The organism is Citrobacter sp. LJND-P06 (genome assembly GCF_058188415.1).
This window is the reverse complement of record NZ_CP187317.1, coordinates 3,450,876-3,508,136: the sequence shown is the minus strand read 5'-3', so window position 1 is coordinate 3,508,136 and position 57,261 is coordinate 3,450,876. Positions and strand designations below refer to the sequence as shown.

Sequence of the window (57,261 nt, the reverse complement as noted above, 5' to 3'; positions counted from 1 at the left end):
AACGTGGCGCCTTCTTCCGCCAGCGTTTTGACCTCTTTTTCCAGCGAATCGCGCCGAGCCTGATTCACACCGGGTTCGAGCGCCTGATAGACCGCTACGGCAGGATGTTCAGTGGAACCACACAGCGGGCACGGCTGGCCGGATTGCAGTAGCGCGCGCTGGCTCTCGAGGTCTTTAATGCGCGCTTCCTGCTCGCAAATCGTTTTGACATCAATAAGTTGCTGGTTTTTTTCTTTATAACGCTGCCGTTTTTCTTCAAGCGCGGTATTACGCTGAGCCTGTTCCTGCTGGCTATGTTGAATCGCCGCCTGTAGCTGTGCCAGCCGTTTCTGTTTTGGCGCGATCTGCCCGTGGAGCGAGGCGAGGCGCTGGCGCAACGGTCGAAGCCTGGCGTGTTGCGCCAGCGCTTGCGTGACCTCATCGGCAGACAGCGCCAGCGTTGGCGCCGCGAGCGCGTCAAGCTTACGGGTGTCGTTTTCACGCTGCTGTTGCCATTTGAGCAACTGCGCTCTGTCGCCGGACTGCTGCGCAAACAGCGCGCGCCACCCGGCCAGTTCACTGCCCCATAAGCGAAAACGATCGTGTTCGGTGAGCCATGCCGTGAGCGTTTGCTGTGTGGCGTGCAGTTCAGCTGACTGGCGCTGGGCATGGGCGCGAAGGCGATTGCGCAAGGATAATGAACTCTGTAAGCGAGTGTTCACTTCTTGAATCTGCTGACGCGTGCGGGTAACGGTAGCGGCTTGTTCCTCAATACGCTCCCACAAGGGACGTAATTGTCGCGCCGGTTGCGCCAGGTTCAGCGCGGCTAACTGCGGCTGCGCGTTTGCCTGCGCCTCTTGCGCCGAGCGTAGCGCCTGCTGGCGACGAGTGACCTCCGTTTGCAACTCACTCTGGCGCGTCAGCCATTGCAGGTGATGCTGCTGCGTTTGTTGGCGCGTGAGGGACTGTTTTTCTTCGTCAGTAAGTACCTGCAAACATTCCGTGAGCGCCTGCAGTTGCTCCGGGGCGAGCAGGGCAACGCCGCTGGCCTGCGCCTGCAGTTTTTCCAGTTCGGTGCGGGCCGTTTTGTGTTTCTCAAAAACCATGGCCGAAATCTGGCCATAAATTTCGGTGCCGGTCAGCTCTTCCAGCAGTTCGGCGCGCTCTTTGGGTTTGGCGTTGAGAAATGCGGCAAACTGCCCCTGCGACAACAGCATAGAGCGGGTAAAGCGCCCGTAATCCAGCCCGGTCAGCGCGGCGGTCATCTCGAGTTTGTCTTTGACCTTATCGGCGAGAATTTTTCCGTCTGCGCAGCGCGCCAGCTCCACGCGAGGCGTCTGCAAATTACCGTCTGGCTGATTGCGGGCGCGGTTTTGGCTCCAGAACGCGCGGTAAGCTTCGCCTTTGACCTCAAATTCGACTTCTGCCAGACATTCCGCGGTATCGCGGGTCATCAGATCGTTTTGTGACTGCGAGAGGGTGCTCAGGCGCGGCGTTTCGTGATACAGCGCGAGGCAAATGGCATCCAGCAGGGTGGTTTTTCCGGCACCGGTCGGGCCGGTGATGGCGAACAGTCCGTTACTGGCGAACGGTTCCGCCGTAAAATCGATTTTCCATTCCCCTTTCAGGGAGTTCAGGTTTTTCAGGCGCAGGCTGATGATTTTCATGCGTCATGTTCCCCGGCGAGAGTGTGTAAGGTGGCGCTGAACAACTGGTTGAGGCGTTCACGCTGGGGAACCTCCAGTTCTTCCAGCGCCAGACGACGCTCAAAAACCTCTTCCACACTCAGTTCGCTCAGGGTTTCGCGTCGCGCATTCACCATGCTTCGCTCACGTTGTTCCCGACTGCGCCGCACCAGCAAAACCTCTACCGGGAGGTCGTCGGTTAACGCCTGAATTTTTCGCTGCATATCGTGCAGGTATTCGTCGGTGGTGATTTCGATATCCAGCCACACCGGCGGGTGTTGCGCCGCGTTCTTAAACGACGCCAGTTGTTCGGTAATGGCCGCTAAATCGCCTTTCAGCACCGCCAGCGGCTGGGTGACCGGAACGGTGAGGCTCTCTATTGAATGCAGTTTTCCGTTTTCGAAACTCACCAGATGAACGCATTTGCTTTTGCCGCACTCATCAAAGCTCAGCGCAATGGGAGAACCGCAGTAGCGAATATGCTCCGTCCCGCCAATCACCTGCGCCCGGTGAATGTGCCCCAGCGCGATGTAATCGGCGGGGGGAAAATTTTGCGCCGGAAACGCATCCAGGGTGCCAATGTAGATGTCACGTACCGCGTCACTTTTACTGGCGCCGACGGTCGTCAAATGTCCGGTGGCGATAATCGGCAGAGGCTGTTCGCCGCGCAGTTCGCAGGCCTGTTGATAGTGCTGCTGATAATAGTCGGTGATGGCGGTGAGCAGATGCTGCTGTTTTTCGCGACCGCTAAGACCGGCCTGACTGGTGATGATGTCACGTGGACGTAAAAACGGGATCGGACACAACACAGCGCCTGGCGTGCCGTCGCGACGGTAAAGATAGTGCGGCGCGTGCCCGGCGCTGGCGACCACGGTGGTGTTCAGAAACGCCAGAATCTCGCGGGATTCGTTGAGCGTGGCGACAGAATCATGGTTTCCGGCCAATACCACCAGATGACAGCCTGTTTGCTGTAAATCGACGACAAAACGGTTATACAGCTCGCGGGCATAGCTTGGCGGCGAGCCCGTATCAAAAATGTCGCCTGCCACAATGATCGCATCCACCTGCCGGGATTGCGCCGTTTCCAGCAGCCAGTCAAGAAAGGCCTGGTGCTCGGCGGCGCGGCTTTTACTGTAGAAGTTTTGGCCGAGATGCCAGTCAGAGGTGTGTAGGATGCGCATAACAGTTCCATGGCGAAAAAGCGTGATCGGGATTATAACCTTTCAGAGAGGTTAATATCTTGTTTATGGGGTGTCATAAATCAACAATCTGGCGTGGGGATTGACACTTTTTTTCATAAAACTGTCATAAATCTGACGCATAATGGCGCCGCATTGATAATGATGACTAGCAACTCTATAACAGGGCAAATCATGGCGAGACGTATTCTGGTCGTAGAAGATGAAGCTCCAATTCGCGAAATGGTCTGCTTCGTGCTCGAGCAAAATGGCTTTCAGCCAGTCGAGGCCGAAGATTATGACAGTGCAGTGAACCAACTGAATGAACCCTGGCCGGATCTGATCCTGCTGGACTGGATGTTGCCGGGCGGCTCTGGCCTTCAGTTCATTAAACATCTCAAACGTGAGGCGATGACCCGCGAGATCCCCGTCGTCATGCTAACGGCCAGAGGGGAAGAGGAAGACCGCGTGCGTGGACTGGAAACGGGGGCAGACGACTACGTCACAAAACCGTTCTCGCCCAAGGAGCTGGTCGCGCGGATCAAAGCGGTCATGCGACGCATTTCACCGATGGCGGTCGAAGAGGTGATTGAGATGCAGGGGCTGAGCCTCGACCCGACATCGCACCGTGTGATGACCGGGGAAAACCCGCTTGATATGGGGCCTACCGAATTCAAATTGCTGCACTTCTTTATGACGCATCCCGAACGCGTCTACAGTCGGGAGCAACTGCTAAACCACGTCTGGGGCACCAACGTGTATGTGGAAGACCGTACGGTCGACGTCCATATTCGCCGCCTGCGTAAAGCGCTGGAACACAGCGGTCATGACCGCATGGTACAAACCGTACGTGGGACAGGGTATCGCTTTTCGACCCGCTTCTGACGCCTTGCTGGCCACCCGGCTGGCAGGGCTTTCAAATCGTGAATGGAGTGTGACGCGTGCTGGAACGGCTGTCATGGAAAAGGCTGGTGCTGGAGCTGATACTTTGCTGCCTCCCAGCCTTCATCCTTAGTGTATTTTTTGGTTATCTGCCCTGGTTTTTACTGGCGTCGGTAACGGGACTGCTCATCTGGCATTTCTGGAATTTATTACGTCTTTCCTGGTGGTTGTGGGTCGACAGAAGTATGACCCCGCCGCCGGGAAGCGGAAGCTGGGAACCGCTGCTGTACGGCCTGCATCAAATGCAGTTGCGTAACAAGAAGCGCCGCCGTGAACTGGGAAACCTCATTAAACGTTTTCGCAGCGGGGCGGAATCGCTGCCCGATGCGGTGGTGTTGACCACGGAAGACGGGGGCATCTTTTGGTGTAACGGTCTGGCGCAACAGGTGCTGGGATTACGCTGGCCTGATGACAATGGGCAAAACATTCTCAACCTGCTGCGGTATCCGGAATTTACGCAGTATCTGAAAACTCGCGACTTCACCCGACCGATCAATTTGGTGTTAAACACCGGACGGCATCTGGAGATTCGGGTGATGCCCTACACCGACAAGCAGTTGTTGATGGTGGCGCGTGATGTAACGCAAATGCACCAGCTCGAAGGGGCGCGGCGAAACTTTTTCGCCAACGTCAGCCATGAGCTGCGTACGCCACTCACTGTGTTGCAGGGCTATCTGGAGATGATGCAGGAGCAATCTCTGGAGGGCGCCACGCGGGAAAAAGCGCTGCATACAATGCGTGAGCAAACGCATCGCATGGAAGGGCTGGTAAAACAGTTACTGACGCTGTCGAAAATTGAGGCCGCACCTGTGCTCTTGCTCAATGAACGCGTTGACGTACCGATGATGCTGCGTGTTGTTGAACGCGAGGCGCAAACGCTAAGTCAGCAGCAGCACAGCTTCACGTTTGAGGTTGACAGTCAGCTTTGCGTGCTGGGCAATGAAGATCAGTTGCGTAGTGCGATTTCGAATCTGGTCTATAACGCAGTGAATCACACCCCGGCGGGGACGCATATCACCGTACGTTGGCAGCTCGCCGCGCAGGGCGTGGAGTTCAGCGTTGAGGATGATGGGCCTGGTATTTCGCCTGAGCATATTCCACGTCTGACCGAACGTTTTTACCGGGTCGATAAGGCGCGCTCACGGCAAACGGGCGGCAGCGGTTTGGGGCTGGCAATTGTTAAGCACGCATTAAATCATCACGAAAGTCGATTGGTTATCGACAGCACCGTGGGGAAAGGCACGCGGTTTAGTTTTGTGCTGCCGGAACGTTTAATTGCCAAAAATAATGCTTAATGTTGCAATGTAAGATTATCTTTCCATAAGCCAGCGAATGCTGGCTTTTTTTCTTTGCGGTAAATATTCACCTGCTGAATTTTTCAACGTCTGCTGCTTTTTTGTTCGCATGATTAGCCATGACTTTTTCTTATGGATGGTGTTTTGTTCCAAGTCGTATATTCATATTGGTTTATTGTTCTGGTTTTGGGATCCCATCTTGCTTTAAAACGTTATAAGCGTTTAAATTGCGCCTTAGATGCTGTCATAGAGACTGCATTCATGCGGTAAATCGAAAAACTATTCTTCGCCGCGCCAGGTCGGGAGCATATCCCGCTGGAATTGATTAAAAATTCCGCTGTATTGTCCCCCAGGGAAAAGCAGAAAATTTAACGTTTTCAACACCACATCCACAGGCAGTAAAATTTTATGACCCATCAGTTAAAATCGCGCGATATTATCGCCTTGGGCTTTATGACATTTGCGCTGTTCGTTGGCGCAGGCAACATTATTTTTCCTCCTATGGTGGGTCTGCAGGCAGGCGAGCACGTCTGGACTGCGGCACTCGGCTTTCTTATCACTGCGGTTGGCTTGCCGGTTCTTACGATTATCGCGCTGGCGAAAGTCGGTGGTGGTGTAGACAGCCTGAGTTCGCCAATTGGCAAAGTAGCAGGGCTCCTGCTGGCCACCGTATGTTATCTGGCCGTCGGCCCGCTGTTCGCGACGCCGCGTACGGCGACCGTCTCCTTTGAAGTAGGGATTGCGCCGTTGACCGGTAACTCCCCGCTGCCGCTGTTTATCTACAGCGTGGTCTACTTCGCCATTGTCATTCTGGTGTCGCTCTATCCGGGTAAATTGCTGGATACCGTAGGCAACTTCCTGGCGCCGCTGAAGATCATTGCACTGACGGTGCTGTCTGTTGCTGCGATTGTCTGGCCAGCAGGCCCGATCAGCGATGCGATGGAGGCCTACCAAAAATCGGCGTTCTCGAATGGTTTTGTAAACGGCTACCTGACCATGGATACGATGGGCGCGATCGTCTTTGGTATCGTCATTGTTAACGCCGCGCGTTCTCGTGGCGTGACGGAAGCGCGTTTACTGACGCGTTACACCGTGTGGGCGGGTCTGATGGCGGGCGTAGGGTTAACCCTGCTGTATCTCGCGTTGTTCCGTCTGGGGTCAGACAGCGCGATTCTGGTTGACCAGTCTGCTAATGGCGCGGCAATCCTGCATGCTTACGTGCAGCACACCTTTGGTGGTGCGGGTAGCCTGATGCTGGCAGGGCTGATTTTCCTCGCCTGTCTGGTGACGGCGGTTGGCCTGACCTGTGCGTGCGCTGAGTTCTTCGCGCAATACGTTCCACTGTCTTATCGTACGCTGGTGTTCATCCTCGGCGGCTTCTCGATGGTGGTATCGAATCTGGGTCTCAGCCACTTGATTCAGGTCTCTATTCCGGTGCTGACGGCGATTTATCCGCCATGTATCGCACTGGTTGTATTAAGTTTTACCCGCTCATGGTGGCATAATTCTTCCCGCGTCATTGCACCTGCGATGTTTATCAGCCTGATTTTTGGTATCCTTGACGGTATTAAAGCATCGGCAATTGGTGACGTATTACCGGCCTGGACCCAACGTTTGCCAATGGCGGAACAAGGGCTGGCGTGGTTGATGCCAACAGTCGTGATGGTGGTCCTGGCGATTATCTGGGATCGTGCAGCGGGTCGACAAGTGACTTCAAACGCTCACTAAATTCACTGACAGTATGTTTTAACCACGGGGCTATTTTTGATGGCCCCGTGGTTTTTTTATTGTGTTGATGGGTTAGGAATCAATGGAAAGTAATAACAAGCTAAAGCGTGGGCTAAGCACCCGGCATATTCGCTTTATGGCATTGGGTTCAGCAATTGGCACCGGATTATTTTATGGCTCGGCAGATGCCATCAAAATGGCCGGCCCCAGTGTGCTGCTGGCCTACATTATTGGCGGGGTAGCCGCATACATCATTATGCGCGCGCTGGGCGAGATGTCCGTGCACAACCCTTCTGCCAGTTCGTTTTCACGCTATGCGCAAGAGAACCTTGGCCCTCTCGCCGGGTACATCACTGGCTGGACGTACTGTTTTGAGATTCTGATTGTGGCCATCGCGGATGTGACGGCATTTGGCATCTATATGGGCGTCTGGTTCCCTGCCGTACCGCACTGGATTTGGGTTCTCAGCGTGGTGCTGATTATCTGCGCCGTCAACCTGATGAGCGTGAAGGTGTTCGGTGAACTGGAGTTCTGGTTCTCGTTCTTTAAAGTTGCCACCATCATTGTCATGATCGCCGCCGGTTTCGGCATCATTATCTGGGGTATTGGCAACGGCGGGCAACCGACCGGGATCCATAACCTGTGGAGTCACGGCGGCTTCTTTAGCAACGGTTGGCTGGGCATGGTGATGTCACTGCAAATGGTGATGTTTGCCTACGGCGGGATTGAGATTATTGGTATCACCGCCGGGGAAGCGAAAGACCCGGAAAAGTCGATTCCACGTGCTATCAACTCCGTTCCGATGCGTATTCTGGTGTTCTATGTCGGTACGCTGTTCGTCATTATGTCTATTTATCCGTGGAATCAGGTGGGCACCAACGGGAGTCCGTTTGTGCTGACGTTCCAGCATCTGGGTATCGCTTTTGCGGCCAGTATCCTCAATTTCGTGGTGTTGACGGCGTCGCTTTCCGCCATCAACTCTGACGTGTTTGGCGTGGGGCGTATGCTGCACGGTATGGCGGAGCAGGGGAGCGCACCGAAAGTGTTCGCCAAAACCTCGCGTCGCGGTATTCCCTGGGTCACCGTGCTGGTGATGACGCTTGCGCTGCTGTTTGCGGCCTGGCTGAACTACATCATGCCGGAAAACGTCTTCCTGGTGATTGCGTCGCTGGCGACCTTCGCCACGGTGTGGGTGTGGATTATGATCCTGCTGTCGCAGATTGCTTTCCGCCGTCGCCTGTCGCCGGATGAGATCAAGGCGCTGAAATTTAAAGTGCCTGGCGGCGTGGCAACCACCGTTGTGGGACTGATCTTCCTGGTCTTTATCATCGCGCTTATCGGCTACCATCCGGAGACGCGTATCTCGCTGTACGTCGGTTTCGCGTGGATTGCGCTGCTGCTGGTTGGCTGGATGTTTAAACGTCGTTACGATCGTCAGTTGGCACAAGCGCAGTAATTTTTGCCCGGTGGCGGCGTTGCCGTATCCGGTCTACTTGTCAGCAGGTAGGCCGGATACGCGTAGCGCCGCGCGGCGAAATCTCCTCCCCCTGGCTCCTCCCCCAATAAACAGTAAGATGATGAGTTATCCTGCATTGCGCTATGGCAAGGTGACTTTATTTTCATCAAAGGGGATACGTGATGTTGAACGCCTGGCACCTTCCGGTTGCCCCATTTGTTAAGCAAAACAAAGATAAACTGGCCATTACGTTATGGTTGCGCGGGGAAAATCCTCCTCAACGCGTAACGCTACGCGCAGAGAATGACAACGAAGAAATTTCGCTGGTCATGCACCCGCTTCGTACGCAGCCACAGCCCGGCATCACGGCCTGGCGCGCGGCGATTGATCTCTCTGACGGACAACCCCGTCGACGCTACAGTTTTAAACTGCTCTGGCACGATCGCCAGTGCTGGTTTACGCCGCAAGGCTTTAGCCGCTTCCCGCCCGCACGGCTGGAACAGTTCGCGATAGACGCGCCCGATACGGGGCCGCAGTGGGTTGCCGATCAGATTTTTTATCAGATATTCCCCGACAGATTTGCCCGCAGTCAGCCACGCAGCGCGGATCAGGACAATGTCTATTATCATCATGCCGCCGGGCAGGATATCGTGCTGTGTGACTGGGACGCGCCGATCACCGCGCAGGCGGGGGGATCCACGTTCTATGGCGGCGATCTGGACGGCATTAGTGAAAAACTGCCGTACCTGAAAACGCTGGGCGTGACGGCGCTGTACCTGAATCCTGTTTTTACCGCACCGAGCGTGCATAAATACGACACCGAAGATTATCGTCATGTTGATCCGCAGTTTGGCGGCGATCAGGCGTTGCTGCGTCTGCGGCATAATACGCAGCGCCACGGTATGCGGCTGGTACTGGATGGCGTGTTTAACCACAGCGGCGATTCACATGCCTGGTTTGACAGACATAACCGGGGCACCGGCGGTGCGTGTCATAATCCGGAGTCGCCGTGGCGTGACTGGTATCACTTCTCGACAGACGGCGTGGCGCTGGACTGGCTGGGGTATCCGAGTTTGCCAAAACTGGATTTCCAGTCCGAAACGCTGGTGAATGAAATTTACCGGGGCGAGGACAGCATCGTGCGGCACTGGCTCAAAGCGCCGTGGAATATGGACGGCTGGCGTCTGGATGTGGTGCATATGTTGGGTGAAGGCGGCGGCGCGCGTAATAATCTTCAGCACGTCGCTGGCATTACGCAGGCGGCAAAAGAGACGCAGCCAGAGGCCTATATTGTGGGTGAGCACTTTGGCGATGCGCGCCAGTGGCTACAGGCCGATGTCGAAGATGCGGCGATGAACTATCGCGGTTTTACCTTTCCGCTCTGGGGATTTCTCGCCAATACCGATATTTCTTACGATCCGCAGCATATCGATGCCCAGACCTGTATGGCCTGGATGGACAACTATCGCGCCAGTCTCTCGCACCAACAGCAGTTGCGCATGTTTAATCAGCTCGACAGCCACGATACCGCCCGCTTTAAGTCTCTGTTAGGCAAAGATGTGGCGCGTTTGCCGTTGGCGGTGGTCTGGCTGTTTACCTGGCCTGGCGTCCCTTGTATCTATTACGGGGATGAAGTGGGGCTGGATGGCAATAACGATCCGTTCTGTCGTAAGCCCTTCCCGTGGCAGGCAGAAAAACAGGATGGTGAATTACTGGCATTGTACCAACGGCTGGCGAAACTGCGTCACCGCAGCCAGGCGCTACGTCATGGTGGCTGCCAGGTCATTTATGCCGAAGACAATGTGGTGGTCTTTGTCCGGGTCTTACATCAGCAGCGGGTGCTGGTGGCGATTAACCGGGGCGAGGCCTGCGAAGTGGTGTTAGCCGATTCGCCGCTGCTCAATGTGACTTCATGGCAATGCCATGAAGGGAAAGGTCAGCTTGCGGAGGATATTCTCAGCCTGCCGGCCATTTCTGCTTCCGTGTGGGTCAGTCACTGATACAGTTTTGCGATTTCAGTGCTGGTGAGTAACGCTTCACGCCACCAGCGCTGTGCAAGACCGTCGCTGTGATTACGCCATGCCATGTAGGCCACGTCCTTTTCACGAAATGAAATCACGGATTTTTCGACCAGTTCACCACAGGCAAGCCACGGTCTGGCGATATGCCGGGGAAGGAAGCCGCAGCCGATACCCGCACGTAACAGCGTGACTTTACTGCTAAAACTGTCGACGCGAATTTGTGCCTGTTCATCCATCAAATTGGATTGTAGCGGCTGACAATAGCGGGCGCTGTCGCTGATCACCGCCGCCCGATGCAGGCAAAGTTGCTCGTTGGTCAACGCATCCGACGCGCTTGCCAGTGGGTGTGAAGGGGCGACGACAAACACATTATCCAGCGTGCCAAGCATTTTGTACGACCATGCGGCGGAGGTGGGCGGCTCATTGATGGCGCCGAGAATAATATCCGCGCCATTATGCGTCAGCTCCTCCCAGGAACCTGCCAGCGTATGATGGGTAAAATTGAGGCGCGTTTGCTTGTTGAGCGCGTCGAAAGCCTCGATGAGCGGGAGTAACGCCTCAAAAGGAAACGAATCGTCGAGCGCGATAGCCAGCTCTTTTTCCCAGCCAGAACTTAACTGAACAGCCTGCTTTTCCAGGTCTTTTGCCGCACTGAGCAGTAATCGTCCCTTTTCCAGCATCATCCGTCCGGTGTCGGTAAATTTCGCCCGGTGACCGGAACGGTCGAGTAGCTCAATATTGAGATCATTTTCCAGCTTCTGAATCATATAGCTGAGTGCTGCCGGGGTTTTAAAAAGTGACTCGGCCGCGGCGGCAAATGAGCCATGTTTGTCGAGTGCGTCGAGGATAAGCAAAACGTCCAGATTGATTCGCATGGGCTGAAAATATCCTGAAAATTAAACAACTCAGTTGTACCGAAGAGAGAAAAACAATGCCAGTGAATATTTTAGAGCGGAATCTGTAAATTTTTTGATGAAGACTGCGACTTTACTTAATACGAAATTATTATCGTCATCGAATGGTAAGTTTTCTTTAATAACTCATTAGAAATTTCCCGCTATACTCAACAAGCTTTCTGATTCAGGATCTTACTACTGACGGAAGTTACAGACCGTCACCTTTTAACTTATTGATTAAGAAGGTGTGATATGTCTATTCGGGAACTCATTAATCCTGACAATTCTACGCTTATTTTTATTGACCATCAGCCGCAAATGTCATTTGGCGTGGCAAATATTGATCGTCAAACTCTCAAAAATAATACCGTTGCGTTAGCGAAAGCCGGGAAGATATTTAAAGTTCCGGTCATTTATACTTCTGTTGAAACGAAAAGTTTTAGTGGTTATATCTGGCCAGAATTGCTGGCGGTACATCCTGATGTGAAACCCATTGAACGTACCTCAATGAATTCATGGGAAGATGCGGCGTTCGTGAAAGCGGTAGAAGCGACCGGTCGTAAGAAATTGATTATCTCTGCGTTGTGGACCGAAGTATGCCTGACATTCCCGGCGTTGATGGCGCTGGAAGCGGGTTACGAAGTGTATGTGGTCACTGACACCTCCGGCGGTACTTCTGTTGACGCGCATGAACGTTCGATTGACCGCATGGTGCAGGCCGGCGCGGTTCCTGTGACCTGGCAGCAGGTGCTACTTGAATACCAGCGCGACTGGTCCCGTAAAGAAACCTATGACGCCGTCATGGATCTGGTGCGTGAACACAGCGGCGCCTACGGCATGGGCGTAGATTACGCCTACACCCTGGTGCACGGCGCGCCTGAACGCAAAGCGTGATGCCAATGGCGGGGCAATCCCGCCATTCTCCTTGTGCAAGGAACCTTCCATGGCGCAACAAAATAAACACGTGACGCTGGTCATTACCCATACTTTGCAGCCCAACCAGGCAGAGCGCTATGAGCAATGGCTGGGGAAAATCATGCCGGTGGCGGCGGAGTTTCCCGGGCATCTGGGGGCCAACGTAATTCGTCCCGCTGACGGACAAACTTTGTGGAACATCATTATTCGTTTCGACACCCTCGAGCATCTCTACAACTGGACCCAGTCGGATACGCGTCGGGTACTGGTGGAAGAAATCGCCCCGCTGCTGGCGGAAGGTGATAAAACGGAAGTCCGCACCGAAGCGGCGTTCTGGTTTACGCCGCCTGCGCCTCACGTCCGTCAGCCGCTGCGCTGGAAACAGTTTCTGATAACCCTGCTGGTTATTTTTCCCAGCACCAATCTGGTGCCGTGGATAACCGGGATGATCCTTCCCGCACTGAAGGGGTCAATGCTATTGCATCTGATTAATGATGCCTGTGTGGTTGCGCTGGTGGTCTGGCTCTGGATGCCCATCGTAACCCGTCTGTTTGCCGGATGGCTGAAAAAAGCCTGATCGGTTTTTCAGGAGATTGTTATGTCTCAAACTGCCACACTTATTCTGACGCACGGAAAAATCCATACTCTTGACCGACACAGCCCGCAGGCGGAGGCCGTGGCGATCAAAGACGGAAAAATTCTGGCGACCGGCACTCATGACAGGATCATGAGTTTTGCCGCTGACGGGACACAAATTGTTGATCTAAAAGGTCACACGGTGATCCCCGGTTTAAACGACTCCCACCTGCATTTGATTCGCGGCGGCCTTAATTACAACCTGGAATTACGCTGGGAAGGCGTGCCGTCATTGGCGGACGCGCTGCGTATGCTAAAAGATCAGGCAGATCGAACGCCATCCCCGCAGTGGGTTCGCGTGGTGGGGGGCTGGAGTGAGTTTCAGTTCGCGGAACGCCGCATGCCGACGTTAGAGGAGCTGAACGAGGCGGCGCCGGACACACCGGTGTTTGTGCTGCATCTTTACGATCGCGCGCTGCTCAACCGGGCGGCGTTGAAAGCGGTGGGCTACACCAAAGCGACGCCCGACCCGGTCGGCGGCGAGATTGTCCGTGACAGCAACGGTAACCCAACCGGGATGCTGGTTGCCAAACCGAACGCCATGATCCTGTATTCGACGCTGGCAAAAGGGCCGAAGTTACCGCTGGAGATGCAGGTAAACTCGACCCGACAGTTTATGCGCGAGCTGAACCGTCTGGGATTGACCAGCGCCATCGACGCGGGCGGCGGCTTCCAGAACTACCCGGAAGATTACGAGATTATTGAGCAGTTGCACGCCAACCATCAGATGACGATACGCATTGCCTACAACCTGTTTACCCAGCGGCCGAAGCAAGAACTGGGGGACTTTGAGCGCTGGACTGACATGCTCAAACCGGGTCAAGGAACCGATTTTTATCGCGCTAACGGCGCAGGGGAAATGCTGGTCTTTTCGGCGGCGGATTTCGAAGACTTTTTGCAACCGCGCCCGGATCTGCCTGAAGGAATGGAAGATGAGCTGGAGCGCGTGGTGCGCCATCTTGTCGAACATCGCTGGCCGTTCCGTCTGCATGCCACCTACGACGAATCCATCAGCCGTATGCTGGATGTCTTTGAAAAGGTCAACCGTGATATCCCGTTCAACGGATTGCACTGGTTCTTCGACCATGCTGAGACCATTACCGAACGCAACATTGAGCGTGTTAAAGCGCTGGGCGGCGGGATTGCCGTGCAGCACCGGATGGCTTTCCAGGGCGAGTATTTTATCGATCGCTACGGCAAAGAGGCGGTAAAACACACGCCACCGGTGGCAAAAATGCTGGCGGCGGACGTTCCCGTCGGACTCGGCACTGACGCAACGCGTGTTGCCAGCTACAACCCGTGGACGGCGCTGTACTGGCTGGTTTCCGGGCGTACTGTCGGGGGGACGGCAATGTATGACGATAACAACCGTCTGCCGCGTGACGTGGCGCTGGAGTTGTGGACGGCAGGAAGCGCGTGGTTCTCCAGCGAACAGGGGAAAAAAGGGCGAATTGAACAGGGACAACTTGCCGACCTGGTGGTGCTGTCGAAAGATTACTTCAGCGTGGCGGAAGAGGAGATCAAAGGGATTGAGTCGGTGATGACGATTGTCGACGGCAAAGTGGTCTACGCCGCGGGACAGTTCACGCCGCTGGCGCCGCCTGCGATCCCGGTAGTGCCGGACTGGTCGCCGGTGGTGAACGTCCCTGGCCACTACCGTTTAGCGCCGCCCGCCGCCGCTAAAACAGGGGCCATTGTCCAGATGCACCAGTGTTGTGGTAGCTGTGGCGTTCACGGGCATCAGCACGATTTAGCGCGTAAATCGGGGATCCCGGTGTCAGATGACCAGGCCTTCTGGGGCGTACTTGGCTGCTCCTGCTTCGCATTTTAATGCTCGACATGCCGGATGGCGCTTACGTACATCCGGCAAAATCCGCTGATTTTTTCTAGAATTGTTTTCATTTAGCTTACAGGGATGGCACAAATGCAACATTGTGTGCCAATCTACGCGCATCTTGTACAGTGAAGGTGGAAACATGGATGATTTTGTAATCCTTGGCTGCTTGGCTTTATTTTTTGGACTGGTGGTGCCGATACTGGCGATTGTCGCGCTGAATCGCACCTCCGTGCTCCGATATGAACTTTCCATTCTGCGCCGACGGGTGGAGGAGCTTGAACAGCGTGGCGCGGACACTGCGCCGGTTCAACAGGCGACACCTGAGCCTGTCATTGCGAAAGAACCGGAGCCGGAGACGATAGTTACTGGCGCCGCATCGGTGTCTGAACGGCCTCCGCTCTCCCTCGTCCTGCCTGAAAAATCCGAACCGCTGCCAGTGAAACCGGTGAAGCCCTCTGCGTTTGGCGGCGTTTTCTCTTCGCTGGCGCGCTGGTTTATGCAGGGAAATCCGCTGGCCAAACTGGGGATTTTGCTGCTCTTCTTCGGTTTATCATTCCTGCTGCGCTATACGGTTGAGCATTCCCTGTTTCCCCTTGAGCTGCGTCTTGCGGCGGCGGCGCTGTTTGCGGTGGTGTTGCTCGCGGTAGGCTGGCGTTTGCGGCACAAACAGCCCGTCTATGCCTTAATTCTGCAAGGGGGAGCGACCGGCGCGCTTTATTTGACCGTCTTTGGCGCATTCCGGCTGTGGCAAATGTTGCCGCTCACGCTGGCGTTTGCACTGCTGGTGCTCATCTGCGCGGCAAGCGTGGGGCTCGCGATTTTGCAAAAAGCGCTGAGCCTGGCGATGCTGGCAAGTATCGGCGGTTATCTCGCGCCGTTGCTGCTTTCCACCGGGAGCGGCAACTATGTCGCGTTGTTCTCGTTTTACCTCTTGCTTTCGCTCGGCATTCTCGCCATCAGCATCTGGCAGCACTGGCGCGAACTTAATCTGCTGGGGCTGCTGTTTACCTTCGGCGTCGGGGGGTTGTGGGGGCTGAGTGATTACCGGCCTGAGTACTGGCTCAATTGCCAGCTTTTCCTGATTGCCAACATCCTTATTTTTGGCGTGTTGAGCGTGGCGCTCTCGCTGCGGGCGCAGGAGAAGGGCAAGCGGATTATTGACGGCGTGCTGGTGTTTGCGCCTCCGGTGATTGGGTTTGGCATGCAATACGCCATGACTGAGCATCTGGAATATGGCCCGGCTATCAGCGCGTTGGGATTTGGCGGTTTCTACATGGTTCTGGCGTGGCTGGCATTACGCCGTTTTCCGTCGATGGGACGTCCACTGGCGCTGGCGGCGCTGGCGCTTGGCGGGGCATTTGCCACGCTGGCCATCCCGCTGGCGCTTTCCGCGCGCTGGACGGCGATGGCCTGGGCGCTCGAAGGCGTGGGCGTGCTGTGGCTGGGTATTCAGCAACAACAGCGGCGGATGAGCTACAGCGGCACCGCATTGATGCTGCTGGCGGTGGTCAGCGGGGGCTGGGCGCTGGCAGAAAATGCCGCGGCGCTGTCGGTGATGACGATCTTCTCGGTGCTGAGTTTGTGTTGGCTGGCAGGGGCGTGGCTGTGGCGCAGTGAGAAAGTCCAGATCAGTTGGGCGCTGCTGGCGGGCGGCGTGGCATTCTGGATTGTCGCCATGGTGGGCGCATCACAACTGATGCTCGAAGACTCAGGTTCTGAGTGGTTTGGCGCGCTGGCGCTGATCGCCGTATCGTGCATGCTTTGGCGTTATCTCAGCGTGCGATTTGCATGGCGAGAGCTGGGGTACAGCCAGTGGCTGCTGTGGCCCGCCATGCTGTCGTTGCTGATGTATCAAATTGACCGGCAGCAGATTTTTGCCGCGGGCTGGCAAAATCTGGCGTGGTGCGTGGCATTGCCTTGCGCGGTGCTTATGTTGTATCGCGATAGTCCACGTTTGTTGCCTCGGCTCTCGCAGGCGCTGCATCTTTCTCTGTTCTGGATGACCGTACTGGCGTTCGCCATGGAATTATTCTGGTTCACCCAGGCATTGCCGTGGGGAATGGACGCCTGGCGCAGCGGTCTGATGATGGCGGCGGGCGGGGTAGTTATCCTGCTGGTACATACGGCGCTGCGCCGCAAACTGTGGCCGTTCACATGCTGGCCGGTTTTGTATGGCGCGGTCGCCTTAGCGCCGCTGGCGGTTATTTTGCTGTTGTATCTGCTGTTGGCGAATCTGGAAGATGGCGTGGTTCTCCATCAGCGTTACATTCCGGGGGTTAACCCGCTTGAAGAAGGGGCGGCCTTCGCATTGTTGGGTCTGTACATTCTTGTTCGTTTCGCTCTTCGCGTATTACCTGCGCCGTTAGCGGCGTACCGTTCATGGGGGCTGGTTGCGCTGGCAGCGCTGGCGTTTTGGTGGCTGAACGGGGCGCTGATGCGCGCGCTGTCGTGGTATGGCGACGTCATGTGGAGCAGTGATGCGTTGTGGCATTCACGTTTGATTCAGACCTGTTTTGCCCTGTTCTGGATGCTCACGGCGTTAATTGTCATGATCCGCGCAACGCGACGTGGTTCGCGACGGGAGTGGTTTTGTGGCGCGACTTTTCTGGGCATCGTTATCCTTAAACTGATGTTGGTGGACAGTGCGAATGGCGGCGGGTTAGCACGCGCCGTCGCCTTTATTGGCGTGGCGATTCTGGTCTTGATCGTGGGGTACTTCTCACCGTTACCGCCCAAAGCAGGAGACGAAAAATGAAAGGGATGAAAGGGGTGTTATGGAGCGTCCTGGTGGGGATGGCGTTCCCGGCGTTCAGCCGTGACGAGGCGCCGGAGATGCCGCAGGATTACGCGGTGGGGATGACGCTTGAAACGACCGGGGAATCGCCCTGGTATCGCGTTCCGCTCCCAATGGAAGTCTATGCCACCAGCGCCTGGCCGGATTTACGCGATGTGCGCGTGTTTAACCGCCAGGGCGACGTGGTGCCTTTCGCGCTTGAGGTGCAGAAATCGCAGGCCACGGAGCCAAAAGCCGTTCCGCTTCGACTCTTTGCGTTTGATGCACCGTCTGTCCCGATGAAACCGAATGACGATAGCGGTACGCAGACGGTGCTGCTGCGTTCGAAAAGCGGGCTGGAAATCCACTTTGAGAGCGACGATGTCAAAGAGATTGGGCAAAGTTTTCTGCTGACGCTGCCGGAAAATGGCGTGGGATCCCTACAGATTTCCCGGTTGCGCCTGGACTGGCGCAATCCTGCGGTAAACTGGCAGGGGAAAGCCTCGGTGTATTACAGTCGTGACTTGCATCGTTGGGATGAGCTTCAGGAAGCCTCGCAGCTTATGGATCTCAGGCGTGGCGATGATCGACTGAAAATCGATACCCTTCGTGCCGACATCACGCTGTCAGCGGATAGCATCGCTTATCTGCTGGTTGTCCTGGATTCGCAAAGCCCGGCGTTGGTTCTGAATGGCGTGAGTGCACTCACCGACTCCAATCCGCCTGCCGCCGAGCGCGTCTTGCTGAATGCCCGTGGCAGTAAAGTTTCACCCGCTGAGGCAATCTGGCGATGGGATCATCCCCAACCGCTGACGGCGCTGGATATCCTTCTGGACAATAAAGGGATCTTACCGGTTGAGCTGGAGTGGCGTAGCAGCGAAAAAGAGGCATGGCGACCGTTGAGTAAGACGGTACTCTTTTGGCTGGATGGGCAGTTTTCTGACAATATTCCCCTCTCTGGTGCGTTGGTCGAGGCGGTTCGCATGACTACCCTGAATGCCAAATTACCGGAGACACTCCCGGTGGTGAGGGGCGTTCGCGATAGCTATCAGGTGATTTTCAATGCCCAGGGGACAAGTCCTTACATACTGGCGTGGGGAAACGGGGCGGCAGTCAAGGCGGATGTCAGCATGGATATGCTGATCCCGAAAGCGCTGGGTGAAAGGCAGAAGATTGACGCTCTGCCGCAGGTTAATCCGCATACCCGCGTGGTTCTGGGCGGCGAAGAACGGTTAACGGCGACCTCAGCGGCTGAACAACAGCGTCTGTGGAAAACAGTGCTGGTCTGGGGAGCGTTAATTCTTGGCGTGGCGGTGCTGCTGACAATGGCGTGGCGAATTTGGCGTGAAGTGAAGAAGGGCGACGCGGCGTAACACAATAAAAAAGGCTCGCCGTGGCGAGCCTTTTCTTAATTCATGCCAATTACAGGCTGGAGACGTTTTCGGTCAGGTATTTTGCAACGCCGTCCGGAGAGGCGTTCATCCCTTCTTTCCCTTTTTCCCACTGCGCCGGGCAAACATCACCGTGCTCTTCGTGGAACTGCAGCGCGTCAACCATACGCAGCATTTCGTCGATGTTACGACCCAGCGGCAGGTCGTTAACCACCTGGTGGCGAACAACGCCGTTCGCGTCGATCAGGAAAGAACCACGCAGCGCCACGCCCGCTTCCGGGTGCTCGATGCCGTAGGCTTTCTGGATTTCGCGTTTGATGTCAGCAACCATTGCGTATTTCACTGCACCGATGCCGCCTTTGTCGACAGGGGTGTTACGCCATGCGTTGTGGACAAATTCAGAGTCAAAAGAAACGCCAACCACTTCAACGCCGCGCTTCTGGAATTCTTCATAACGTTTGTCGAACGCGATCAGTTCTGACGGGCAAACGAAGGTGAAATCCATCGGCCAGAAGAACAGAACGGTCGTTTTACCGTTGGTGTGCTGTTTGAAGTTGAAGTTATCAACAATCTCACCGCTACCCAGTACCGCAGCTGCTGTGAAATCCGGAGCCTGACGAGTAACCAGTACCATATAATTCTCCTGCAAAGTTAAGGGTTTTTGGAACGCAACGCGGGCCAGTATAGAGAGTGTTCGGCAATAAGACAAAGAGGCGCTGACAATCGTTCAGTGAGCTTTTACCTATCAATATCCCCGCAGGGCCGGTAAGTAGCCGCGGGAAAATTGCCGGATGGCGGCTTCGCCTTATCCGACCTACTGATATCTGTTGATATCAGAGCGTTTTCTGCCTGGCCTGCGCCATCATGCGCGGATAAAACTGCCAGAAACGCGCTTCCAGGGCATCGTAGTGGGTATCCAGGTCGTACCAGGAGTCGCGAAGGGCATCAAGACGAGGGCGACGACTGGCCATGCCGTTCAGGACATCCTGTATAAAATCCATATCGCTGTAACGCTCCAGCCACTTTTGTGACCACAGGTAGTTATTCAGATTCACAAAACGCGGCGGCGATTCCGGCAGGATAATCTTGACCTGGGCATGGGCGTAACCCACAAAGGCCTGTAAAGGGAAGTCCGGGGAGAGTTGCGCCCAGTGACGCGACAGGAAGTGATCCCACATTACATCGAGCGTAATGGGCGCGACGCGCCGGGTTTCGGGGCGAAACCACTCTTTTGCCTCTTTCACTTCCGGCAGATTATCGGTGAGCACGTCTATGCGACGATGCATAAAAATACCGTCCACCACATCAGGCGCAAAGTTCGCTTGCGGATTCCCCCGCACAAAATCGGCCAGCAGATTGCCGGAAAGTGAGCTTTCGGCGAGATAAGCCAAATGTAAGTGAGCAAGAAAATTCATGGTTTAATGTTCATCCAGAGGGGTAAAGGTTGCAGGGAGAACGCCCCGGCACTAGACTACCCGCCTCTTATTTTAGTCAGAGTCAGTGTCATGCGCGTTGCCGATTTTTCCTTTGAATTACCCGAGTCCCTGATTGCCCACTATCCGATGCCTGAGCGCAGTAGTTGCCGCTTGCTGTCATTAGACGGGCCGACGGGCGCGCTGACGCACGGTACTTTCACCGATTTACTCGATAAGCTCAACCCTGGCGATCTGCTGGTCTTTAACAATACCCGCGTGATCCCGGCGCGTCTGTTTGGCCGTAAGGCCAGCGGCGGCAAGATTGAAGTGCTGGTTGAGCGTATGCTGGATGACAAGCGTATTCTGGCGCATATTCGCGCTTCTAAAGCGCCGAAGCCAGGCGCTGAATTGCTGCTGGGCGATGATGAGAGCATCAAGGCCACCATGACCGCGCGTCATGACGCGCTGTTTGAAGTCGAATTTAACGACGAACGTCCGGTTCTGGATATCCTCAATACCATCGGTCATATGCCGTTACCGCCGTACATTGACCGCCCGGATGAAGACGCCGACCGCGAGCTGTATCAGACGGTTTACGGTGAAAAGCCCGGCGCGGTTGCGGCGCCAACCGCAGGTCTGCATTTTGACGACCCTCTGCTCGCCAAACTGCGTGACAAAGGTATTGAGATGGCGTTCGTCACGCTGCATGTCGGTGCCGGGACGTTCCAGCCGGTGCGTGTGGACACCATTGAAGACCACATCATGCACTCCGAATACGCCGAAGTGCCGCAAGACGTTGTGGATGCGGTGCTGGCCGCGAAAGCGCGCGGTAACCGGGTGATTGCGGTGGGGACGACGTCCGTGCGTTCACTGGAAAGCGCAGCGCAGGCGTCCAACAACGACCTCATCGAACCGTTTTTCGGCGATACGCAGATTTTTATTTATCCAGGTTATCAATACAAAGTGATTGATGCGCTGGTGACTAACTTCCATCTGCCTGAATCGACACTGATTATGCTGGTGTCGGCGTTTGCCGGTTATCAGCACACCATGAATGCATACAAGTCCGCAGTAGAACAAAAATATCGCTTTTTTAGTTACGGTGATGCCATGTTTATCACGTACAATCCGCAGGCTTTGAATGAGCGTGTCGGGGACTGACTCCGCGACACCGTATGAAAACGTCGGACTGTTTTTCTGACGCTGGAGAAAAAATGAAATTTGAACTTGATACTACCGACGGACGGGCTCGCCGTGGCCGCCTGGTGTTTGATCGTGGCGTGGTAGAAACGCCTGCATTTATGCCTGTTGGCACTTACGGCACCGTCAAAGGGATGACGCCGGAAGAAGTTGAAGCCACTGGCGCACAAATTATCCTCGGCAACACTTTCCACCTGTGGCTGCGCCCGGGCCAGGAAATCATGAAACTGCACGGCGATCTGCACGATTTTATGCAGTGGAAAGGCCCAATCCTCACCGATTCCGGCGGTTTCCAGGTGTTCAGTCTGGGTGATATTCGCAAGATAACCGAACAAGGCGTACACTTCCGCAACCCGATCAACGGCGATCCGATTTTCCTCGATCCTGAAAAGTCTATGGAGATTCAATACGATCTCGGTTCCGATATCGTGATGATTTTCGACGAATGTACGCCGTATCCGGCTGACTGGGACTATGCTAAACGCTCCATGGAGATGTCTTTGCGTTGGGCGAAGCGTAGTCGCGACCGTTTTGACGGCCTTGGCAATAAAAATGCGCTTTTTGGCATCATTCAGGGCAGTGTTTACGAAGATTTACGTGATATCTCCGTCAGAGGTCTGGTAGATATCGGCTTTGATGGCTACGCTGTCGGCGGTCTGGCTGTGGGTGAGCCAAAGGAAGATATGCACCGTATTCTGGAGCATGTTTGCCCGCAAATCCCGACGGATAAACCGCGTTACCTGATGGGCGTCGGCAAACCAGAAGATCTGGTTGAAGGCGTGCGTCGTGGTATCGATATGTTTGACTGCGTGATGCCAACGCGAAACGCCCGTAACGGTCACTTGTTCGTGACTGACGGCGTGGTGAAAATTCGTAATGCGAAGCATAAAAGCGACACCAGCACACTCGATGCCGAGTGTGATTGCTATACCTGTCGCCATTATTCGCGCGCTTACTTGCATCATCTTGACCGTTGCAATGAAATATTGGGCGCACGACTCAATACCATTCATAACCTTCGTTACTACCAGCGTTTGATGGCGGGTTTACGTAAGGCTATTGAAGAGGGTAAATTAGAGAGCTTCGTGACCGATTTTTACCAACGCCAGGGTCGACCTGTTCCACCTTTGAACGTTGATTAATTTTAATAATGAGGGAATTTGAATGAGCTTTTTTATTTCTGATGCGGTAGCGGCAACAGGTGCTCCGGCGCAGAGCAGCCCGATGTCTCTGATTCTGATGCTGGTGGTGTTTGGTCTGATTTTCTACTTCATGATCCTTCGCCCACAGCAGAAGCGTACCAAAGAACACAAAAATCTGATGAGCTCCATTGCGAAAGGCGATGAAGTGCTGACCAATGGTGGCCTGGTGGGTCGTGTGACCAAAGTAGCTGAGTCTGGCTACATTGTTATCGCGCTGAACGACACCACTGAAGTGGTTATCAAACGTGACTTCGTAGCTGCCGTTCTGCCGAAAGGCACCATGAAGGCGCTGTAATTTATTGTTTTCCCAAAGGGAACTGCCGTGTTAAACCGTTATCCTTTGTGGAAGTACATTATGCTGGTCGTCGTGATTGTCGTCGGCCTGCTTTACGCACTTCCCAACCTGTATGGTGAGGATCCGGCTGTTCAAATCACTGGCGCGCGCGGTGTCGCCGCCAGTGAGCAAACGCTGATCCAGGTCCAGAAAACGTTACAAGAAGAAAAAATTACTGCTAAGTCTGTGGCACTGGAAGAGGGCGCTATTCTTGCGCGCTTCGACTCCACCGACACCCAACTGCGCGCACGTGAAGCGCTGATGGGCGTGCTGGGTGATAAATATGTCGTGGCGCTAAACCTTGCTCCAGCGACCCCGCGTTGGCTGGCTGCTATTCACGCAGAACCGATGAAACTCGGTCTTGACCTGCGTGGCGGCGTTCACTTCCTGATGGAAGTGGATATGGACACCGCACTGGGTAAGCTGCAGGAGCAAAATATCGATAGCCTGCGCAGCGAACTGCGCGATAAAGGCATTCCTTATACGACTGTACGCAAAGAAGACAAATACGGTCTGAGCATCACGTTCCGTGATGACAAGGCCCGCGATGAGGCGATCGCTTATCTGACGCCACGCCATCGCGATCTGGTGATCACAGGCCAGGGTAGCAATGCGCTGCGTGCGGTAATGACTGATGCTCGCCTGAGCGAAGCCCGCGAATATGCGGTGCAGCAGAACATCAATATCTTGCGTAATCGTGTTAACCAACTGGGTGTTGCTGAGCCAGTCGTACAACGTCAGGGTGCAGACCGCATCGTCGTTGAACTGCCGGGTATTCAGGATACCGCGCGTGCGAAAGAGATTCTGGGCGCCACCGCGACCCTGGAGTTCCGTCTGGTCAACACCAACGTAGACCAGTCTGCTGCCACTTCCGGGCGTGTACCGGGTGATTCCGAAGTGAAACAGACCCGCGAAGGTCAGCCTATTGTGCTGTACAAACGCGTGATCCTGACCGGTGACCATATCACCGACTCCACTTCCAGCCAGGACGAATACAACCAGCCGCAGGTTAACATCTCGCTGGATAGCGCGGGTGGCAACATCATGTCTAACTTCACCAAGGACAATATCGGTAAACCGATGGCGACCCTGTTTGTGGAGTACAAAGACAGCGGTAAGAAAGATGCTAACGGTCGTTCAGTACTGGTGAAGCAGGAAGAGGTGATCAACATCGCCAACATCCAGTCTCGCCTGGGCAACAGCTTCCGTATTACCGGCATCGACAACCCGAACGAAGCGCGTCAGCTCTCTCTGCTGCTGCGTGCCGGTGCGCTGATTGCGCCGATTCAGATTGTTGAAGAACGTACCATCGGCCCAACGCTGGGTATGCAGAACATCGAACAGGGTCTGGAAGCGTGTCTGGCAGGTCTGGCGGTTTCTATTCTGTTCATGATCTTCTTCTACAAGAAATTTGGTCTGATCGCGACCAGTGCGCTGATTGCTAACCTGGTACTGATCGTCGGCGTCATGTCGCTGTTGCCAGGGGCCACGCTGAGTATGCCGGGTATTGCGGGTATCGTGCTAACCCTTGCGGTGGCGGTCGACGCCAACGTACTGATTAACGAACGTATCAAAGAAGAGTTGAGCAACGGGCGTTCGGTGCAGCAGGCGATCAACGAAGGTTATGCGGGTGCATTCAGTTCCATCTTTGATGCGAACATCACCACGCTGATTAAAGTCCTGATCCTGTATGCAGTCGGCACCGGCGCAATCAAAGGCTTCGCTATCACCACCGGTATTGGTGTAGCAACGTCGATGTTTACCGCAATTGTCGGTACGCGTGCCATCGTAAACCTGTTGTATGGCGGCAAACGCATCAACAAGCTGTCAATCTGAGGAGTGCGTTGTGGCACAGGAATATACTGTTGAACAATTGAACCATGGCCGTAAAGTCTGGGACTTTATGCGCTGGGACTACTGGGCTTTCGGCATCTCTGGTGTTTTGCTGATCGCGGCCATAGTGATTATGGGCGTGCGCGGCTTTAACTGGGGGCTGGATTTCACCGGTGGTACGGTTATTGAGATCACGCTGGAAAAACCCGTGGATATGGATCAGATGCGAGCGTCGCTTGAAAAAGCGGGCTTCGTCGAACCACAGGTGCAGAACTTTGGTAGCAGCCACGACATCATGGTGCGCATGCCTCCGGTGAAAACCGAGAGCGGCAGCCAGGTGTTGGGCAGCAAAGTGCTGGAGGTCATTAACCAGTCCACCGATCAGAGCGCGGCAATCAAGCGTATTGAGTTTGTTGGGCCGAGCGTCGGGGCTGACCTGGCGCAGAGCGGGGCGATGGCGCTGTTGGCGGCGCTGATCTCCATCCTGGTCTACGTTGGTTTCCGCTTCGAGTGGCGTCTGGCGGCGGGGGTGGTTATCGCTCTTGCGCACGACGTGGTGATCACCATGGGCATTCTCTCTCTCTTCCACATTGAGATTGATTTGACCATCGTGGCGTCGCTGATGTCGGTTATCGGCTACTCGCTGAACGACAGCATCGTGGTTTCGGACCGTATTCGTGAAAACTTCCGTAAGATCCGTCGCGGTACGCCGTACGAAATCTTTAACGTGTCGTTGACCCAAACGCTGCACCGTACCTTGATCACTTCCGGGACAACCTTGATGGTTATCCTGATGCTGTTCCTGTTCGGTGGCCCGGTACTGGAAGGCTTCTCGCTGACCATGCTTATCGGTGTGTCTATCGGTACGGCTTCATCTATCTACGTTGCCTCCGCGCTGGCGCTGAAGCTGGGGATGAAACGCGAACACATGCTGCAGCAGAAAGTTGAGAAAGAAGGGGCGGATCAGCCGTCAATTCTGCCTTAAGCAGCGGTTCACGCCATCATCGAAATCCCGGTCAAATGACCGGGATTTTTTTGCTTATCCGTTTGAATTTACTGAAGTGAAACCATTGTTGCAGGGGGATGTGTTACTGCCTGCGCGTGATGACGTTTTTTGCGCCATCAGGATGGAAGGGCGATTTTCTGTTTCTGTCAGTTGAACTGTGCGTCTCTGTTCTTTTGATATTGCCCCATCTGGACAAAACCAATATGGTCAGCCATTAACTGCGCTTCATGCTCACTGTGCGTCACCAGCAGTGCGGTTTGCCCGGCGTCGCGCAAAATATCCCGAACCTCGCTGCCGAGACGCTCGCGCGTTTTTTTATCCAGGCTGGAAAAAGGCTCATCCAGCAACAGGATGTCGGGATGCGGCGCCAGCGCACGGGCTAATGCAATACGTTGCTGTTGGCCGCCGGAGAGCTCATGAGGGTAGCGACCGGCATGGCTGTGCAATTCCACCATTCTCAGCAGTTCCGTCACTCTGGCCTGTTGCGCCTCACGCGGCATCCGGCGTAAACCAAACGCCACGTTTTGTTGCGCTGTCAGATGGGGGAATAACGCATATTCCTGAAAAACCATCCCGACGTGACGTTTCTCTGGCGGCAGATGAATGCCCGGCCCGGCGACGCGTCGTTGTGAAACATAAATCTCTCCGCTTCGCAGCCGTTCAAATCCGGCAACGGCACGTAACACCGTGGTTTTTCCGCAGCCGGAAGCGCCCAGCAAACAGGCCAGTTCACCTTTACGCAAGGACATTGAAAACCCGTTCAGCACCGATTGCTGGCTGTTGCCATAGGCAACATGCACATCCTCAAGGCGTAATGCAATTTCTGACATTGTCGTTCCTTTAGTGGCGGCGCGTCAGTTGATGACGCACCAGCAAAATAACCGGCAGTGTGCCTGCAAGAACAATCATTAAGGCGGCAATGGCCCCTTCCTCATAGGTTCCGCGAGCGGCTTCTGCATAAAGCAACGTTGCCAGCGTCTCGAAGTTGACCGGACGTAAAAGCAGCGTCGTGGGCAACTCTTTCATCGCATCGGCAAAGACTAACAATGCGCTACTGACCAACGCCGGGCGCAATAACGGGAAGTGAACCCGGGCAAACGTTCCTGCGCCATTTTCCCCTAACAAACGCGAGGCTTGCTCAAGGGAAGGGGGGATCCGACCAAGCCCGGAATCCAGTGCGCCGATGGCAATCGCCTGGAAACGCATGGCACAGCAGATAACCAGTAATATGCCCGCAGACATCAACGGCAAGCCGCGAATTTCCAGTAAATCCGCCAGCCATTTGTCGACCGCCATCGCCGGTGTCAGGAATCCAATCGCCAGAATCGTGCCTGGAACCGCGTAGCCCAGGGAGGCGAGGCGCATAACGCCGCGACGAAATCCCGGCATTGCGTTGTCTGCGGCGCTGTGGCGTGCGCTCCACGCCACCAGCAAACTGACGCACACGACCACCAGAGTGGTTCCCCCCGCCAGCGTCAGCGTGTTTTGCAACGCCGAAAGTAACGAGGCGGACAGCGGATTTTCTTCACCTAACCGTTTCAGGCTTTCCCAGACCAAAAACAGAACCGGCGCCAGGAAGCCGAGAATCACCGGCAGCGAAATGATCGCGCCGAGAAGCCAGCCGCGCCAGCCGTGTACGCGTGTGGGTTGGATTTCCCGCAGGCTGCGGCTGCTAAAGCCTTGTTTTCTGCGGCCATAAAATTCCAGCGTCAGTATGCAGAAAATAAACATCAGCATCATGCAGGCGATTTGCGCAGCGGAGGCCAAATCAGAGCGAGAAATCCAGGTGGTATAGACGGTGACGGTTAAGGTTTGCACGCCGAGAAATTCTGACGCGCCAATGTCGTTCAGCGTTTCCAGCAGCGCCAGACTGATGCCCACCGCCAGCGCCGGGCGTGCCAGCGGCAGCGCAACGCGAAAGAAGGTACCGGCAGCGCCGCAGCCCAGCGTGCGGGCAGCCTCCAGCAGGTGCGCAGGCTGGCTAATAAACATCGCCCGGGTCGTCAGGTAGACGTAAGGGTACAGCACTAAACCGAGCAGAATAATGGCGCCTGGTAGTGAGCGCAAATCAGGCAGACGGAACTGTCTCGGGCTGTCAAATCCCAATAAAAAACGGATGAATGTTTGCAGCGGGCCGATGGGATGCATTAAATCGAGCCAGGCGAATGCCACAATATAGGTCGGCATTGCCAGCGGCAGCAGCAGTGCCCAACTGAGAATTTTGCGCCCGGGGAAGTCCCATGCCGTGACCGCCCATGCGCTGCCAACGCCAATGACGCCCACCATTACCGCTACCCCCGCCAGCAGCAGCACGGTATTTTTCAGGACTGAGGGCAGTACAAAGGTGATGAGATTATCCCAGTGGGAGAAGTCAGCCTGCGTTGCCTGCCAGAGAAGCGCCACGATAGGGGTGAGTACGCCCAGCGCAACAAACAGCGCGCCAAGATGCAGCGGCGTTAATAACGACTGCGGCCCGGAAACCAGGCCGCGTAACGTTGTCAGATGAAGTGACTTATTGATCGAATCCAACTTTATCAACCAGGAGACTTGCTTGTTTACGGTATTTCACAATTTCGGTTAACGGGACTTTGTCGACGTCAATCTCACCAATGGTCGCGCTGATAACAGGATCAAGCGTGACGCCTTTCAACACCGGATATTCAAAGTTTGCTTTGGCGTAGAGCTGTTGGGCTGGCGCAGACACCAGGTATTCCATCAGTTTTACGGCCTCTGCTTTATTCGGCGCGTAGCGGGCCACTGCGGCGCCACTGATATTCACATGCGTGCCGCCTTGCTCAAAGGTTGGCTTCACGACTTTAATGGCGTCACCCCAACGGCGGGCATCACTGCCTTCTTTCGCATTTTTCATGTGGCCGACGTAATAGGAGTTCGCCAGACCGATATCACAAATGCCGCCAAGAATATCGCGGGCGACATCACGGTCGCCGCCGGTGGCTTTACGCGCCAGGTTCGCCTTCACGCCACGCAGCCACTCTTCGGTTTTCGCTTCACCGTGGTGGGCAATCATGGCGGCAATCAGCGCCGTGTTATAAGGATGCTGCCCGGAACGGATACACACTTTGCCTTTGTATTCCGGGCTGGAAAGCTGTTCGTAATGCCAGTTATCAATGGGCAGGGATTTATCCGCATAGAGCACACGGGCGCGCATAGACAGCGCAAACCACTGATTATCTTCACCGCGTAAATTGGCCGGAATAGCCGCCTTCAGCGCGTCTGACTGTACCGGCTGTGTGACGCCCGCTTCGACTAAATCGATGAGATTACCGGCATCGACGGTCATCAGCAGGTCAGCAGGGGAGTTTTTACCCTCCGCTTTCACGCGCTCTAACATGCCGTCTTTAATATAAACCGTGCTCACTTTGACGCCGCTGGATTGTGTCCAGCTATCGAGTAATGGCTGAATCAGGCCAGGTTCACGCGTGGTGTAGAGGGTTAACGTCTCCTCGGCCAGCGCGGGGGCGCTGAAACAGAGAGCCAGAGCTGATGCAAGAGTGATTCGGTGCAGTCTGATGCTGGGCAAAGCATTCATCGTTTTTATCCCGGAGTAATTGGAACTAATCGTGATCCGAACAGGCGCCTGTGCTGCAGGCGCGCATACAATAAATGATAATCAGTAGCATTGACAATTGCAGGAAAATGCAACTGATTCACATTTACAAAACTTTAATCAACGATGTGATATGGCAGGGGGGCAGCGCCTTCGCTGAGGGGTACGGCGGAATGTAAAAATGGTTTCACTACTGACAGTATGCTGTCAGTAGCCCTGCTTTATGATTTCTCCTGAACTCACCCAAACAGGCAGGAGGAACCATGAAAAGCATTATTAACTGGTTTGAAATTCCGGTTGCGGATATGGAGCGCGCCATTGCGTTCTATGAGCCGGTGATGCAGATGTCGTTACGCCGTGAAAAAATGGATTGCGCCGATCTGGCGGTGTTCCCCTATGACGAACCGGCGACCGGGGGCGCACTGGCCAAATTTGATGGGATTACGCCATCGACGCAGGGCGCTATTATTTATCTGCATACGGCAGATCTGGCGGCAACACTACAACGCATCTCTACCGCGGGCGGCGAGTGTGTCTTTGGGCCGCTCGACCTGGGGCAGAACATTGGCACTATTGCGCTGTTTACCGACAGTGAAGGCAACCGTGTTGGCCTCCATCAACCCGTGTAATCATCGCGAAGACAGAGAGTGAAAATGACCCGACGCGCCGACCGTTTGTTTCAGATTGTGCAAATCCTGCGTGGCAGGCGGCTGACAACGGCGGCGCTGCTGGCCGAACGGCTTGAGGTTTCCGAGCGGACAATCTATCGCGATATCCGCGACCTTTCATTATCCGGCGTACCGGTGGAAGGCGAAGCGGGGATCGGGTATCGCTTAATGGCTGGCTTTGATCTGCCTCCGCTGATGTTAACGCACCGCGAATCAGAAGCGTTGATGGTGGCCATTCGTTTGCTGAAAACATGGGGAGGGGATTCTCTTTCGCGGGAACTGGAGTCCGCGCAGGAGAAGGTGCTGGCGATATTGCCGGAAGAGAGTCGCCGCCGGGCTGAGCAGACAAGGCTATTTGCGCCTGATTTTGGTACGCAGCCGCATTCCCGCAGTGCCTTTGATCTCATTCACCAGGCGGTTTCGGCGCAGCAGGTACTGGCGTTGCATTATCGCGATGAAGCCGGACATCTCAGTTGGCGGGACGTGCAGCCGCTCGGGATGTTCTTCTGGGCAGAGCACTGGCTGTTGATTGCCTGGTGTGAGCGGCGTGAAGATTACCGCTGTTTTCGCGTTGACCGTTGCCTGCAGATTACCCCGCTTGACCGGCGTTTTCGTGAAGACGCTAATCGCTCATTGCGTGATTTCTTGCGCAAAGTGCAATGTGAAGAAAGGACGTAAATAGTCGTCGCGCCGGGATTGCTAAAAAGTCAGCTTCGCGGGAAACTGCACATGACCTTATAGTTAACCCTGGTACTTCATCATCATGGCGATAATCCCTAAAAATTATGCGCGGCTGGAAAGCGGCTATCGTGAAAAAGCGCTGAAACTCTTCCCCTGGGTCTGTGGGCGTTGCTCACGCGAGTTTGTCTACTCGAACCTGCGTGAGTTGACGGTGCATCATATGGATCACGACCACACCAATAATCCGGAAGATGGCAGTAACTGGGAACTGCTTTGCCTCTACTGTCACGATCACGAGCATTCAAAATATACTGAGGCCGATCTGTATGGTTCCACGGTCATTGCCGGGGAAGATGCGCAGAAGGATGTCGGGGAAGCGAAGTACAATCCGTTCGCTGATTTGAAGGCGATGATGGATAAGAAGAAATAAAAAAGCACCGACGCTATTTTCGTTCGGTGCTTTTATGCCCGGTGGCGCTTTGCTTACCGTGCCTGGGTGATTAGAAGTTATACCCTACGACCAGGTATCCACCCCAACCGGTAGAGCGTACGTTAAAGTCGCCTTTACCGAAGTTCAGCTCTGCGTCATCGCTCCACTGACCGCCATTGTGCCAGTAACGGGCTACGACAGAGTAGTGCCAGTGATCGTAGTTCAGCGCCAGAATGTGGCTGGAAGCGATAGAGTTGTTGGTACGCGCTTTGTTGCCGTTAAGATCGGAGAAATCTTCGTCGCCCAGATCTGAACCCCAGTCGAAGTTAGTGAAGCCGATATAGCTCAGGTTGCCGCCCCACAGATCGGTAATCGGCACGAAGTATTTCACTTTGAAACGGTAGCCGTCCCACTCGTTTTCGTTCGCTGCGCCGTAGTTCTGCCACTGGTATTTTGCATAGACGTTCATGGACAGGCTCATCGGCAGACCGGTGTCGATGTCGGTACCCAGACCCATGTACCAGGTGCTCTGGCGGCCATCTTTGTTACGACCCATGTCGTAGATGTAGTTGTTCGCGAAGTACCACTCTTTAAACGGACCAAAGCTCAGATCGGTATTGGTCAGTTTGTCGATAGAGAAACGCGGTTCGATTTCCATAAACAGCGGAGAACCGTGGTTCCAGATACCTTTCGCATCACCATTACCGCCGAAGAATACCGGGGCATCCGCGTAGCCGTAGAAGTCAAACCAGTCTTTTTTCGCGAAGGCTTCATATTCAAGATAGGTATCGTTACGGATCTGCGGTCCGAAACGCGTATGGTAGCTACCGACCACGTTTACGCTCTGGTGCCACCAGTCTGAAAGATATTCCGGTTTGTCGTTTTCAGCTGCATTAACGGTGAAAGACGACGAGAGCGCCAGCACTGCACCGGCTGCAAGTAATGTTTTTTTCATATGTATGCCACTGTTTAAAAATCCCTTGCGGGAGTGAAAAAGGCGCAAATTGCGTTTCTAAATATTTCGTGTTTCTGCGGAACCTATTATAAAAACCCTTGCTCACAAAAATCTGTCTTGTTTCACAGTTCTATCATCCACGTAATCGATTGCGTTCACGTTTGCGCACTTTAAGCGATAAGAATGTACTGGCTTTAATGAATGTAGCCAATTTTCACTAAAAGTGCGGGCGATGTAAGGGGAATAACAAAACTGAACGGGGAAATGTTGCGGAGCGAACAAAGCGCTCCGCTTGGGCGTTTATTGTGTCACAGGCTGGATGTCGTGGATGCGAATGAACCCTGGCTGGTCAGCAGTCAATCCCTTTAACTGTAACGGAATATCAATGTCGCTGGGCGCCAGAAGACTGGCAGGGGCGTTAATCAATTGATTATGTACATTCACCTCCTGATAATTTTCAGTCGTTCCCTGGAGTTGTCCGTATTCCACCGTACCGCTGAATGCCGGTAATGGATCGTTGGACTCGCCCTGAATACGCAGCGTCAGGCTTGTACCGTCGGCATTCGGGGCAATATTGATAAGCGACATGCGCAGTGTGCCAATCTGGCTGTTCAGACGGGCTGGCGTTTTGGAACCCGGTAACAGGTAAACGCCGCTGGACGATTTCGCATTCAACGTGTTTTGCTGGGTAATCTTTATGGTTTCCTGGTTCAACTGGGTCATTTCTGCATTCAACGTGCTGACGCTGTGATGCATCTGGCGAACTTCGCTCTGCTGCACACAGGCACTAAGACTAAAGAGGCTTCCCACCAGGAGAATTCTTAGGTAACGTCTTGCCATGTAGATTATTTCCTTCATTGTCGGGATAACCTAATGGTAGATCTCTGCGTGAGCAAAGGCATAGATCCTTTGTCTCAAAAGCGCTCTGCCTTTGTTGTCACGTCAGTTCAGGGTAAAATAGATTTCGTTAACCACTGAGGTACAGGACGCCGTATGCATTGCCCATTCTGTTTCGCCGTAGACACTAAGGTTATTGACTCTCGTCTGGTCGGCGAGGGCTCTTCAGTACGCCGCCGTCGGCAGTGTCTGGTCTGCAATGAACGTTTCACGACGTTTGAAGTCGCGGAGCTTGTGATGCCGCGCGTGATAAAAAGTAACGATGTGCGTGAACCGTTCAATGAAGAGAAACTGCGTAGCGGTATGCTCAGAGCGTTGGAAAAACGCCCGGTCAGCGCCGATGACGTAGAAATGGCGTTAAATCATATTAAATCGCAACTGCGCGCCACCGGGGAACGTGAAGTCCCCAGTAAGATGATCGGCAATCTGGTGATGGAGCAACTGAAAAAGCTCGATAAAGTTGCCTATATCCGTTTTGCCTCCGTATACCGCAGTTTTGAAGATATCAAAGAATTCGGCGAAGAGATCGCTCGCCTACAGGACTAAGCCATGCTGGATGAGTTTTACATGGCGCGAGCGCTGAAATTGGCTGCGCGCGGGCGGTTCACCACGCATCCCAACCCGAACGTCGGTTGTGTGATTGTCAAAGAGGGCGAGATTGTCGGCGAAGGCTATCATCATCGCGCCGGTGAACCTCATGCTGAAGTCCATGCGCTGCGCATGGCGGGCGAGAAAGCCAAAGGTGCCACCGCGTATGTCACGCTGGAACCGTGCAGCCATCATGGGCGTACGCCGCCATGCTGTGATGCGTTAGTGGCGGCGGGCGTCACGCGCGTGGTCGCGGCCATGCAGGATCCCAACCCACAGGTGGCCGGGCGCGGACTTTATCGTCTGCAACAGGCAGGCATTGACGTGAGCCACGGGCTGATGATGAGCGACGTGGAAGCGTTGAATAAAGGCTTTCTCAAGCGGATGCGTACGGGATTTCCGTATATACAGCTTAAGCTTGGCGCCTCGCTCGATGGCCGCACGGCGATGGCCAGCGGCGAAAGCCAGTGGATCACCTCGCCACAGGCGCGGCGTGACGTGCAGCGTCTGCGCGCGCAAAGCCATGCCATTCTGACCAGCAGTGCGACGGTTCTGGCCGATGACCCGGCACTCACGGTACGCTGGGATGAACTGGACGCGGATACGCAGGCGCTTTATCCGCAGGAAAATCTGCGCCAGCCGGTGCGCATTGTTATCGACAGTCAAAACCGTGTCACGCCAGAACATCGTATTGTGCAACAGCCGGGTGAAACCTGGTTTGCCCGTACCCACAGCGACGATCGCCACTGGCCGGAAGGGGTGAAGTCAATCATGACCCCGGAGCACAACGGCCATCTTGACCTTGTCCTGCTGATGATGCAGCTTGGCAAACAGCAGATTAACAGTCTCTGGGTTGAAGCGGGGCCGACGCTGGCGGGAGCGCTATTACAGGCCGGATTAGTGGATGAGCTTATCGTCTATGTTGCGCCTAAACTGTTAGGAAGCGACGCCCGGGGATTATGTGTACTGCCGGGGCTTGAGAAATTAAGTCAGGCACCCCATTTTAAATTCAACGAGATACGCCATGTAGGCCCGGATATTTGCCTGCATTTAGTGGGCGCATGATCTCCCGGTTCGAAAGGGAAGCAGCGCACAAAATATTATGATAAAATCCGCCCCCCTGCGGGGCCACAAATGAACCCGAAGGAAGAGTATGAACATTATTGAAGCTAACGTTGCTACCCCGGACGCTCGCGTCGCCATCACCATTGCGCGTTTCAACAACTTTATCAATGACAGCCTGCTTGAAGGTGCGATTGACGCCCTGAAACGTATTGGTCAGGTAAAAGATGAAAACATTACTGTCGTTTGGGTTCCGGGCGCGTATGAGCTGCCGCTGGCGGCTGGCGCACTGGCAAAAACCGGTAAATATGACGCGGTGATTGCGCTGGGTACCGTTATCCGTGGCGGTACTGCACACTTCGAATATGTCGCTGGCGGGGCAAGCAATGGCCTGGCGCATGTCGCTCAGGAAAGCGAAATCCCGGTAGCGTTTGGTGTTCTCACCACTGAAAGTATTGAACAAGCTATTGAACGTGCTGGCACTAAAGCCGGTAATAAGGGCGCTGAAGCTGCACTGACCGCGCTTGAAATGATTAATGTATTGAAAGCCATTAAGGCCTGATTTTTGTAAGGGGAAATCCGTGAAACCTGCTGCTCGTCGCCGCGCCCGTGAGTGTGCCGTCCAGGCGCTCTACTCCTGGCAGTTGTCCCAGAACGACATCGCTGATGTTGAATACCAGTTCCTGGCGGAACAAGACGTCAAAGACGTTGACGTCCTGTACTTCCGTGAACTGCTGTCGGGAGTGGCGACTAATAGCGCGTATCTCGACGGTCTGATGAAGCCGTACCTGTCCCGCCTGCTGGAAGAGCTGGGTCAGGTAGAAAAAGCGGTGCTGCGTATTGCGCTGTTTGAACTGTCCAAACGTCAGGATGTGCCATACAAAGTGGCCATTAACGAAGCTATCGAACTGGCGAAAACCTTCGGTGCCGAAGATAGCCACAAGTTCGTCAACGGCGTACTGGATAAAGCAGCACCTGTGATTCGCCCCAACAAAAAGTAATCTCCAGGCCGTCAGAAGAGCGGGATATTTCCGCTTGCCTGGCGGCTTTTTCTTTTTTCCTGCTGAGGCATAACGTATGGCATGCGGCGAGTTCTCCCTGATTGCCCGTTATTTTGATCGTGTAAGAAGCTCTCGCCTCGATGTCGAGACCGGCATTGGTGACGATTGCGCTCTCCTGAATATCCCTGAAAAACAGACCCTGGCGATCAGCACCGACACGCTGGTGGCGGGCAACCACTTCCTTCCTGATATTGATCCTGCCGATCTGGCCTATAAGGCACTGGCGGTAAACTTAAGCGATCTGGCTGCGATGGGGGCCGACCCCGCCTGGTTAACGCTGGCATTGACGCTCCCCGAGGTGAATGAAGCCTGGCTCGCCGCGTTCAGTGACAGCCTGTTTGAACAACTCAGTTATTACGATATGCAGTTGATTGGCGGCGACACCACACGTGGGCCGTTGTCGATGACGCTGGGTATCCATGGCTATGTCCCTGCCGGGCGCGCCTTAAAACGCTCGAGTGCGAAACCGGGCGACTGGATCTACGTTACCGGGACGCCAGGCGACAGTGCCGCAGGGCTGGCGATTTTACAGAATCGATTACAGGTGGCAGAGGCGAAAGATGCAGAGTATCTGCTGAAGCGCCATTTACGCCCCATGCCGCGTATTTTGATTGGCCAGGCGCTGCGCGATCTGGCGAGCGCGGCTATCGATCTCTCCGACGGGCTTGTCTCGGATTTAGGGCATATCGTCACGGCCAGCGGTTGTGGCGCCCGCGTTGAAGTGGACGCATTACCGTACTCCGATGCGCTCTCCCGTCATGTGGCGCCAGATCAGGCTCTGCGTTGGGCGCTCTCTGGCGGTGAAGACTACGAGTTATGCTTTACCGTCCCGGAAATTAACCGCGGCGCGCTGGATGTGGCTATTGGCCAGCTCGGGGTTCCGTTTACCTGCATCGGACAAATGAGTGCAGACGTGGAAGGCATGAATTTTGTGCGTGACGGGGAGCCTGTCACCTTTGACTGGAAAGGATATGACCATTTTGCCACGCCATAAAGATGTCGCGAAAAGTCGGTTAACGCTATGTAATCCGTGGCATTTATTGGCGACAGGATTTGGCAGCGGGCTTAGCCCTGTCGTGCCAGGTACAATGGGATCGCTGGCGGCGATCCCTTTTTGGTATCTGATGACATTTTTACCCTGGCAGCTCTATTCTCTGGTGGTGATGCTGGGGATCTGCATCGGTGTTTATCTTTGCCATCAGACGGCGAAAGACATGGGCGTGCACGATCACGGTAGCATTGTGTGGGACGAGTTTATCGGGATGTGGATAACCCTGATGGCATTGCCCACCACGGCCTGGCAGTGGGTGGCTGCAGGCTTTGTGATTTTCCGTATTCTGGATATGTGGAAGCCCTGGCCGATCCGCTGGTTTGACCGCAACGTTCATGGCGGAATGGGGATTATGGTCGATGATATCGTCGCGGGGGTGATTTCCGCCGGGATCTTGTATTTCATCGGGCATCACTGGCCGATTGGGTTGATTTAAACGCGTATATTGCCGGATGGCGGCATAAATGCCTTATCCGGCCTACGGGTTAGCACGGCGCCAGTGTAGGCCCGGTAAGGCGAAGCCGCCACCGGGCGAGATATTGCCGGATGGCGGCATAAATGCCTTATCCGGCCTACGGGTTAGCACGGCGCCAGTGTAGGCCCGGTAAGGCGAAGCCGCCACCGGGCGAGACTTTGCCGGATGGCGGCATAAATGCCTGATCCGGCCTACGGGTTTGCACAGAGCCAGCGTAGGCCCGGTAAGGCGAAGCCGCCACCGTGCGAGACTTTGCCGGATGGCGGCATAAATGCCTTATCCGGCCTACAGTTTTGCGCGGCGCCAGTGTAGGCCCGGTAAGGCGAAGCCGCCACCGGGCGAGATTTTGCCGGATGGCGGCATAAATGCCTTATCCGGCCTACGGGTTAGCACGGCGCCAGTGTAGGCCCGGTAAGGCGAAGCCGCCACCGGGCGAGATATTGCCGGATGGCGGCATGAATGCCTGATCCGGCCTACAGTTTTGCGCGGCGCCAGCGTAGGCCCGGTAAGGCGAAGCCGCCACCGGGCGAGATTTTTGCCGGATGGCGGCATAAATGCCTGATCCGGCCTACGGGTTTGCACAGAGCCAGCGTAGGCCCGGTAAGGCGAAGCCGCCACCGGGCGAGATATTGCCGGATGGCGGCATGAATGCCTGATCCGGCCTACGGGTTTGCACGGAGTCAGCGTAGGCCCGGTAAGGCGAAGCCGCCACCGGGCGAGATTTTTGCCGGATGGCGGCATAAATGCCTGATCCGGCCTACGGGTTTGCACGGAGTCAGCGTAGGCCCGGTAGGGCGAAGCCGCCACCGGGCGAGATATTGCCGGATGGCGGCATAAATGCCTTATCCGGCCTACAGTTTTGCACGGAGCCAGCACCACCGGCATTACCACATTACTTAAACCCCACCACCGGATGTTGCTTGTACGGTGTTTCCAGTTCGGCAATCTGTTCGGGTTGCAGCGTTAAGTCCACGGCATTCAGCAGTTCATCCAGTTGTTCTTCGCGCGATGTGCCGATAATCGGCGCAGCAACACCACGTTTACTCAGTAGCCAGGCCAGTGCGACCTGGGCACGCGTCGCGCCAAGCTCTTCACTGACGCCAGCCAGACGTTCAGCGATTTGCGCGTCATTTTCATCGCTCTCATTGTACAAATTTTTACCTACTTCATCAGAGACCAGGCGGGCGGTGGTTTCCCCCCAGGGCCGAGTCAGGCGTCCGCGCGCCAATGGACTCCAGGGGATCACCGCCACGCCTTCCTGATAACACAGCGGCAGCATTTCGCGCTCTTCTTCACGATAGATAAGGTTGTAGTGATCCTGCATGCTGATGAACTGCGCCCAGCCATGCTGTTTCTGGAGCGCCAGTGCCTGAGCGAATTGTGCCGCGTACATAGAAGAGGCGCCGAGGTAGCGTGCCTTGCCGGCCTTGACTACGTCGTTCAGGGCTTCCAGCGTCTCTTCAATGGGCGTGTTGTAGTCCCAGCGGTGAATTTGCAGGATATCGACATAGTCCATGCCAAGGCGGGTGAGGCTGTCATCAATTGAACGCAGAATTTGCGCCCGGGATAATCCTTCCGGCAGGTCGCCGACGGGATAAAAGACTTTGGTCGCGACCACTACGTCTTCGCGACGGGCAAAATCCCGCAGGGCGCGCCCGACAATTTCTTCGCTGCTCCCGTCGGAATAACTGTTGGCGGTATCGAAGAAATTAATGCCGCCAGCGAGTGCGCGTTGAATGATGGGGCGACTGCTTTCTTCCGGTAGTGTCCAGGCGTGATTGCCGCGATCCGGTTCACCGAACGTCATGCAGCCCAGGCAGAGGCGAGAAACCCGGAGGTCTGTTTTTCCTAACGTATTGTATTGCATGATACCACTCCTGCTTTGCTGGTTATCGTTCAAGCATAGCAGGAGTGAGGAGGGGAGTTACGCCAGCCAGGCCTTGATTCTGGCTTCAATACCTTCAGCGTTGAGTCCCAGTTCTGCGCGGGCTTCGTCCTGGGTGCCTTGTGGGATGAAATGGTCTGGCAAACCGAGGTTAAGCACCGGCACGGGTTTACGATGCGCCATCAGCACTTCGTTGACGCCGCTGCCTGCACCGCCCATGATGGCGTTCTCTTCAAGAGTGATCAGCGCCTCGTGGCGAGCCGCCATTTCCAGAATCAACGTTTCATCCAGCGGTTTCACAAAACGCATATCGACTAAGGTTGCATTGAGCGACTCCGCCACTTTGGCCGCTTCTGGCATCAGCGTACCGAAATTCAGAATCGCCAGCTTTTCACCGTGGCGTCTGACGACACCTTTGCCTATCGGCAGTTTTTCCAGCGGGGTCAGTTCAACGCCTACCGCATTACCGCGTGGGTAACGTACGGCAGCAGGGCCCTCGCTGTAGTGATAGCCGGTGAAGAGCATCTGGCGACATTCGTTTTCGTCGCTCGGCGTCATGATGACCATTTCCGGGATGCAGCGCAGGAAGGAGAGATCGAACGCCCCCTGATGGGTTTGCCCGTCAGCGCCCACAATCCCCGCCCGGTCGATGGCAAATAGAACCGGCAGTTTTTGAATCGCAACATCGTGCAGCACCTGATCGTAGGCGCGTTGCAGGAAGGTGGAGTAAATCGCCACCACCGGCTTATAACCGCCAATCGCCAGACCGGCCGCAAAGGTCACCGCGTGTTGTTCAGCAATCGCCACGTCGAAATAGCGATCGGGGAATTTACGCGAGAACTCCACCATCCCGGAACCTTCACGCATTGCCGGTGTGATGGCCATCAGTTTGTTGTCTTTGGCCGCCGTTTCGCACAACCAGTCGCCGAAGATTTTCGAGTAACTCGGCAGGCCGCCGCTGCTTTTAGGCAGACAACCGCTGGAAGGATCAAATTTGGGAACGGCGTGGAACGTAATCGGGTCTTTTTCTGCGGGTTCGTAACCACGACCTTTCTTGGTCATGATGTGCAGGAACTGCGGCCCTTTCAGGTCGCGCATGTTCTTCAGGGTGGTGATGAGTCCGACGACGTCGTGACCATCGACCGGCCCGATGTAGTTAAAGCCCAGCTCCTCAAACAGCGTGCCGGGAACGACCATGCCTTTGATATGTTCTTCGGTGCGCTTGAGTAACTCTTTAATCGGCGGTACGCCGGAGAAGACTTTCTTCCCGCCTTCGCGCAGTGAAGAGTACAGCTTGCCGGAGAGCAGTTGCGCCAGATGATTGTTCAGCGCGCCGACATTCTCGGAGATCGACATTTCGTTGTCGTTCAAAATGACCAGCATGTCCGGCTTGATATCGCCCGCATGGTTCATTGCTTCAAACGCCATCCCTGCGGTAATGGCGCCATCGCCAATCACGCAGACGGTACGACGGTCTTTACCTTCTTTTTCAGCGGCAACGGCAATACCAATTCCGGCGCTGATGGAGGTGGAAGAGTGACCGACGCTCAATACGTCATACTCGCTCTCTTCACGCCACGGGAAGGGGTGTAAACCGCCTTTCTGGCGAATGGTGCCGATTTTATCGCGGCGGCCGGTGAGAATTTTGTGCGGATAAGCCTGATGCCCCACATCCCAGATCAACTGGTCAAACGGGGTATGGTAGACATAGTGCAATGCCACGGTCAGTTCCACCGTGCCCAGCCCGGAGGCGAAGTGTCCACTCGAACGGCTTACGCTGTCGAGTAAATAGCGGCGCAGCTCGTCGCAGAGTTTCGGCAGGCTCTCTTTCGGGAGCAGACGTAACTCCTGGGTGGAATCGACCAGTGCCAGGGTAGGGTATTTGGCTATATCAAAACTCATCAGAGACTCATCGTTTGTTTACCCAAATTGCCGTGCGTTCACGGCAATTCATTACTCAGGGTAGTCAATTATTTATCACGCTGGATTATGTAGTCCGCTAGCGCTTCCAGTGCCGAAGTATCGAGTGATAATGCGGCCAGTTGACGTAAAGACTGGCGTGCGTCATCAATCAGATCCTGGGCTTTATTCCGGGCTTGCTCAAGGCCCAAAAGTGCAGGATAGGTACTTTTGCCAAGTTGCTGATCAGCCCCCTGACGTTTACCCAACGTTGCAGTATCGCCCACCACATCCAGAATGTCATCCTGAACCTGGAAGGCTAATCCGATACTTTCTGCGTATTTATCGAGTATCGGCAGTGCATTTCGTCCGTTTTCTCCGGCACTTAGGGCGCCGAGACGAACCGCGGCGCGAATGAGAGCGCCGGTTTTATGGCGATGGATTCGTTCCAGCGCTTCCAGCGGAACCTGTTTTCCTTCGGCCTCGAGATCCAATGCCTGGCCGCCGCACATGCCCGCGATGCCGCTCGCGTTCGCCAGTTCTGAGATCATGGCGATACGGTCGCGATCGGCCACTTCCGGCATCGGCGCGTCGCTGAGGATGGAAAATGCCAGGGTTTGCAGGGCATCGCCCGCCAGGATCGCATTGGCTTCACCAAATTTTACATGACAGGTCGGCAGACCGCGACGCAGATCATCGTCATCCATCGCCGGTAAATCATCATGGATCAATGAATATGCATGTATGCACTCAACGGCGGCTGCCGGGGCATCCAGCGTAGTGATGCTGACGCCGAACATCTGACCGGTTGCGTAAACCAGGAACGGGCGCAGGCGCTTACCGCCTAATAGTGCGCCATACTGCATGGTTTCAACCACGGGAGTGTTCTGAAAGGGCAAGGGTGCGATAAAACGACTCAACGCCTGGTTTGCTTGCTCAACGCAAGCCTGTAACTGCTGCGTAAAATCCATTTACTTACTCGTTGTCCGGTGTAAAAGGCGTGGGTGAGGCGTCTTCATTATCAGTCAGCAGGATCTGCACGCGCTGTTCAGCTTGTTGCAGCTTAGCCTGCCCCTGACGTGCCAGTTGCACGCCACGTTCGAATTCGTTCAGCGCCTCTTCCAGCGGCAGGTCGCCACTTTCCAGACGGGTAACAATCTGTTCCAGCTCGCTCAGCGCTGTTTCAAAGCTGGCGGGCGCCTCGTTTTTCTTCGGCATAATGAATGTCTGACTCTCAATATTTTTAGCCCCACCATGGTAACGGACTCAGGGCAATTATCAAATAACGCGCAATGTGCGCAGGAGGCGCGCGATGGTGGTATACTTGCGCCCCTGGATGCAGCCGCAGGTGTGGGCTGCTGTATTTTTCCCATAACAAGTCCTTTAGACTTGCCAACGAACCATTGCCGCCATGAAGTTTATCATTAAATTGTTCCCGGAAATCACCATCAAAAGCCAATCTGTGCGTTTGCGCTTTATAAAAATTTTGACCGGAAACATCCGTAACGTTTTAAAGCACTATGACGAGACGCTCGCCGTTGTCCGCCACTGGGACAATATCGAGGTTCGCGCCAAAGATGAAAACCAGCGTCTGGCGATTCGCGACGCGCTGACCCGCATTCCGGGTATCCACCATATTCTCGAAGTGGAAGACGTGCCGTTCACCGACATGCACGATATCTTCGAGAAGGCGCTGGTTCAGTATCGCGACCAACTGGAAGGCAAAACCTTCTGCGTCCGCGTCAAGCGTCGCGGTAAACACCCCTTCAGCTCTATTGAAGTCGAACGTTATGTCGGCGGCGGTTTGAATCAGCACATTGAGTCCGCGCGCGTGAAACTGACCCACCCGGATGTGACGGTACATCTGGAAGTGGAAGACGATCGCCTGCTGCTGATCAAAGGGCGTTACGAAGGTATCGGCGGTTTCCCGATCGGGACGCAGGAAGATGTGCTGTCACTGATTTCTGGCGGTTTTGACTCCGGCGTTTCCAGTTACATGCTGATGCGTCGCGGTTGCCGCGTGCATTACTGCTTCTTTAACCTCGGCGGTGCGGCCCATGAAATCGGCGTGCGTCAGGTTGCTCACTATTTGTGGAACCGCTTCGGCAGTTCGCACCGCGTGCGTTTTGTGGCGATCAACTTTGAACCAGTTGTCGGCGAGATCCTCGAAAAAGTGGATGACGGCCAGATGGGCGTGGTACTTAAACGCATGATGGTGCGTGCGGCGTCGAAAGTGGCTGAACGTTATGGCGTACAGGCGCTGGTGACCGGCGAAGCGCTGGGCCAGGTGTCCAGCCAGACCCTGACCAACCTGCGTTTGATTGATAACGTCTCCGACACGCTGATCCTGCGTCCGCTGATCTCTTACGACAAAGAGCACATCATCAACCTTGCGCGCCAGATTGGCACGGAAGACTTTGCGCGGACGATGCCGGAATATTGCGGCGTTATCTCGAAAAGCCCGACGGTGAAAGCGATCAAGGCGAAGATTGAAGCCGAAGAAGAGAACTTCGACTTTAGCATCCTCGATAAAGTGGTCGAAGAAGCGAACAATGTCGATATTCGCGACATTGCGCAGCAGACCCAGCAGGACGTGGTGGAAGTTGAAACCGTTAGCGGTTTTGGCCCTAACGATGTGATTCTGGATATTCGCTCCATTGATGAGCAGGATGACAAACCGCTGAAAGTGGAAGGCGTGGATGTGGTGTCGCTGCCATTCTACAAACTGAGCACCAAATTCGGCGATCTCGACCAGAGTAAAACCTGGCTGCTGTGGTGCGAACGCGGTGTGATGAGCCGTTTGCAGGCGCTGTATCTGCGCGAGCAAGGTTTTGAAAACGTGAAGGTGTATCGCCCGTAGTCCGTTTGTTGCCCCGGCCATCTGCGCCGGGGTAAGTTTACTCCTGCGAATAAAGCGTCGCGACGCTGCTCACCAACTGGTCGGCTATTTGCGGGATGGCTTCTGTACTGAAAAATCCCATCGTCACCGCAATCGCAACCAGCTCTCCATTTTTATTCCGTAGCGGACAGGCAATCGACTGTGCGCCAGGGATCCCTTGCGTCGGATTGTGGCGCACCGCATAGCCCTGAGATTGTATCCGTTTAATGAGTTGCGCTTGCGCCTGATTCTGCGGCTGATAGTGGGAATAACTCATGAACACTTGCCCTGCCGAACTGGCATCAAGCGGAACGGGCGTATTGGGCAGAAAATCGATATCCACGTTACGGAAACTGCGATTGTAGTGCTTAAGCACTAATCCGGCGTCGGTTGCAACGACGACACCGGTTGAATGGTTGAAGGTATCGCGAAAAGCGATCAGTCGCGCATTAAGCTCATTCACCGGATCGCGTGCTGCCACCGGATCTCCCGCCATCTGAAGAAGGGTTGACCCCAGGCAATAGAGCCCTTTTTCGTTTTGTCCCAGCATACCCGTTCGACAGAGCGAAACCAGATACTTATGTAAACGACTCTTGGACAGATGGCATCCGGTGGCGATATCTATTGCCCGCGCCTGACCGTTTTGACTGGCAACAAACGTCAGAATGTTGACGGCGATATCAACCGAATTTACCCCTTGCGATGTTTCAGCCATATGCGTTCTCTTTTTCTTATCCTCCGCGAGTATACCATCGCGGCTGAAATCCTTACTGCCTTCGCAATTTAAAAAGCGCGCTACGCCTAATTGGTGAGATGTTGACCTGTATCAAGTTAATCAATGGTGTACCTGGATTAACTAATAGTGAACTTTTATGGAGGCAAGGACATGGATGCATTAAGCAATACCCGATTAAAAAGAAGAACCCTGCTAAAGGGGTTTGGCGTAGTGGGGCTATCGTCACTGGTGCCAACGTTTCTGACGCTGCGCCAGGCTAACGGTTCACCGTTGCCCCGGGTTCGTCTTAAGCAAACGGATTACCAGACGTTCCGGTCGACCTGTGCGATGGAATGTTTGCACTGCAACCTGACGGCGTATGTCTGGAAAGACCGCTTAATGAAAATTGAAGCGACGAAAGGCTTCAATGTGAAGTGCTGTTTGCGGGGAATTAGCCGAACAAAATGGGTCTATCACCCGTTGCGCTTAACGCAACCGCTGCTGCGTACGGGGGAAAAAGGCGAGGGTAAATTTAAGCCGATAAGCTGGGATGCCGCACTGGATCTGATCGAAAAAAAAATCAGAGAGACAATCGCCACTGACGGCAATAAAGGTTTACTGCTCACAGCCGCCTCCGGGAACATGGACTCCATCAAAAATGATATGGGTAAAGCGTTCTTCGATTATCTCGGCGGCAGTACAAAAACGGCCGGCTCGTTATGTTGTGCGGCGGTCACCGCCGCTATGATGCCGATGGTGGGGCTGCGTTATGCCGATACTCGCGACACGATAGCAGACAGCCGCTACATCTTGTGCTGGGGAAACAATCCGGCAGTCACCATGCACGCCTATTTTAAACATTACTCACAGGCGCAACGCAACGGCGCGCGACTGGTGGTGATCGACCCCCGATTTAACGAAACGGCGGCGAAAGCCGACGAGTGGGTACCGATTGTGCCTGGTACAGATATCGCGCTGGCGTTAGGGATGATCAACATCATTATGCAGGAGAAACGCTATGACGCTGACTTCCTGCGTGCGCATACCGGAGCGGTTTACCTGGTCGATAAACAGCAGCAGTTGATGCGTGCCGACCCTAAGGAAGCAGACAGCTATCTGGTGTTTGATACGCTGACCCAGACCCTGAAACGCCATGATGCGCCCGGCGTCATGCCTGCATTGTTGAGTGATGAATTGCCCGCCAGCAGTGATTTTACCACCGTGCTTGATAACGTATGGGCACAGGCGAAACCCTGGACGGCGCAAAAGGTAGAAGAAGAAACCGATGTACCCGCGCAGACGGTATTACGCCTGGCGCGGGATTACGCGTCAACGCAGCCTGCGATGATTATCCAGAACATGTCGGGCGCGCAGAGAACCGAGTTTGGCACCTACGTTGCGGCCAGCCAGTTTTACCTGGCGCTGATCACCGGCAATATCGGCAAGGCCGGGGCGGGGGTCTGCGATGCCGGTGGCGTCAGACAGATGGCAAAATTTTCGCCTATCGTCCCTCCGGCCCCCAATGCCGCCAAAATTCCCTCCATTCCTATTCCCAAAGTCGGTGACTGGGTCGTTAACGAAAAACCGCACGCGATTAAGTTCTGGTGGAACATGACGCTGGGGGCCATGACGCAACTGCCAAATACCAACCAGGTCAGAGAAGCCTTTAAAAAAGTGCCGTTTGTGGTGGTCGCGGACAACCTGATGAGTTCGTCTGCGCTGTATGCCGATCTGGTACTCCCCGTCACGACCATTTTTGAAGATGTCAGCTTAATGGCGGGCGTACGCAGCCACTATGTGCAACTGATGGAAAAAGCGGTGGAACCCCCAGGAGAAGCAAAACCTGATTACTGGATTTTTGCTCGCCTGGCCGAGCGTTTTGGCTTTGGTGACGTCTTTAACCAGCCCATTGAACACTACATCGATACCTGTCTTAACGGCTCGGGCATCACCCGTGACATGCTGAAAAAAGGGCCGGTATGTCCTGTTGAGGAAGCGTGGATCCCGTTTAAAGACGGGCAGTTCCGCACGTCGACGGGCAAAGCGCACTTCTACATAGAGGAGTGGGCGAAAAAGGATTTTCTGCCGGTGGTGACCTGGAAGCAGGTGAAAGAGTCGGTAAAAGGTTCGCCTGAGCTGGCGAATCAGTATCCGCTAATGGCGGTGCAGCGCAAACTGGCGCGCAGTGTGCATTCCAGCCACGGCATGAACGAATGGATCCTCGAAGTTCAGCGTAACCGTCCGAACGTGATGATTCACCCTGAAGACGCCCGCCAGCGTCAGATCCAGGCAGGAGAGTGGGTCGTGGTGTTCAATCATCGCGGACAACATCGGGCAATTGCCGACGTGACCACGCATATCAAACGCGGGGTGGTGAGTCTGGATAACGGTTGGTGGGAGCAACAGGGCGGAAGCAGCAGTCATGTCACTAACGATCAGGTGGAAGTGTTGGGGAATGGACACTGTTGCAACAGTACGCTGGTGGATGTGAGAAGGGAGGCATAATCGCGATGAAACAGTATGGATTTCTTATTGATATGCAGAATTGCTATGGCTGCAAAACCTGTAGCATGGCTTGCAAATCGGAAAATATGACCCCTCTTGGGGTGTTATGGCGTCGGGTTCGCGAATGCCATACGGATGAGCCCAACACCCAGGCATTTATTAGCATGTCGTGCAATCACTGCGATGATCCGCAGTGTATGAAAGTGTGTCCAGCGGGAACGTATACGAAGCGGGCTGATGGCATTGTGATACAGGATCACGAGCGCTGCATTGGCTGTCGGATGTGCATCATGGCCTGTCCGTGGAGCGCGCCGGTTTACTGTCCCGAAGAGGGAAAAACCAGTAAATGTAATCTGTGCGCCGAACGCCTTGACGAGGGGTTACAGCCACGTTGCGTGGAGTCCTGTCCGGCAGGTGTATTACGTTTTGGTGAGATAACGGAATTGCGCAAGGAACATACGACACAGTGGGCGGTACTGGAAAAACGCTACAACCTGCCCGATCACACGATCAGTCAGCCCAACATTGTCATTATTCCCCCCAGGGATTGAGGAGAGCGAAATGGAACATTATGAATTGCCATTGGTTTTCTTCACCGTCTTTGCGCAGTGGGGAATTGGCGGCGTACTGGCGCTAACGTTGTGTCAGCATTTCGGCACAAAAAAATTCAGCGCGATGCAATACCGCACGCTGGCATCATGGTTCTGGGTTATCACGGTACTGGGATCGTTTGCCTCGCTGGCGCACCTGGGATCGCCTGAAGGCGCTTATCGCTCGCTTTTTGGGCTAGGTCATTCCTGGCTCAGTCGGGAAGTGGTGATGTTTATTGCGTTGAATGGTGTGATGTTCTGCTGGTTAGTGCTGTGTTGGTTTAAGTCTGAACATCGTGCCGTTGGCCTTCTGGGGGGAATCACCGCGCTTGTAGGCTTGATATCTATTCTGGTGACGTCGCAGGTTTACCATCAAATGGCGCTGCATCCGCTTTGGTCTTCGGTTGCTACACCTGTCAGTTTTTTGGCAACGGCGATTCTGCTCGGTTTTATGAGTGTGGCGGTGGCGTTTGGTTATTGGCATAACGCATCCCCGATCTTAAGCAGAGCGGGGATCCTCATCGGAATTCTGTTAAGTGCAGGCGCGTTGTGGATCCGCTTCCAGGTGCCGGGTGCCGATGCGGCAAGTCCTCTGTTCTGGTGGCAGCTATTCGCCAGTATCGGCGTTGCCGCATGGGGTATTTCCCGCCTGAATGTTGGGGTAAGCGCTTACGCCTGGGGAGCCGTTATTGTGACGGGTGAACTGGCGGGAAGAATGCTGTTTTACAGTAATGTCATGAGCGGAGCACCATGGTTCTAAGCGGATATACTTTTCCCTTCGAATAGCCTGTTTTTGCACGCCGGATGACGAAGTACTACGCCGTCATCCGGCAATCTGACACGATTATTCAAAGCGAATGGGGAGCGTTTTCCCGTTCGATTCCCAGACGCCCTGATAGACGCCATCGTTTAAATCCAGCGTGATCTTCTCTTCGGTTTCAGCAGAAACGCTCGTTCTCAGCGCATAGTGCTGAAGATTCTCCGTACCGCATTTACCGGTAAGTTCGATAGGTGAGCCGTATTTTTCATAAAAGTAGGCTCCGCTGGCCGTCGCTTCATTACAGGTGATATTCAGCACGACGCGCATACTTTTTCCCAACGTGCCGTAGACTAACTTGCCGTTAAGCGAGGGGGCAGGGGAGAGGGGCTTTTCATTGTTAGGGGAAATCAGCGACTTCCCGTAGGGGGTCAGTTGGTCGCGTAACGTTGCGGCGGCGATTTTCGTCGTGAAATCACCGAGTTCATCCAGCGCGCGGTTTGCATGGTTGCTGCAACGTCCATTAATGAAGACGAGATCGCCTTTCTGGAGCGAGAAATTATCAACATAGTACAGCCCGCCCTCATACGTCGCGCATGAGGCATAGAACTCTGCGTAATTAAAATCCTCACCTTTTTCCGCTTTGATTTGCTCTGCCGACTCGGACTTATGCTTATCAACAAAGGTGGTTACCTGGGCGCGAATATCTTTTCTGACGCGGGTGTTTAACTGGTCAATGGTGGCCGGGGAAAACAGATCGTCGAGGGTGATATTCGCGCCACTCGCTAAATCGAAGCTCAGTGGAACATTATACGATTCGCAATAGGCACCGCAGCCTTCCGCAAAGAGGTTTAATGTCAGTATTTTGCTGTCACGATATTCGACGCTGTAGTCCAGAAAGGCGGTAGCATCAATGCCGCTTTTTGCCCGTTTATTTAACGTGGCCTGCGGATCGTTACCCGGCAACTGGTTCAGAAAACGGGAGAAGATAAAATCGTTGATGCGTTTTGCGGCTTGCGGGTTATCCGCTGAGCTGAACCAGGGGAGACGATACTGAGTTTCTGTGCTCTCAGGATAGTTGAAGCTCAGGTTCTTAATGTCTAACTGCGTCGCCATCACACAGCCAGAAAATAGCCATAAAGCCACTCCGCTCAGACATCCCTTCATCTGTTATTCCTTTATTAAGATTAAGCTGGCCGCTGGAGTGGCCTTGTATTTACTCGTAGTAGTTATAAATGCCTGCCGCCATAACTAACTGTGACGCGACCTGATGGGCCTTTTCGCGCCCGACCAGCAGGTCAATGATTTTCAGGCCAAAGTCGATAGATGTCCCCGGCCCCTGACTGGTTAACAGGTTAACACGCGGGTCCCATACCACACGTTTGTCCTGCCACTGTTCAGCCGGAATTTTATCTTTCAGCGCGGGGAATCCGGTCATATTGCCGAGTGGGAAGATCTCGTGCGGAACCAGTACCGTGGCCGCTGCCGCGCAGATTGCCGCGACGATACGCCCGGAGCGATGAAACTGTTTGACCGTTTCAACCAGCAACGGACTGTCGCGAAAACATTCGGCGCCTTTTATACCGCCCGGTAACACAATGATGTCGAAATCGCCGTCAGCCACTTCCACCAGCGGCGCATCCGCGAGCAGTTTCACGCCACGCGAACAGACGATGGTCAGGGAGCCGTCGCTGGCCACGCTCGCCGTAGTGACCTGAATACCGCCACGAACCAGGAGATCGATAGTGGTGACCGCTTCGGTCTCTTCACTACCAGGGGCGAGACATACCAGTGCTTGAGCGCTCATACTCACTTTCCTTTCGTTTTATCATTTCAAACAGACGGGCGTTTTCCGTAACGGCAATACCATGCGCGCGGGCGCGTTTTAATAAGTAGCCGGTAATGTAATCGATCTCGGTATGGCGCAGAGCACGAATATCCTGCAGCATGGATGAGATGTTTTGTGCCGTACTGTCAATCACTTGCTCAACATAATAGCGTAAATCATCCACTGAGGTATGGTGCCCTTCACGTTCGATAACGGCGGCCACCTCCTGACAGATCAGCAGGATTTGTTCAGGGTGTTGTCGCAGCTCGCCATTTGGGCAGCCCCACAGGGCGGTGAGCGGATTGATCACGCAGTTCACGGCCAGTTTGCGCCACATTTCAGTACGAATATTGTTGTGCCAGGCAACATCGGGCAGCACGTTCTGCAGGAGATCGGCGAGGTAACTGTAATCCCCATCCTGTTCACGCGCCGGGCCAATGCGCGTTGTCCCGTTGGCGACGTGGATAATAATGTTGCCATCGTGCCTTGCGGCATGGGTGGTGGTGCCCATCAGCAGTGGTTGAGAAATGCTTTGCAGTTCTTCAATGGTGCCCATTCCATTGTGAATCAACAGAATCGGCGTGGTCACCGGCAGAATTGCCGCAAGCCCTTTCACGGCGTCCGAGACTTGCCAGGCTTTGAGTGTCACCAGCAACAGATCGCTTTTCGCGAGAAAGTCAGGGTCGTTCGCCGTCAGGGATTCATTAAAAATCGAACCATCGGTTTCGATGAGGTTCACGCTGCAATAAGGTTGCGGCACCCGCAGCCAGCCTTGTACTTCATGTCCATGTTTGCACAGCGCTGTAAGCCAAAGTTGCCCTAAGGCTCCGCATCCCAATACGGTTATTTTCATTCATCCTCCTCACCCGCAACAGCACCGGGCGTTCTTCCACATAGTATAGCGCTGTCTGTCGAGGAACTTTGCAGGTATTATGCTTCGCATCAAAAACAGAGGGAGAGGAAAAGATGCCATCTTTCGATATTGTGTCTGAAGTTGATCTTCAGGAAGCGCGTAACGCCGTCGATAATGCGAGCCGCGAAGTTGAGTCACGCTTTGATTTTCGGGGCGTTGAGGCCACTTTTGAGCTGAACGAGACGAATAAGACGATCAAAGTCCTGAGCGAATCTGATTTTCAGGTCAATCAGTTGCTGGATATTTTGCGTGCCAAGCTGCTGAAACGCGGCATTGAAGGGACGTCTCTGGACGTGCCGGAAACCTTCATCCACAGCGGTAAAACCTGGTTTGTTGAAGCGAAGCTGAAGCAAGGCATTGAAAGCGCCGTGCAGAAGAAAATCGTCAAGCTGATTAAAGACAGTAAGCTGAAAGTGCAGACGCAGATTCAGGGCGAGGAAATTCGTGTGACCGGTAAGGCGCGCGACGATCTGCAGTCCGCGATGGCGCTGGTGCGCGGCGGCGATCTGGGGCAACCGTTCCAGTTTAAAAACTTCCGCGACTAAGTGATCATGCCGGATGGCGCACAGCGTGAAGGCCTACAATGTTAGCGTAATGTGTAGGCCCGGTACGGCTGAACGCCGCCATCCGGCGTAATTCCGGCAAAATGATGAATTACGCGGGCTTGATGGTTTGCTCAACCTCAAACCGATTGGTGATTTTGCTGTCAATCTTCACATAGGCGGAATGTTCGCTCGCCACAATCAGCACTTCACTCACCCCTTCTTTTGCCATCAGACGCTGTTTGAGAACGTCATCAGCGGCAACATCTGCTGGAATTTCGACTCGTAAACTGCTGACATACGGTGGTTCTTTCATGGTACTGGCAACCGCCAGCCACACGGCCGTCAGTACAACTCCCGCCAAAAATACCGCCTGACCGTCAAACATCCCATCGACCCATCCCCCCAATGAACCGCCAATCGCAACGCCCAGGAACTGGCTGGTGGAATAGACGCCCATAGCGGTTCCTTTATAACCGGCGGGGGACTCTTTGCTGATAAGCGAAGGGAGGAGGGCTTCCATCAGGTTGAAGGCGAGAAAGAAAAGCTGAACCCCGGCAATCAGTCCCCAGAAATGAACGTTCGCTCCCCACAACACGATTTCCGCTATCAGGATCAGCGCCACGCACCACAGAAATACCCGCTTCATCCGGCGTTTTACTTCTGCATAAATAATGAAAGGCACCACGGAACCAAAAGAGATCAACATGGTGACCAGGTAAATCTTCCAGTGCTCGGCGGCGGGAAATCCTGCGGCGGTGAGCTGACCGGGGAGGGCGACGAAGGTAGACATCAACAGGATGTGCAGGCACATAATGCCGAAGTTGAGCTTAAGCAGTTTGGGTTCGGCAAGTACCTTGCTGAAACTGCCTTTTACCATCCCGGATTCGCGGTTCAGTACATGGTTAGTGCTGTTCGGCACCACCCAGATTGTCAGAATAATACCGAGGGTGGCCAGTATTGCGATCATCCAGAACAGGGCATTCAGCCCAAGGGCGTGGGTGATGACCGGGCCAAGTACCATCGCAATGGCGAAGGTAATACCAAAACTGACGCCGATAAACGCCATCGCTTTGGTGCGGTTTTGCTCGCGGGTCAAATCCGATAACAGCGCCATGACGGCGGCGGCGATAGCACCTGATCCTTGCAGCGCACGCCCCAGAATGATCCCCCAAATAGAGTGGGAGAGGGCGGCGATCACGCTACCGGCGACAAACACCGCCAGGCCACCGACAATAAGCGGCTTGCGACCAATACGATCAGAGAGCAATCCGAAGGGGATCTGGAAGACGGCCTGCGCCAGCCCGTAAATGCCGATGGCAAGTCCAATCAAGGCTTCGCTGGCGCCTTGTAGCGCCATACCGTAAGTGGTCAGAACAGGCAGAACCATAAACATGCCGAGCATGCGCAATGAAAATACGGTTCCTAAACCCCAGGTGGCGCGCAACTCGCCTGGCGTCATTTTATAATCGTTCATTCCCACCTCTGTATACAATTCGCGACTAGTGTAAAGCGGTACGCCGGCGGGGTAAATACGCGGTTAATGAGAAAATATTACGTGCCTAACTAATTTGTTATGTGAAAAAAAAAGGGCGCCGGAGCGCCCTTTTTAAGCGATGTTTGACTTACCAGACGTAGGTCAGCAGGCTTTGCGAATTCGGCACCATAAAGTCAACGGACATCATGACGGAGAGCGCGGTGATGGCGATGATGGAGAAGCCGAAGAGCTTACGCGCCCAGACTTTATCATCTTCCACTTTGTAACCGCGCAGCGCCATGCCGAGCCACCAAACACTGACCGCCGCTGCGACGATCAGGTATTTGTACCCTGCATAGCCGCCAAGGGTCAGCATCAGGGTGGCGATAGCGAACGCCACGATGTACAGCGTGATGTGGTTTTTCGCGACCGAAATGCCTTTGACCACCGGCAGAACCGGGATATTGGCCGCCTGATAATCCTTAAAGCGGAAAATCGCGATGGCATAGGAGTGCGGCATTTGCCACAGGCTAAAGATCGCCAGCAGAATTAATGCACCGCTGTCGAACTGACCCGTTACGGCGCAGTAGCCAATCACCGGCGGCGCAGCGCCGGAAAGAGAGCCAATCAGCGTGCCGTAAACGGAGTGGCGTTTCATGTACAGGCTATAGACGCCAACATACACCACGAAGCCCATCACCCCCAGCCAACAGGCCAGAGGGTTAGCGCCAAACCACAGCAGCATGAAGCCAGCAATACCCAGCAGGGTGGCGTACACCAGCGAGACGTTAGGAGAGATCAGGCCTTTTACCAGCACCCGATTCTTGGTCCTTTCCATCTTCTTGTCGATATCCCTGTCGATGTAGTTGTTAAATACACAACCCGACGCCACAACCAGTGACACACCGATCAGCGTGTAGATAAACAGGGGGTAATCGATGCTGCCTTTTGAGGCCAGCAGGAACCCCCCAATCACCGAGATCAGGTTGCCAAAGATGATGCCTGGTTTCGTTACTTGCAGGTATTGCTTAAACATCATACTCGCCGCTCTTAGTGCATCATCATGTTGTAGTTGAGGTTCCACATAATCCAGATGGAGCCCACAACCAGGATGGCGATGATCAACACGGTAAAGACGAAAGCCGTCATGTTCCAGCCTTCATCAGATTTGGTGTTCATGTGCAGGAAGCACACCAGATGCACCAGAATCTGTACCACTGCCATCGCAAGAATTGTCCCCAGAATTACGGCTGGAGAGGCAGAACCCGTCATCACCATCCAGAACGGAATGACCGTCAGGATGATCGACAGGATAAATCCTGTCATATAGGTTTTTACGCTGCCATGGGACGCGCCGCTATGTTCGGTAGAATGACTCATTACATCGCCCCCATCAGATAAACAACAGTGAACACACAGATCCACACCACATCCAGGAAGTGCCAGAACAGGCTCAGGCACATGATGCGGGTACGGTTAGTGCTGGTCAGGCCGCGACGGGCGATTTGCACCATCAGCACCGCCATCCAGATAAGACCGGAAGTGACGTGCAGACCGTGCGTACCGACCAGCGCGAAGAACGCAGACAGGAAGCCGCTGCGATCCGGCCCCATACCTTCAACAACCAGGTGATGGAATTCATAGATTTCCATCCCGATGAAGCCTGCGCCAAACAGCCAGGTCAACATCAGCCAGGAGATGACCTGGCTCTTGTTGTTTTTGTACATGGCGATCGCCGCCATGCCGTAGGTGATGGAGCTGAACAACAGCAGGAACGTTTCTACCAGTACGAACGGCAGTTCAAAAATGTCCTTACCTGTCGGGCCACCCGCAGTGCCGTTCACCAGAACGGCATAGGTTGCAAACAGAATAGAGAACAGAATGCAGTCGCTCATCAGGTAGATCCAAAATCCGAAGATTTTGGTCTGGCCTGCATCGTGGTGCCCGTGTTCGTGCGCGTGGGCAGTCGCGTGCGCTAAAGTATCAGTTGCCATTTTTCAGCCCTGCCTTAGAAATCTCATCGAAATGCTGATTTTCCAGTTTTTCGACTTCCGGGACTGGTACGTAGTAGTCCACGTCCTCGTCAAAGCTTTTCACAATCCAGCTAATGATCATGCCTGCGAAGCTTGCAATCGCCAGCCACCAGATATGCCAGATCATGGCGAAACCGAAGACGGTCGCGAAGGCGGCAATGACAATGCCCGCACCGCTGTTTTTCGGCATATGAATTTCTTCATAGTGCGTAGGCTGTTTGTACGCTTCGCCTTTTTCTTTCATTTCCCAGAAGGCATCACGCTCGTGAACGTGCGGCACAACGGCAAAGTTATAGAACGGAGGCGGGGAAGAGGTTGCCCACTCCAGCGTACGACCACCCCATGGATCACCCGTCAGGTCACGGTTCTGGTCGCGGTCGCGAATAGAAACGTAGATCTGAATGACCAGGCACAGGATGCCCAGCGCAATCAGCGCGGCACCGCAAGCGGCAATCATCAGCATGGCGTGGAACTGTGGATCAATCTGCTGGCTGAGGCGACGGGTCATCCCCATAAAGCCCAACACATACAGTGGCATAAATGCGACGAAGAAGCCGATGATCCAACACCAGAACGCGCGTTTACCCCAGGTTTCGTTCAACGTGTAGCCGAACGCTTTTGGCCACCAGTAAGTCATACCCGCGAAGCAACCGAAGACTACGCCGCCGATGATAACGTTGTGGAAGTGAGCAATCAGGAACAGGCTGTTATGCAGAACGAAGTCGGCACCCGGAACTGCCAGCAGAACACCCGTCATACCACCCACCGAGAAGGTGACGATAAAACCGATGGTCCACAGCATCGCGGAGTGGAATACGATACGTCCCTGGTACATGGTGAACAACCAGTTGAAAATCTTCACCCCGGTCGGGATGGCGATAATCATCGTGGTGATACCGAAGAAGGCGTTGACGTTTGCGCCCGCACCCATGGTAAAGAAGTGGTGCAGCCAGACGATGAACGACAGTACGGTAATACACACGGTTGCCCACACCAGTGAGGTGTAACCAAACAGGCGCTTACGCGAGAAGGTTGCTGCGACTTCGGAGAACACCCCAAACACTGGCAGAATCAGAATGTACACTTCCGGATGGCCCCAGGCCCAAATCAGGTTGATGTACATCATCATGTTGCCGCCCATATCGTTGGTAAAGAAATGGGTACCCAGATAGCGATCCAGGGTCAGCAGCGCGATGGTGACTGTCAGAATAGGGAACGAAGCGATGATCAGCACGTTCGCACACAAAGATGCCCAGGTAAATACCGGCATCTTGAACATGGTCATACCCGGCGCACGCATCTTCAGAATCGTCACGAAGAAGTTGATACCGGTCAGCGTCGTACCGATACCGGAGAGCTGGAGACTCCAGATCCAGTAATCTACCCCGACACTTGGACTGTACTCTATTCCCGAAAGCGGCGGATACGCCAGCCAACCGGTCTGTGCGAACTCACCGACGCCCAGAGACAGGTTAACCAGAATGACACCGACAACGGTGAACCAGAAGCTCAGGTTGTTCAGGAACGGGAAGGCAACGTCACGCGCGCCGATCTGCAGAGGAACCACCAGGTTCATCAGACCGATAACAAATGGCATTGCCACGAAGAAGATCATAATCACGCCGTGCGCCGTGAAGATCTGGTCGTAGTGGTGAGGCGGCAGGAAGCCTGCTTCCCCGGCCGAGGCCAGCGCCTGCTGACTACGCATCATGACCGCATCCGCAAAGCCACGCAGCAGCATGACGATAGCGACGATGACATACATGATGCCAAGGCGTTTGTGGTCAACCGAAGTTAGCCACTCTTTCCACAGATAGGTCCACTTACCGAAGTAAGTAATGAGGCCCAGTAAGGCCGCCCCACCGATGATAATGGCAGCGATCGTAACCATGACGATAGGTTCATGGAACGGGACTGCATCCAGTGTTAATTTTCCTAACATCGTATCTTCCTCAACCCCCTGAATGGGCGGATTCCGCGTGGCTCATGTCCATGCCTTCCATTCCTTCATGTGAGCTGTGCTCGGCTGAAGGGTGGGTCATGTCCATACTCTTACCGTGAGCCATGAATTTGTTAATAAC

Annotated in this window: 53 protein-coding genes (2 of these 53 running past the window's edge); 29 read left to right on the top strand and 24 right to left on the bottom strand. The window is 54.5% G+C overall.

Features of this window, described 5'->3' with window-relative positions; all coding sequences use genetic code 11:
• Together sbcC and sbcD are read right to left on the bottom strand one after the other, a co-directional pair.
• Positions 1-1,646, bottom strand: partial view of an exonuclease subunit SbcC gene (gene sbcC / locus ACO7SM_RS16675; protein WP_490468449.1) — the 5' portion only. It extends 1,498 nt beyond the left edge of the window; the window shows 1,646 of its 3,144 coding nt (coding positions 1-1,646); its start codon is at positions 1,644-1,646; its stop codon lies beyond the left edge, outside the window.
• Positions 1,643-2,845, bottom strand: coding sequence for an exonuclease subunit SbcD (gene sbcD, locus ACO7SM_RS16670; RefSeq protein WP_490468448.1), 1,203 nt, complete (start codon positions 2,843-2,845; stop codon positions 1,643-1,645). Before sbcD ends, sbcC begins: the two co-directional genes overlap by 4 nt.
• A 192-nt stretch (positions 2,846-3,037) precedes the next feature.
• On the opposite strand from sbcD, the gene phoB reads away from it, so the two are divergent.
• The 5 genes from phoB to malZ all read left to right on the top strand — a co-directional run bounded on the left by phoB (position 3,038) and on the right by malZ (position 10,263).
• Positions 3,038-3,727: a phosphate response regulator transcription factor PhoB gene (gene phoB / locus ACO7SM_RS16665; RefSeq protein WP_162380135.1), complete on the top strand. Its 690-nt coding sequence runs from the start codon at positions 3,038-3,040 to the stop codon at positions 3,725-3,727.
• Between the two features lie 56 nt (positions 3,728-3,783).
• Positions 3,784-5,079, top strand: a complete 1,296-nt coding sequence (gene phoR, locus ACO7SM_RS16660) for a phosphate regulon sensor histidine kinase PhoR (protein ID WP_490468447.1) — start codon at positions 3,784-3,786, stop codon at positions 5,077-5,079.
• 408 nt (positions 5,080-5,487) lie between these two features.
• The gene (gene brnQ, locus ACO7SM_RS16655; RefSeq protein ID WP_490468446.1) at positions 5,488-6,807 is read left to right on the top strand and encodes a branched-chain amino acid transporter carrier protein BrnQ; all 1,320 of its coding nucleotides are present in this window, start codon (positions 5,488-5,490) and stop codon (positions 6,805-6,807) included.
• Between the two features lie 82 nt (positions 6,808-6,889).
• A complete protein-coding gene (gene proY, locus ACO7SM_RS16650; protein WP_490468445.1) occupies positions 6,890-8,263 on the top strand; it encodes a proline-specific permease ProY in 1,374 nt (457 codons plus the stop codon).
• A 182-nt stretch (positions 8,264-8,445) separates the two neighbouring features.
• Positions 8,446-10,263: a maltodextrin glucosidase gene (gene malZ / locus ACO7SM_RS16645; protein ID WP_490468444.1), complete on the top strand. Its 1,818-nt coding sequence runs from the start codon at positions 8,446-8,448 to the stop codon at positions 10,261-10,263.
• Here the strand turns inward: malZ and ACO7SM_RS16640 are convergent.
• On the bottom strand, positions 10,257-11,159 hold the full coding sequence (locus ACO7SM_RS16640) for a LysR family transcriptional regulator (protein WP_490468443.1): 903 nt from the start codon (positions 11,157-11,159) through the stop codon (positions 10,257-10,259). The genes malZ and ACO7SM_RS16640 overlap by 7 nt on opposite strands.
• Before the next feature lie 273 nt (positions 11,160-11,432).
• Between ACO7SM_RS16640 and ACO7SM_RS16635 the strand changes: the two genes are divergently transcribed.
• From ACO7SM_RS16635 to ACO7SM_RS16615, 5 genes are all read left to right on the top strand, one after another.
• Positions 11,433-12,074 (top strand): hydrolase, encoded by a 642-nt coding sequence (locus ACO7SM_RS16635; RefSeq protein WP_203358697.1) that lies wholly within the window; start codon positions 11,433-11,435, stop codon positions 12,072-12,074.
• A 49-nt stretch (positions 12,075-12,123) separates the two neighbouring features.
• A complete protein-coding gene (locus ACO7SM_RS16630; RefSeq protein WP_203358696.1) occupies positions 12,124-12,672 on the top strand; it encodes an antibiotic biosynthesis monooxygenase in 549 nt (182 codons plus the stop codon).
• 21 nt (positions 12,673-12,693) lie between these two features.
• On the top strand, positions 12,694-14,562 hold the full coding sequence (locus ACO7SM_RS16625) for an amidohydrolase (RefSeq protein WP_490468442.1): 1,869 nt from the start codon (positions 12,694-12,696) through the stop codon (positions 14,560-14,562).
• Positions 14,563-14,707: 145 nt separating this feature from the next.
• The gene (locus tag ACO7SM_RS16620) at positions 14,708-17,323 is read left to right on the top strand and encodes a DUF2339 domain-containing protein (RefSeq protein WP_490468441.1); all 2,616 of its coding nucleotides are present in this window, start codon (positions 14,708-14,710) and stop codon (positions 17,321-17,323) included.
• Positions 17,320-18,714, top strand: a complete 1,395-nt coding sequence (locus ACO7SM_RS16615) for a DUF3999 domain-containing protein (RefSeq protein ID WP_490468440.1) — start codon at positions 17,320-17,322, stop codon at positions 18,712-18,714. Before ACO7SM_RS16620 ends, ACO7SM_RS16615 begins: the two co-directional genes overlap by 4 nt.
• Positions 18,715-18,763: 49 nt before the next feature.
• On the opposite strand, the gene ACO7SM_RS16610 is transcribed toward ACO7SM_RS16615, so the two are convergent.
• Together ACO7SM_RS16610 and acpH are read right to left on the bottom strand one after the other, a co-directional pair.
• Positions 18,764-19,366, bottom strand: coding sequence for a peroxiredoxin (locus ACO7SM_RS16610; protein ID WP_048212444.1), 603 nt, complete (start codon positions 19,364-19,366; stop codon positions 18,764-18,766).
• Positions 19,367-19,565: 199 nt separating this feature from the next.
• Entirely contained in the window at positions 19,566-20,147 is a 582-nt protein-coding gene (acpH, locus tag ACO7SM_RS16605) for an ACP phosphodiesterase (protein WP_490468439.1), read from the bottom strand.
• 90 nt (positions 20,148-20,237) lie between these two features.
• Here acpH and queA point away from each other — a divergent pair, with 90 nt between their 5' ends.
• From queA to secF, 5 genes are read left to right on the top strand one after another with little or no spacing between them, the layout of a single operon-like run.
• On the top strand, positions 20,238-21,308 hold the full coding sequence (gene queA / locus ACO7SM_RS16600) for a tRNA preQ1(34) S-adenosylmethionine ribosyltransferase-isomerase QueA (protein ID WP_490468438.1): 1,071 nt from the start codon (positions 20,238-20,240) through the stop codon (positions 21,306-21,308).
• A gap of 53 nt (positions 21,309-21,361) precedes the next feature.
• Positions 21,362-22,489 (top strand): tRNA guanosine(34) transglycosylase Tgt, encoded by a 1,128-nt coding sequence (gene tgt, locus ACO7SM_RS16595; RefSeq protein ID WP_490468437.1) that lies wholly within the window; start codon positions 21,362-21,364, stop codon positions 22,487-22,489.
• Positions 22,490-22,511: 22 nt separating this feature from the next.
• A complete protein-coding gene (yajC, locus tag ACO7SM_RS16590) occupies positions 22,512-22,844 on the top strand; it encodes a preprotein translocase subunit YajC (RefSeq protein ID WP_203358689.1) in 333 nt (110 codons plus the stop codon).
• A gap of 27 nt (positions 22,845-22,871) precedes the next feature.
• The gene (gene secD / locus ACO7SM_RS16585) at positions 22,872-24,719 is read left to right on the top strand and encodes a protein translocase subunit SecD (RefSeq protein WP_490468436.1); all 1,848 of its coding nucleotides are present in this window, start codon (positions 22,872-22,874) and stop codon (positions 24,717-24,719) included.
• 10 nt (positions 24,720-24,729) lie between these two features.
• Positions 24,730-25,701 carry a protein translocase subunit SecF gene (gene secF, locus ACO7SM_RS16580; RefSeq protein ID WP_490468435.1) on the top strand — a complete coding sequence of 324 codons (972 nt, stop codon included), beginning with the start codon at positions 24,730-24,732 and terminating at the stop codon, positions 25,699-25,701.
• 167 nt (positions 25,702-25,868) lie between these two features.
• On the opposite strand, the gene ACO7SM_RS16575 is transcribed toward secF, so the two are convergent.
• The 3 genes from ACO7SM_RS16575 to ACO7SM_RS16565 are packed head-to-tail and all read right to left on the bottom strand — an operon-like array spanning position 25,869 to position 29,272.
• Positions 25,869-26,552, bottom strand: coding sequence for an ABC transporter ATP-binding protein (locus ACO7SM_RS16575; protein WP_490468434.1), 684 nt, complete (start codon positions 26,550-26,552; stop codon positions 25,869-25,871).
• A 10-nt stretch (positions 26,553-26,562) separates the two neighbouring features.
• Positions 26,563-28,251 (bottom strand): ABC transporter permease, encoded by a 1,689-nt coding sequence (locus tag ACO7SM_RS16570; protein WP_490468433.1) that lies wholly within the window; start codon positions 28,249-28,251, stop codon positions 26,563-26,565.
• Complete coding sequence (locus ACO7SM_RS16565) at positions 28,235-29,272, bottom strand: extracellular solute-binding protein (RefSeq protein WP_490468432.1); 1,038 nt, start codon at positions 29,270-29,272, stop codon at positions 28,235-28,237. The genes ACO7SM_RS16570 and ACO7SM_RS16565 overlap by 17 nt, the downstream gene beginning before the upstream one ends.
• Positions 29,273-29,553: 281 nt before the next feature.
• Between ACO7SM_RS16565 and ACO7SM_RS16560 the strand changes: the two genes are divergently transcribed.
• The 3 genes from ACO7SM_RS16560 (at position 29,554) to yajD (ending at position 31,069) form a co-directional block, all read left to right on the top strand.
• A complete protein-coding gene (locus ACO7SM_RS16560; RefSeq protein ID WP_490468431.1) occupies positions 29,554-29,919 on the top strand; it encodes a VOC family protein in 366 nt (121 codons plus the stop codon).
• 24 nt (positions 29,920-29,943) lie between these two features.
• The gene (locus ACO7SM_RS16555) at positions 29,944-30,636 is read left to right on the top strand and encodes a helix-turn-helix transcriptional regulator (RefSeq protein WP_490468430.1); all 693 of its coding nucleotides are present in this window, start codon (positions 29,944-29,946) and stop codon (positions 30,634-30,636) included.
• 85 nt (positions 30,637-30,721) lie between these two features.
• Complete coding sequence (yajD, locus tag ACO7SM_RS16550; protein ID WP_192611356.1) at positions 30,722-31,069, top strand: HNH nuclease YajD; 348 nt, start codon at positions 30,722-30,724, stop codon at positions 31,067-31,069.
• 70 nt (positions 31,070-31,139) lie between these two features.
• Here the strand turns inward: yajD and tsx are convergent, their stop codons facing one another.
• Entirely contained in the window at positions 31,140-32,024 is an 885-nt protein-coding gene (tsx, locus tag ACO7SM_RS16545) for a nucleoside-specific channel-forming protein Tsx (protein WP_490468429.1), read from the bottom strand.
• A 300-nt stretch (positions 32,025-32,324) separates the two neighbouring features.
• On the bottom strand, positions 32,325-32,864 hold the full coding sequence (locus ACO7SM_RS16540) for a SadB/YajI family lipoprotein (RefSeq protein ID WP_490468428.1): 540 nt from the start codon (positions 32,862-32,864) through the stop codon (positions 32,325-32,327).
• A gap of 153 nt (positions 32,865-33,017) precedes the next feature.
• Here ACO7SM_RS16540 and nrdR point away from each other — a divergent pair, with 153 nt between their 5' ends.
• The 6 genes from nrdR (at position 33,018) to pgpA (ending at position 37,119) form a co-directional block, all read left to right on the top strand.
• Positions 33,018-33,467, top strand: coding sequence for a transcriptional regulator NrdR (nrdR, locus tag ACO7SM_RS16535; protein WP_162378968.1), 450 nt, complete (start codon positions 33,018-33,020; stop codon positions 33,465-33,467).
• A gap of 3 nt (positions 33,468-33,470) precedes the next feature.
• The gene (gene ribD, locus ACO7SM_RS16530; RefSeq protein ID WP_490468427.1) at positions 33,471-34,574 is read left to right on the top strand and encodes a bifunctional diaminohydroxyphosphoribosylaminopyrimidine deaminase/5-amino-6-(5-phosphoribosylamino)uracil reductase RibD; all 1,104 of its coding nucleotides are present in this window, start codon (positions 33,471-33,473) and stop codon (positions 34,572-34,574) included.
• Between the two features lie 88 nt (positions 34,575-34,662).
• Entirely contained in the window at positions 34,663-35,133 is a 471-nt protein-coding gene (gene ribH, locus ACO7SM_RS16525) for a 6,7-dimethyl-8-ribityllumazine synthase (protein WP_046476205.1), read from the top strand.
• Positions 35,134-35,152: 19 nt separating this feature from the next.
• Positions 35,153-35,572, top strand: coding sequence for a transcription antitermination factor NusB (nusB, locus tag ACO7SM_RS16520; protein WP_192611360.1), 420 nt, complete (start codon positions 35,153-35,155; stop codon positions 35,570-35,572).
• Positions 35,573-35,648: 76 nt separating this feature from the next.
• On the top strand, positions 35,649-36,626 hold the full coding sequence (gene thiL / locus ACO7SM_RS16515) for a thiamine-phosphate kinase (protein ID WP_490468426.1): 978 nt from the start codon (positions 35,649-35,651) through the stop codon (positions 36,624-36,626).
• A complete protein-coding gene (pgpA, locus tag ACO7SM_RS16510) occupies positions 36,604-37,119 on the top strand; it encodes a phosphatidylglycerophosphatase A (RefSeq protein WP_192611362.1) in 516 nt (171 codons plus the stop codon). Before thiL ends, pgpA begins: the two co-directional genes overlap by 23 nt.
• Positions 37,120-38,050: 931 nt before the next feature.
• On the opposite strand, the gene yajO is transcribed toward pgpA, so the two are convergent.
• The 4 genes from yajO to xseB all read right to left on the bottom strand — a co-directional run bounded on the left by yajO (position 38,051) and on the right by xseB (position 42,160).
• On the bottom strand, positions 38,051-39,025 hold the full coding sequence (gene yajO, locus ACO7SM_RS16505) for a 1-deoxyxylulose-5-phosphate synthase YajO (protein ID WP_490468425.1): 975 nt from the start codon (positions 39,023-39,025) through the stop codon (positions 38,051-38,053).
• A 57-nt stretch (positions 39,026-39,082) separates the two neighbouring features.
• Entirely contained in the window at positions 39,083-40,945 is a 1,863-nt protein-coding gene (dxs, locus tag ACO7SM_RS16500) for a 1-deoxy-D-xylulose-5-phosphate synthase (RefSeq protein WP_490468424.1), read from the bottom strand.
• A 68-nt stretch (positions 40,946-41,013) separates the two neighbouring features.
• A complete protein-coding gene (ispA, locus tag ACO7SM_RS16495; protein ID WP_490468423.1) occupies positions 41,014-41,913 on the bottom strand; it encodes a (2E,6E)-farnesyl diphosphate synthase in 900 nt (299 codons plus the stop codon).
• Between the two features lie 4 nt (positions 41,914-41,917).
• Positions 41,918-42,160, bottom strand: a complete 243-nt coding sequence (gene xseB, locus ACO7SM_RS16490) for an exodeoxyribonuclease VII small subunit (RefSeq protein WP_192611365.1) — start codon at positions 42,158-42,160, stop codon at positions 41,918-41,920.
• Positions 42,161-42,353: 193 nt separating this feature from the next.
• Here xseB and thiI point away from each other — a divergent pair, with 193 nt between their 5' ends.
• Complete coding sequence (gene thiI / locus ACO7SM_RS16485) at positions 42,354-43,802, top strand: tRNA uracil 4-sulfurtransferase ThiI (protein ID WP_490468422.1); 1,449 nt, start codon at positions 42,354-42,356, stop codon at positions 43,800-43,802.
• 37 nt (positions 43,803-43,839) lie between these two features.
• Here the strand turns inward: thiI and ACO7SM_RS16480 are convergent, their stop codons facing one another.
• Positions 43,840-44,535: a helix-turn-helix domain-containing protein gene (locus tag ACO7SM_RS16480; RefSeq protein WP_490468421.1), complete on the bottom strand. Its 696-nt coding sequence runs from the start codon at positions 44,533-44,535 to the stop codon at positions 43,840-43,842.
• Positions 44,536-44,706: 171 nt separating this feature from the next.
• On the opposite strand from ACO7SM_RS16480, the gene ACO7SM_RS16475 reads away from it, so the two are divergent.
• The 3 genes from ACO7SM_RS16475 to ACO7SM_RS16465 are packed head-to-tail and all read left to right on the top strand — an operon-like array spanning position 44,707 to position 48,390.
• The gene (locus tag ACO7SM_RS16475; RefSeq protein WP_490468420.1) at positions 44,707-47,040 is read left to right on the top strand and encodes a molybdopterin-containing oxidoreductase family protein; all 2,334 of its coding nucleotides are present in this window, start codon (positions 44,707-44,709) and stop codon (positions 47,038-47,040) included.
• A gap of 5 nt (positions 47,041-47,045) precedes the next feature.
• On the top strand, positions 47,046-47,591 hold the full coding sequence (locus ACO7SM_RS16470) for a 4Fe-4S dicluster domain-containing protein (RefSeq protein ID WP_490468419.1): 546 nt from the start codon (positions 47,046-47,048) through the stop codon (positions 47,589-47,591).
• Between the two features lie 10 nt (positions 47,592-47,601).
• Positions 47,602-48,390: a dimethyl sulfoxide reductase anchor subunit family protein gene (locus ACO7SM_RS16465; RefSeq protein ID WP_490468418.1), complete on the top strand. Its 789-nt coding sequence runs from the start codon at positions 47,602-47,604 to the stop codon at positions 48,388-48,390.
• Positions 48,391-48,474: 84 nt separating this feature from the next.
• On the opposite strand, the gene ACO7SM_RS16460 is transcribed toward ACO7SM_RS16465, so the two are convergent.
• The 3 genes from ACO7SM_RS16460 to panE are packed head-to-tail and all read right to left on the bottom strand — an operon-like array spanning position 48,475 to position 51,068.
• The gene (locus tag ACO7SM_RS16460; RefSeq protein ID WP_490468417.1) at positions 48,475-49,554 is read right to left on the bottom strand and encodes a hypothetical protein; all 1,080 of its coding nucleotides are present in this window, start codon (positions 49,552-49,554) and stop codon (positions 48,475-48,477) included.
• Between the two features lie 49 nt (positions 49,555-49,603).
• Positions 49,604-50,194 (bottom strand): protein deglycase YajL, encoded by a 591-nt coding sequence (yajL, locus tag ACO7SM_RS16455; protein WP_490468416.1) that lies wholly within the window; start codon positions 50,192-50,194, stop codon positions 49,604-49,606.
• Complete coding sequence (gene panE / locus ACO7SM_RS16450) at positions 50,157-51,068, bottom strand: 2-dehydropantoate 2-reductase (protein ID WP_490468415.1); 912 nt, start codon at positions 51,066-51,068, stop codon at positions 50,157-50,159. Before panE ends, yajL begins: the two co-directional genes overlap by 38 nt.
• A 113-nt stretch (positions 51,069-51,181) precedes the next feature.
• On the opposite strand from panE, the gene ACO7SM_RS16445 reads away from it, so the two are divergent.
• Positions 51,182-51,673 (top strand): YajQ family cyclic di-GMP-binding protein, encoded by a 492-nt coding sequence (locus tag ACO7SM_RS16445; protein ID WP_490468414.1) that lies wholly within the window; start codon positions 51,182-51,184, stop codon positions 51,671-51,673.
• Positions 51,674-51,782: 109 nt separating this feature from the next.
• Here ACO7SM_RS16445 and ACO7SM_RS16440 read toward each other — a convergent pair whose 3' ends face one another.
• The 6 genes from ACO7SM_RS16440 to cyoA all read right to left on the bottom strand — a co-directional run.
• Positions 51,783-53,147 carry an MFS transporter gene (locus tag ACO7SM_RS16440; protein WP_490468413.1) on the bottom strand — a complete coding sequence of 455 codons (1,365 nt, stop codon included), beginning with the start codon at positions 53,145-53,147 and terminating at the stop codon, positions 51,783-51,785.
• 148 nt (positions 53,148-53,295) lie between these two features.
• Positions 53,296-54,186: a heme o synthase gene (gene cyoE, locus ACO7SM_RS16435; protein ID WP_490468412.1), complete on the bottom strand. Its 891-nt coding sequence runs from the start codon at positions 54,184-54,186 to the stop codon at positions 53,296-53,298.
• 11 nt (positions 54,187-54,197) lie between these two features.
• On the bottom strand, positions 54,198-54,527 hold the full coding sequence (locus ACO7SM_RS16430; protein WP_162378952.1) for a cytochrome o ubiquinol oxidase subunit IV: 330 nt from the start codon (positions 54,525-54,527) through the stop codon (positions 54,198-54,200).
• Positions 54,527-55,141 (bottom strand): cytochrome o ubiquinol oxidase subunit III, encoded by a 615-nt coding sequence (locus ACO7SM_RS16425; RefSeq protein WP_203358669.1) that lies wholly within the window; start codon positions 55,139-55,141, stop codon positions 54,527-54,529. The genes ACO7SM_RS16430 and ACO7SM_RS16425 overlap by 1 nt, the downstream gene beginning before the upstream one ends.
• Positions 55,131-57,122, bottom strand: coding sequence for a cytochrome o ubiquinol oxidase subunit I (gene cyoB, locus ACO7SM_RS16420; RefSeq protein ID WP_490468411.1), 1,992 nt, complete (start codon positions 57,120-57,122; stop codon positions 55,131-55,133). The genes ACO7SM_RS16425 and cyoB overlap by 11 nt, the downstream gene beginning before the upstream one ends.
• A gap of 10 nt (positions 57,123-57,132) precedes the next feature.
• On the bottom strand, positions 57,133-57,261 hold the end of the coding sequence (gene cyoA / locus ACO7SM_RS16415; protein WP_203358667.1) for a cytochrome o ubiquinol oxidase subunit II. The gene runs 828 nt beyond the window's last position; 129 of the gene's 957 nt are visible here — the last part of the coding sequence; its start codon lies off the right edge, out of view — the gene reads right to left on this strand; it ends in the stop codon at positions 57,133-57,135.

Excerpts from the sequence above, each read along its gene's own strand:
- pgpA (WP_192611362.1), top strand. The coding sequence starts at position 36,604 with ATGACCATTTTGCCACGCCATAAAGATGTCGCGAAAAGTCGGTTAACG.
- ACO7SM_RS16460 (WP_490468417.1), bottom strand. The coding sequence starts at position 49,554 with ATGAAGGGATGTCTGAGCGGAGTGGCTTTATGGCTATTTTCTGGCTGT.
- tsx (WP_490468429.1), bottom strand. The coding sequence starts at position 32,024 with ATGAAAAAAACATTACTTGCAGCCGGTGCAGTGCTGGCGCTCTCGTCG.
- cyoE (WP_490468412.1), bottom strand. The coding sequence starts at position 54,186 with ATGATGTTTAAGCAATACCTGCAAGTAACGAAACCAGGCATCATCTTT.
- ACO7SM_RS16480 (WP_490468421.1), bottom strand. The coding sequence starts at position 44,535 with ATGGCTGAAACATCGCAAGGGGTAAATTCGGTTGATATCGCCGTCAAC.
- queA (WP_490468438.1), top strand. The coding sequence starts at position 20,238 with ATGCGCGTTGCCGATTTTTCCTTTGAATTACCCGAGTCCCTGATTGCC.
- ACO7SM_RS16560 (WP_490468431.1), top strand. The coding sequence starts at position 29,554 with ATGAAAAGCATTATTAACTGGTTTGAAATTCCGGTTGCGGATATGGAG.
- brnQ (WP_490468446.1), top strand. The coding sequence starts at position 5,488 with ATGACCCATCAGTTAAAATCGCGCGATATTATCGCCTTGGGCTTTATG.
- ACO7SM_RS16635 (WP_203358697.1), top strand. The coding sequence starts at position 11,433 with ATGTCTATTCGGGAACTCATTAATCCTGACAATTCTACGCTTATTTTT.
- ACO7SM_RS16575 (WP_490468434.1), bottom strand. The coding sequence starts at position 26,552 with ATGTCAGAAATTGCATTACGCCTTGAGGATGTGCATGTTGCCTATGGC.
- sbcD (WP_490468448.1), bottom strand. The coding sequence starts at position 2,845 with ATGCGCATCCTACACACCTCTGACTGGCATCTCGGCCAAAACTTCTAC.
- ACO7SM_RS16540 (WP_490468428.1), bottom strand. The coding sequence starts at position 32,864 with ATGGCAAGACGTTACCTAAGAATTCTCCTGGTGGGAAGCCTCTTTAGT.
- malZ (WP_490468444.1), top strand. The coding sequence starts at position 8,446 with ATGTTGAACGCCTGGCACCTTCCGGTTGCCCCATTTGTTAAGCAAAAC.
- ACO7SM_RS16425 (WP_203358669.1), bottom strand. The coding sequence starts at position 55,141 with ATGGCAACTGATACTTTAGCGCACGCGACTGCCCACGCGCACGAACAC.
- ribH (WP_046476205.1), top strand. The coding sequence starts at position 34,663 with ATGAACATTATTGAAGCTAACGTTGCTACCCCGGACGCTCGCGTCGCC.
- ACO7SM_RS16430 (WP_162378952.1), bottom strand. The coding sequence starts at position 54,527 with ATGAGTCATTCTACCGAACATAGCGGCGCGTCCCATGGCAGCGTAAAA.
- yajO (WP_490468425.1), bottom strand. The coding sequence starts at position 39,025 with ATGCAATACAATACGTTAGGAAAAACAGACCTCCGGGTTTCTCGCCTC.
- ACO7SM_RS16630 (WP_203358696.1), top strand. The coding sequence starts at position 12,124 with ATGGCGCAACAAAATAAACACGTGACGCTGGTCATTACCCATACTTTG.
- thiL (WP_490468426.1), top strand. The coding sequence starts at position 35,649 with ATGGCATGCGGCGAGTTCTCCCTGATTGCCCGTTATTTTGATCGTGTA.
- ACO7SM_RS16475 (WP_490468420.1), top strand. The coding sequence starts at position 44,707 with ATGGATGCATTAAGCAATACCCGATTAAAAAGAAGAACCCTGCTAAAG.
- yajC (WP_203358689.1), top strand. The coding sequence starts at position 22,512 with ATGAGCTTTTTTATTTCTGATGCGGTAGCGGCAACAGGTGCTCCGGCG.
- tgt (WP_490468437.1), top strand. The coding sequence starts at position 21,362 with ATGAAATTTGAACTTGATACTACCGACGGACGGGCTCGCCGTGGCCGC.
- xseB (WP_192611365.1), bottom strand. The coding sequence starts at position 42,160 with ATGCCGAAGAAAAACGAGGCGCCCGCCAGCTTTGAAACAGCGCTGAGC.
- yajL (WP_490468416.1), bottom strand. The coding sequence starts at position 50,194 with ATGAGCGCTCAAGCACTGGTATGTCTCGCCCCTGGTAGTGAAGAGACC.
- ACO7SM_RS16440 (WP_490468413.1), bottom strand. The coding sequence starts at position 53,147 with ATGAACGATTATAAAATGACGCCAGGCGAGTTGCGCGCCACCTGGGGT.
- ACO7SM_RS16555 (WP_490468430.1), top strand. The coding sequence starts at position 29,944 with ATGACCCGACGCGCCGACCGTTTGTTTCAGATTGTGCAAATCCTGCGT.
- ACO7SM_RS16610 (WP_048212444.1), bottom strand. The coding sequence starts at position 19,366 with ATGGTACTGGTTACTCGTCAGGCTCCGGATTTCACAGCAGCTGCGGTA.
- proY (WP_490468445.1), top strand. The coding sequence starts at position 6,890 with ATGGAAAGTAATAACAAGCTAAAGCGTGGGCTAAGCACCCGGCATATT.
- ACO7SM_RS16625 (WP_490468442.1), top strand. The coding sequence starts at position 12,694 with ATGTCTCAAACTGCCACACTTATTCTGACGCACGGAAAAATCCATACT.
- cyoB (WP_490468411.1), bottom strand. The coding sequence starts at position 57,122 with ATGTTAGGAAAATTAACACTGGATGCAGTCCCGTTCCATGAACCTATC.
- ACO7SM_RS16620 (WP_490468441.1), top strand. The coding sequence starts at position 14,708 with ATGGATGATTTTGTAATCCTTGGCTGCTTGGCTTTATTTTTTGGACTG.
- ACO7SM_RS16465 (WP_490468418.1), top strand. The coding sequence starts at position 47,602 with ATGGAACATTATGAATTGCCATTGGTTTTCTTCACCGTCTTTGCGCAG.
- ACO7SM_RS16565 (WP_490468432.1), bottom strand. The coding sequence starts at position 29,272 with ATGAATGCTTTGCCCAGCATCAGACTGCACCGAATCACTCTTGCATCA.
- ribD (WP_490468427.1), top strand. The coding sequence starts at position 33,471 with ATGCTGGATGAGTTTTACATGGCGCGAGCGCTGAAATTGGCTGCGCGC.
- ACO7SM_RS16470 (WP_490468419.1), top strand. The coding sequence starts at position 47,046 with ATGAAACAGTATGGATTTCTTATTGATATGCAGAATTGCTATGGCTGC.
- thiI (WP_490468422.1), top strand. The coding sequence starts at position 42,354 with ATGAAGTTTATCATTAAATTGTTCCCGGAAATCACCATCAAAAGCCAA.
- acpH (WP_490468439.1), bottom strand. The coding sequence starts at position 20,147 with ATGAATTTTCTTGCTCACTTACATTTGGCTTATCTCGCCGAAAGCTCA.
- panE (WP_490468415.1), bottom strand. The coding sequence starts at position 51,068 with ATGAAAATAACCGTATTGGGATGCGGAGCCTTAGGGCAACTTTGGCTT.
- ACO7SM_RS16640 (WP_490468443.1), bottom strand. The coding sequence starts at position 11,159 with ATGCGAATCAATCTGGACGTTTTGCTTATCCTCGACGCACTCGACAAA.
- nrdR (WP_162378968.1), top strand. The coding sequence starts at position 33,018 with ATGCATTGCCCATTCTGTTTCGCCGTAGACACTAAGGTTATTGACTCT.
- ispA (WP_490468423.1), bottom strand. The coding sequence starts at position 41,913 with ATGGATTTTACGCAGCAGTTACAGGCTTGCGTTGAGCAAGCAAACCAG.
- dxs (WP_490468424.1), bottom strand. The coding sequence starts at position 40,945 with ATGAGTTTTGATATAGCCAAATACCCTACCCTGGCACTGGTCGATTCC.
- ACO7SM_RS16445 (WP_490468414.1), top strand. The coding sequence starts at position 51,182 with ATGCCATCTTTCGATATTGTGTCTGAAGTTGATCTTCAGGAAGCGCGT.
- ACO7SM_RS16615 (WP_490468440.1), top strand. The coding sequence starts at position 17,320 with ATGAAAGGGATGAAAGGGGTGTTATGGAGCGTCCTGGTGGGGATGGCG.
- yajD (WP_192611356.1), top strand. The coding sequence starts at position 30,722 with ATGGCGATAATCCCTAAAAATTATGCGCGGCTGGAAAGCGGCTATCGT.
- phoB (WP_162380135.1), top strand. The coding sequence starts at position 3,038 with ATGGCGAGACGTATTCTGGTCGTAGAAGATGAAGCTCCAATTCGCGAA.